This window comes from Polymorphospora sp. NPDC051019 (assembly GCF_040683055.1).
Lineage (GTDB): Bacteria > Actinomycetota > Actinomycetes > Mycobacteriales > Micromonosporaceae > Polymorphospora > Polymorphospora lycopeni.
The window spans coordinates 284,498-327,546 of sequence record NZ_JBFBCH010000007.1; the positions used below are offsets into that span (position 1 = coordinate 284,498).

Sequence of the window (43,049 nt, forward strand, 5' to 3'; positions counted from 1 at the left end):
GGCGTCAGTAGACCCGCGACCCGATGAAGTCGTCGTGGCCGTAGCCCACCGGGTTGGCGAACGAGCGCGACTCGAACGACCACTGCTGCCGGGCGTTGCCGCCGCAGTTGGCCAGCCGCAGCCGGGGCGAACCGATGATCGGGTTGTCGAAGGCGAGGCACAGGTTGCCGGCGCCGGCCGGCTTGATCTGGTTGCCGGCGAAGACGAACTTCTGGTTGGCGCCGCCGTGGCAGTCGTGGATGTTGACCGCCTGGCCGGCCGCCAGCGTGCCGCCGGAGACGTCGAGGCACCGGTCGTGCGACAGCTCCGAGTGCAGTGAACGGTTGGTCGGGTCGTACCAGAAGCCCTGGTTCCGGCCACCGTGGCAGGTGTACGGCTGCTGCGGGGTGCCGTTGCGTGAGTCGTACCCCTTGCCGTCGAGGCAGTTGCCGGTGCCGGCGTTGCGGAGCTGCTTGAACTCGAACAGGCCCGGGTAGAGGACGCCGCTCCCGGTGCTGGCCGGGTCGACGCAGGTCGCCCGCTCCTGTCCGGAGTCGTAGAACGCCGTCATGCATTCGGCGAACATGCCGTGGCCACGGTAGTTGGGGTGGAACGACTGCCGGGCGGCGTTCTCGTCCCAGATCCCGACCTCGATGAAGAGCCCGCGCACCGACGTGTTGTCGGTGCACACCTCGTGGCCGTGGAAGAGCCGGCTGGCGTCGAGGTAGCGGGTGCCGGTGTTGGTCGCCGCCCGGCGCAGCGCCGCCTCGAACAGGGGTACGGCCTTGTTGCGGGCGAACGCGGTGTCGGACAGGTAGAACAGGCAGCCGCCCGAGTACCAGCCGGGGAAGTTCGGATTGTCCTCGACGTCCGGGCTGACCGGACCCGGGTACGACTGCAGCACCAGCTCGTAGTCGGTGCGCAGGTAGCCGGCCTTCGTCATGGTGTCGCGGATGCTGTTCAGCGCCTCCTCGACGGCCGCGCGGCTGCCGTCGGTGCGGATGGTCCACTGGTCGGTGTAGTCGGGGAAGCAGTTGCCGAGGAAGAAGACCCGGCTGATCGCGCAGTCGGTGGCGACCGGTCCGAACTGGATGGTGCCCTCGCCGTTGGCGCCGGCGACGACCCAGATCAGCTTGATCCGGGTGTTCCGGGCCTTGATCGCGAGATTGTCGCCCTGGTTGAGTTCGTTCCACTGGGTCGGACCGCCGGCGATCAGGTTCCACGGCGTGGCGCCGGAGCAGGCGACGTTGAACTGCACGTCGGAGGCGATGCCGGTCCGGAACACGGCCTGGTCGAAGCTGCGGTCGCACCAGTTGCCGGCCTGATGGGTGCCGGGGACGTAGTTGCCGACGCCCTCACCGGAGATCTCGCTGTCGCCCATCGTGATGAGGGCGGTCTTACGCTGCTCGAACGGGCGGATGGCCGGGCTGCCGTAGAGTTCGGTCGCCTCGGCGGCGCGGATCGCTTCCAGGTTGGCGGGCAGCGGCTGGACGACGGGACGGTCGGCGGCGCCGGCCGGAGTGGCCACGCCGGCGAGCAGGGGAAGGACGAGTCCCGCGACGAGGGTCGCGGCGGTGAGGCTGCGCCGCCGGGACGTTCGCGCGGTGCGTCCTCCCGGCGTACGGATGCCGGGCATCGACGCACTCCTTTCACTCTGATCGTCAGGGATCGATCGAGTCTTCAGAACGTAGCGTGGTTGGCGGGCAGATGTGAATAGATTTCGCTAAATATGTTTCTGGTTGATTTCCAGGTCGCCGCCCCGGCCCCTGCCATGCGCACCTTGCCTTGACACCGGCGAGAACGTTTAGCGTGGCGATGACGGGCCGGGCGAGGAGGTCGACGATGCGGATCGGCGAACTGGCGGGACGCGCCGGCACGAGCACCCGCACCCTGCGGTACTACGAGGAGCACGGGCTGCTGCGGGCCCGACGCTCCGCCAACGGCTACCGGGACTACGACCAGTCGGAGCTACGGGTCGTACACGAGATCCGGGCCCTGCTCGCCGTGGGCTTCGACCTCGACGACATCCGCCCCTTCGTCGCCTGCCTGCGTGCCGGGAACAGCTCCGGTGACGTCTGCCCCGACTCGGTGGCCGTGCTCCGGCGCAAGATCGCCGAGGTCGATGCGTACGTCGACCGGCTGAGCGCGGTACGCCGGCAGCTGCACACGCAACTCACCCGCGCCATCGCCAACCGGGAGGAAACATGCTGCACGACACCGAAGCCCGTGCGCTGACCGTCATCACCGACGACACCTTCGCAAGCACCGTGCTGGCCAGCGACCGGCCGGTGGTGGTCGACTTCTGGGCGCGGTGGTGCCCGCCCTGCAAGGCGATCTCGCAGAGCCTGGTCGAGCTGGCCGCCGAATTCGGCGACCGGATGACCGTGGCCACGCTCGACATCGACGAGAACCCGGCCACCGCACGGGCCTACGGCGTCATGTCGCTGCCGACGCTGCTGGTGTTTCGCGACGGCGACGTCGTCGGATCGGTCGTCGGATCCCGGCCGAAGGCCCATCTGCGCTCGGCGCTCGGCAAACATGCCGAGCCGGTGACCGGCTGACCGTCCCGACCCGGCGGGCGCTCACGTCGGCGGGACGGCGTAGCCGACGTAGCCGCGGAACTCCAGCCGCCAGCCGTCCGGGACCAGGTCGGTGCACACCTTCCGGTCGCCGGTGCAGACGATCGCGTCGACACCCGCCGGGTCGGCCGCCGGACGCCGCGGCAGCACCGACTGGAGCGCGACGATCTCGCGGTCCGGCCGGCCGTACGGCGCACCGTCACGCAGCAGCAGCCACCAGGGGTACTCCCAGTTGTCGTTCTGCTGCACCAGCCCGACCCGGCGGGCACCCGCCTCGTCGACCTGCCGGGCCGCCCACCGGAACTCCTCGGCCCACTGCGGCCGGCGGATGAACCGGGTGTCCCAGTCACTGGTGGTCAGCAGCGAGCCGGCGCCGACCAGCCGGCGCGGGAAGCCGTACGAGATCGCGAGCACCCCGGCCAGCGCCGATCCGGCGAGCACGACGACGGCCAGCCCGGCCGCCACGGACCGCCGCCCGGCTGCCGCGCGGGGCCGGTCCGCGTCGGCGGCCCCGTCCCCGATCGTGGCCCGGCGGCGGAAGAGCGCGTCGAGCCACAGCGCCGCCAGCGGGGCGGCCAGGATCAGCGCGAACAGGATCAGCCGGTTGCCCCACGGCTGCCACTTGATGGTGGAGACGTGCAGCAGCACCGCCACCCCCACCGCGGCGGCGTACGCCCGCACCGCCCCGGCGCGCGCCGGGGCGATCCGCCCGGGGCGCAGCAGCGCCAGCGTGCCGCCGATCAGGCAGAGCGTTCCGGCCAGCGGGAACGCGACCCGGTCCTCGTCGGGATACCAGGACCGGACCGGGAACGTCGTCGTACCGAAGGTGATCGCGCGGTCCTGCGGGTCGACGCCGACCAGCCGGGCCACCCCCTCGATCGCGGCCGCCGACACGTCGCGCAGCGGCGCGATCGGGGTGTCCAGCGCGGTGTGGGCGATCCGCAGGCCGTTGACCAGGATGGACTGCGGGCCGTGGCGTTGCATCGGGATCGACTCGCGCAGCCGGGGCGGCCCGAGCGGGTGGTCGAAGTCGGCGGTCATCCGGATGAGGAACGGCCCGGCCAGCGTGGCGGCCACCATCAGGATGGCGACCGACGCGCCGGCCGTACGCAGGGTGCCCCGCCGCCACCCGCCGCCAGCCGGCCCGGCGGCGACCGCCGAGCCGGTCGCCGTCACCCGCAACTGGGCGACCCCCCACAGCGCCAGCATCGGTGCGGCACCGAGCAGCCCGCTGGTCTTGGTGATCGCGATCAACCCGGTCGCCGCGCCGAGCGCCAGCACCTCGCCCGCGGTCGCCCGGCGGCGCAGCCCGTCGAGTGCCAGCGTGGCCACGCACACCGTCCACGCCGCCACGACCAGGTCGGTCTGGGTGCTGGTGGCCTGGAGCGTCACCATCGGGGTCGTACCGACCAGGAACGCGGCGAGAAGCTGCGCCCGCCGGCCGCCGCCGAACTGGGCGACGATCCGGGCCACCAGCAGCAGGCAGCCGACCCCGGCGGCCCACTGCACCAGGTTGTAGAGCGCATCGCCGCCGGTCAGCAGCCGCAGGTGCAGCAACAGGTATTCGGCACCCGGCGGAATCGTGACCTGCCGGTGGATCGCGGTCGGCCAGGGCGTCAGGTCGGCCTGCGCCACCCACCGCTCGATCTTCGGCAGGTGGTAGGTCTGCGAGTCGAAGTTGTTGGGCTCGGCCAGCAGCGCCACGACCAGCTCGGCGACGACCAGCAGCCCGATCCCGCCGGCCAGCAGCAGCTCGCCGCGGCTGGCCGTGCGCCGGAACTCGCGCAGCCGGCCGACGGCGGAGGCCCACGGGCGGTGGTCCGCGCCGCGGCGGCGGCGCAGCCCGGCCAGCGTGCCGGCACCGGCCAGGAACAGCAGCCAGGCCAGCGCCACGGCCGGGGCGGTCAACGCCCCGAGCGCGCCGAGCCCTTCGACCACCAGTACGGCGTACGCCCCGACGGCGAGCGCGGCGCGCACCACCGCCAGCCGCAGCGGCGCGGTGCTGCCGGCCGGCGGCCGGGTGGCATGGACGAGTACGCCGAACGCCACGAGCGGAGCCACGAGAACGGGTGACCACGCAGCCGACATGGCGGGAAGTAAACACCACCATGCTGGGTGCCGATCCACGACCGGGGCCGGTGGTGGCGCCACTCCAGGCTAGGCTAAGGCCGACCAGTCGTCCGTAAGGTGGAGTTCCAGTGAAACTCTCGATCCTCATGCCGGTCTACAACGAGGAGGACCGCGTTGCGGACGCCCTCAAGCAGGCTCTCGCGGTCGACTACCCGTGCGAGATCGAGCTGGTCGTTGTCGATGACGGCAGCCGCGACGGGACGTCCGAGATCCTCGGCCGCGCCGACGACGCCCGGGTCCGGGTGATCACCCACCAGCGCAACGCCGGCAAGGGCGCGGCGATCCGGACGGCGGTCGACAACGCCGAGGGTGAATACATGGTCATCCTCGACGCCGATCTCGAATACGACCCGCAGGACATTCCGAAACTGCTCGACCCGGTGCTCGACGGTCGCGCCACGGTCGTCTACGGGAATCGGACCTTCGGCAGCCACAGCGCCTACAGCTTCTGGTACGTGATGGGCAACAAGGCCGTGACGACCGCCGCGAACGTCATGTTCAACTCCTACATCGGCGACCTGGAGACGTGCTTCAAGCTGCTGCCCGTCGCCCTCTACCGGTCGCTCGACGTGCGCTCCAAGGGCTTCGGCATGGAGGCGGAGGTGACGGGCAAGCTGCTGCGCCGCCGCATCCGCCCCTACGAGGTGCCGATCAGCTACCGGGCCCGGGGCCGTGAGGAAGGCAAGAAGATCACCTGGAAGGACGGCGTCGAGGCGCTGTGGATCCTGGGCCGGGAACGCGCCCGCCGCCAGGTCAAGCCAGGAAAGCGTTGATCGAACGCCGCAGCCCGGCGGCGTCCAGCCCGTGCCACCGGTCGTGGTCGGCCGGGGTGCCGTAGCGCCGCAGGTCACTGCCGCCGACACCGAGCGCGAGCAGCCGGTGCGGCAGGTCGGACAGTCCCCGGGCCACCACCGCGCTCGACGTCCCGGCCAGATACGGCTCCACCAGGATCACGTCGCGGCCGGCGAGCGTCCGTAGCCCGGCCACGTCGAACGGGCGCGGGGTGTGCGTGTACGCCACCGTCACGTCCAGCCCCTCCGTCGCCGCCAGCAGCGGATCGAGGGTCGGGCCGACTGCCACCGCCAGCGGCGCCCGGGCGCCGGCCCGGCGGACCACCCGCAGCCGTCCGCTGCCGGGCAGTGCGGTCGTGTTCGACGCGGTGCTGAGGCGGACGTACACCGGCTCGTCGTGGTCGGCCGCCGCCCGCAGCAGCGCCGGCACCTCGTCGCGGTGCCCGGGTACCTGCACCGTCCAGCCGGTCAGCGTGTCGAAGAGCCGTACGTCACCGGGGGACATGTGGGTCCGGCCCATCTCCGCGCCGTCGTACGAGGCGCCGACGCTGACCAGGACCGCTCCGACCCCCTGGTGGTCCAGGTCGAGCTTGATCTGCTCGTACGCGCGGTCGACCACGAACGTCGCGTACGAGTGCACGATCGGCCGCAGTCCGGTCAGGGCCAGCCCGCCGGCGACGCCGATCATCAACTGCTCGCGGATGCCGACGTTGAGCACCCGGTCGGGGTGCCGGCGTGCCGCCGGTTCCAGTGCGACGGCCGAGATGTCGGCGAGCACCACCGCCGTACGCGGATTCTCGGCCAGCAGGGTCGTCGTGGTCTCGATGAAGGTGTCCCGCATGAGGTTTCTCCGTCTCGGATCGGTCAGTGCTTCGGGGCGACGACGGCGACCACGACGTGCGGACGCCCGGGCCGGTGTGCGGTGAGCGCGGCGGCGAGGGCGTCGTGGTCGCGGCCGTCGACCGTCGCCGCGGTCCAGCCGTTGACGGTGAACCGGGTGTCGATGCCGCCCGGCCAGCCGTGGGTGGCAGAGCGGTTGTCGACGACGACGGCGGTCACCGTGTCGATTCCGGTGGCGCCCGCGTACGCGATCGCCTCGTGGTTGGCGCCCTCGTCGAGTTCGGCGTCGCCGAGCAGGACGTACACCCGGGGGTCGGTCAGACCCTGGGCGCGCAGGCCGAGCGCGGTGCCGACGCCCAGCCCCAGGCCGTGCCCCAGCGAGCCGGAGCCGATCTCGACGCCGGGGACCAGCAGCCGGTCCGGGTGGTAGCCGAGCGGACTGTCCGGCCCGCCGAGGTCGTCGAGCCATTCGGGCGGGATGAACCCCTTGGCGGCCAGTACGGCGTAGTAGGCGGCCGGACCGTGCCCCTTCGACAGCAGGAACCGGTCCCGGTCCGGGGCGTCCACGGTGTCCGGGGTCACCCGCAGGATCCGGTCGTAGAGGACCCACAGCACGTCGAGGGTCGAGTGGGCGCTCGGGGCGTGCTTCTCGTCGCCGGTCACCCGGCGCAGCAGCCCGCCGAGCACGGACGCATCGGCGGTCGTTGTCGTGACTGTCATGCCGGTAGCCTGCAAGTTGAAGTGGACTTCAACTCAAGGGCGAGGCGATGCAGGAGACACTCACCATCGGTGATCTGTCCGCGCGGTCCGGGGTGGCCGCGTCCGCACTGCGCTACTACGAGCGGCTCGGCCTGATCCGCGCCGGACGCACCGGCGGCAACCAGCGCCGCTACGAACGGGCCGAACTGCGCCGGGTCGCGTTCATCCGGATCGCCCAGCAGGTCGGTGTCCCACTGTCGGACATCCGGGCCGCCCTCGACTCGCTGCCGGACGCCCGTACGCCGACCGCCACCGACTGGGCCCGGCTGTCGGCGGGCTGGCGGGCCAAGCTCGACGAGCGGATCGACCTGCTCACCCGGCTACGCGACGACCTGAGCGGCTGCATCGGCTGCGGCTGCCTGTCCCTGCAACGCTGCGCCCTCTACAACCCCGACGACACCCTGGCCGCCGAGGGACCGGGCCCCCGGCTGATGCAGCCCGGCCGCCCGGCTCCGGCACAACCGCCCGTACGGCTCCGCCGCCGCGGCTGAGCGCCGACGGTTCTCGCCGGTCCGGCGGCGCCCTCAGCCGAGGGTGAGCAGGACCTTGCCCAGGTGGTCGCTGCCCTCCACGATCCGGTGGGCGCGGGCCGCGTCCGGCATCGGCACCCGCTGGTCGATCACCGGCCGGATCGCACCCGACTCGACCAGCGGCCACACCTGCTCACGTACGCCCCGGACGATCTCGGCCTTCTCGTCGTCGGGCCGCGACCGCAGCGCGGTCGCGAAGACCGAGCCACGCTTGGCGAGCAGGGCACCCAGATCCAGTTCGGCCTTCCGCCCACCCTGCATCCCGATCACGACCAGCCGCCCGCCGGTGGACAGCGCCCGGACGTTCCGGTCCAGGTAGGCGGCGCCGATGATGTCGAGGATCACGTCGGCGCCGCCGGCGACCCGGCGTACCTCCTCGACGAAGTCGGTGCTCGTGTAGTCGATCGTGTGCGCCGCGCCCAGCTCCCGCAGCGCGGCATGCTTGGCCGGCCGGGCCGTCGTGACGACCGTCGCACCCAGCGCGGCACCCAACTGGATCGCGAACGTGCCGATCCCACTGCCGCCGCCGTGCACCAGCAGCGCCTCGCCCCGGCTCAGCCCGGCCAGCCGTACGACGTTGGACCAGACCGTGCACGCGACCTCCGGCAGCGCCGCCGCCTCCTCGACGGACAGCCCGCGCGGGACCGGCAGCGTGTGTGCCCGGGGCACGGCCACCTTCTCCGCGTAGCCGCCGCCGGCCAGCAGCGCGCAGACCTGCTCGCCGGTGCCTGCGACGACCCCGGAACACTCCAGACCCGGGTACGGCGGGGCACCCTTCGGCGGCGGGTAGTGGCCCTGCCGTTGCAGCAGGTCGGCCCGGTTGACCGCAGCGGCCACCGTCTCGACGAGCACGTCGCCGGGGCCGGGCGTCGGATCGGGGACCTCGGTCCAGGCCAGCACGTCGGGGCCGCCGGGCTCGGTGATCGTGATCGCGTGCACGTCCCAGTCATACCGCAGATCCGCCGTCCCCGCGTGTCGACCGGTTCCCCAGCGTGGCTTGGGCGCGGCGGGTCCGGCCGGCCCCGGTCAGTCCGGTACGGCCGCCTCGGACCAGGCCCGGGCCAGGATCTCGTCGACGGTCTGCTCCGGCGTTTGCGCCGACGTGTCCAGCCACAGCCCGATCCGGGGTGTCTCGGCCCGCAACCCGGCGTCGAGGTCGGCGGGCGTCCAGTCGCCGTACCCGGCCTTGGGCCGCCCGGCCTCGCGGGCGGTGACCGCCGCGGCCGACGGCGCGAGCACCACGACCAGCAGCGGCCGGCTCCGGATCCGGGCCACCATCGCCGGCAGCTCGGCCCCGAGTACGACATCCTGCGCGACGACGCTGAACCCGGCGTCGAAGTAGCCGTCGGTGACGTCCGCGGTCAGCGTGTGCCGCAGCCGGAGCTGCCGCCGCGCCTCCTCTTCGGTGTCCGGCGTCATGTCGGCGCGCCCGTTGACCACCATCCGGCGGAACACGTCACCCCGCACGTGTACGGAGCGGGGCAGGCGTTCGGCGAGGGCCTGCGCGACCGTCGACTTGCCGGCGGCCATGATGCCGGTGAGCAGCACGACCGCCTGCGGTCGCTCGACGCTGGTGGGCACCCGCGTCCTCCTTCCGGGTGGGGCGTGCATGACCGTGGCACACTAGGCACGACTCCGGGTCGGCGCAAGCAGGGCCGGGTCAAGGAGGGTTCGCCTAGAGGCCGATGGCGCTGGTCTTGAAAACCGGTAAGGGAGCAATCTCTTCGTGGGTTCGAATCCCACACCCTCCGCTCTCGCGACAGCAAGACGTCCCCTGAGCAGCACGAACGCTTCACCCGCCGGCTGGGCAGGGTTCGGCAAGGGGCGATCTTGGCGCAACGGCACTTGCTTACGTTCGGTGATCGGCGTCGTCACGACGGTGCCGATCATCTGAGCTAGCAAGGAGCGTCTGATGCGGGTAACTCCCGTCCCCCGAAGACTGGCAGCGGCGGCGGCCGCGGCGGCCGTGACCCTGACCGGCCTGATCGCCCTCGCCCCCACCGCGAACGCGGCCGTGGACGCGCCCGGTCTCGAACTGCTCACCAGCGACATCGACCCGGCGCAGCCGCGCGCCGATGTGCTCCGGGTGGCCGTCGTCAGCGACTTCGGCGCCTGCGGGTACGGAATCCCGGCCAAGTGCGCGGACCAGAACGCCGTCGCCGACATGATCCACTCGTGGTACCCGGACTTCATCCTCACCGGCGGCGACAACAATCAGCAGCAGGCCACCGAGGAGCAGGTCCGCCTCTCGGCCGAGCCCTACATGGCCGACATCGAGGCGGGAAAGTTCTTCCCGATCTTCGGCAACCATGACTTCGGCAACACGTGTGACGCCGTCGGCGCGCAGTACTCGATGCAGTACTTCAAGGTGCCGCTGTCCTACCGGGCCGTCCTCGGCAACGGTCTGCTGGAGTGGGTGAACCCCAACGGCGCCTGCCAGACCTCCAACGGCACCAGGATGCCGGCGATCTACGACGACTACCTCGCCACCGTCCAGAACTCGCAGGCGTCCTGGTTGCTCACCGGCGTCCACCAGCCGCCCTACTCCTCGGGCGTCTCCGGCAACAACATCAACCGCCGCTGGGCGATCCAGCCCCAGGTCGACCTGTTGATCTCGGGCCACGACCACCACACCGAGCACATCATCACCCCGGACGGCGACAACCTCGTCCTCACCGGCAACGGCGGCGACGGCACCACGCGGCTCTTCACCCCGACCACCGGCAGCCAGTGGCGTGACAACAAGCACCTCGGTGCGATGCGCCTCACCATCACCCCCGAGACCCTCCGGGCAGAGTTCGTCGCCCTCGGCGGCGAGACCCTGTACGAGTTCACCCTCGGCCACGACGCCGACGGCGACACGATCGTCCTCGACCAGTCCGAGGTGGACCCCGGCGGCGGCACCGACCCCAACCCCGCGGTTCCCGCGAAGCGCGAGGTCTCCTTCGACGTCGCCGCCGGCACGACCGACGGCCTGACCGCGGTCCAGTACCCGGACGGCCCATGGGCGCAGGCCGAGGTGGACGGACGCCGGGCGATCCAGCTGCAGACCAACCCGATGGGCGGCGCCAACCAGCTCTACCTGCAGGTCGACGACGCCGCGATGTCCGGCGGCCCGTTCGACATGGCGGCGGAGGTGACCTACCGCAGCCCGGTCGCCGGGTCCTTCAACCTGCAGTACGAGAACGCCGCGATCGGTGAGGCGTACTCGCCCGCCACCCCGGTGACGATCGCGGGCGGCCAAGCCGGCACGTGGCAGACCGCCACCATCCCGCTGCCCGCCGCCGCGTTCAACAACCGGCAGAACGGCAGCTCCGACCTGCGTCTCACCGCCCCGGCGAACCTGCCGCTGGCGATCTCGGCGATCACGATCCGCAGCACCGCGCCCGCCGGCGTGACCGCGCGGATGGTGGCGGGTCAGGAGCCGGACGGGCTCGCTCCCGTCGAATACTCGAGCGGGCCGTTCACGTGGGGCGAGGCCGGCGGCCGTCAGGTGCTGCAGACCCAGGCGAACCCCGAGTCGACCACCTCCGGCAACCTCTACATGGCGGTCGACGACCGCTACCTGTCCGGCGGCCCGCAGCACGCCTGGCTGGTGCTGAACTACCTGCCGCAAATGGCCGGCCGGTTCCAGGTCCAGTACGAGAACGGGGCCGTCGGCACCACCTACTACAACGCCACCGCCGTCGAGGTGACCGCCGACCAGGTGGGCACCTGGCAGACCGCGACCGTCGACCTCCCGGACGCCGCGTTCAACAACCGGCAGAACGGTGGCGCCGACTTCCGCCTGCGCCTGCCGCAGAACTACCCGATGGCGATCGCCGAGATGCGCCTGACCACGATCGACCCGGCGAACACGCCCGAGCCGCCGACGGAGGAGGAGCCGCCGACCATCCCCGGCAGCGTCCTCAACCCGGTGTCCTGGAGCCCGGAGCGGGCGGGCGGCCTCGACCCGATCGCCTACGAGTCCGGTCCGTTCACTCTCGAGTCCGACGACACGGGCAGCTACCTGCAGGTCCAGCGCAACACGATCAACTCGGGCAACAACCTCTACCTGACCGCGGACGACGCCACGCTCTACGGCGGGCCGCACGAGGTCTGGTTCACCATCGAGTACCGCTCGCCGGTCGAGGGCAGGTTCGAGCTGCAATACGAGGACGCCGTGACCGGCGCCGCGTACCTGTCGACCGACCCCGTCACCGTCACCGCCGGAGACGTCGGTGTCTGGAAGTCGGCCACGTGGCACCTGCCGGCCGCCCAGTTCCAGAACCGGCAGAACGGTGGCGCGGACATGCGGCTGCGGGGCGCGGACAACCTGCCCCTGCAGATCCGGTCGATGCACATCAGCCCCACCGACCCGGCGACAAATCCGCCGCAGCCGACCGGGTCGATGACCATCCGTGACACCTCCGTGACGGCGCGCGTCCCGGCCAAGGGCAACGCCGTCGCCCAGGTGGTGCTCACCCTCCAGTGCAGCACCGACAAGCCGTGGTGCCGCGAGCGTGTCACGGTCACCTACGAGGGCGAGACCATCGACACCAAGCAGGTCACGATCGAGGCGGACGCCTCGCGCCAGCTGACGCTCAATTTCCGGGGTGCGGCCCGGGAGGCCCTGCGTGCCGGCATCGACATCACGCTGGACGTCCAGATCGGCGACGCCACCAGCCGCGTGACTGTCACCCCGTCGGCCGGATAGGCAGGCACTGAGCCACGTGCGGCCCTCTCCGCTCGCGGAGAGGGCCACAGGTCGTCCTCGATCTACGAACATGGCAAGTTGTACGGTGCCCGCCTTCGAAAGGATCTTTGCCGCGCAGGTCTGTTGCGGAGTCTGCGTAGGGTGTCGCTATGACGGATGTCGCTGCCGATCCGGAACTCACTGCTAGTGATCTTCGAAGGATGATCGAGACGGCACGTTGGCATATTCTTCGCTACGACGCACTCAGGGCATCGATTGCCAATCGAGCCTCACTGCTGATAAGTGGCAACGCGCTTCTTATTGGTGGCGTCGCCATCCTCTTCCCCAATACGGTGGGGCAGGATGTCGCGGGCGGACGGCTGACCTTGGTTGTCCTTGCCGTAGGGGCGTTCTGGGTATTGGGCTGCTCGGTCTTCTCGGTGATCTATGCGACCAAGGCACTTCTGGCAGGGAAGAGTTGGCGGGAACTGTACGGGCAGGAGCCACCCGTTAGCCTGTTTTACCAGCATTCGGACACGGTGCGCGTTGCTCCCGACTTCGCCAGCTTCGACACTGCGTTCGTGGAACAGACGCTGGGACGGGAGCGCGAGTCGGCAACCGTGAATCTATGGGTGGTGCTTCAGGCCCACAACTATCGGTATCAGTTCCTGCGTCGTGCGACCCGCCGGCTGCAACTCGGCCTGGTGGTCTTTGCCGGGTCGGTCGTTGTCGCTGTTGCTCTGTCGCTGATCAAGCTCTGGAGTTGACCCGGTCGGTACGGACAGTATCCGTGCCGAGCGCCTACCAGGGCGCGAACAGCCGCCGTACGACGGCGTTGCCGAGGAGCCCGACGGCGCAGGTGACGACGATTCCGAGGGCAAGTCCGGCGGTCACGTCGTGGGCGTAGTGCACGCCGGCGCCGACCCGGGACAGCGCGATGAGGGCCGCGACGGGTGCCACGACGTACCAGCTTCGGCGGGCGACGAGGACGCAGGCGGTGGCCAGGGCCGCCGCGATGGTCGAGTGGTTGCTGGGCCAGGACCAGTCGCTCGGGGCCGGGCAGGCGAGGACCGTTGCCAGGTCGAGTGTGCGGCAGGGGCGTTCCTCGCGGACGATCAGCTTGACGAGTTCGCTGGTCAGATAGGCGCTGATCGTGCCGGCGCCGAGGCAGACGAGCATGACGAACGAGTCCCGTCCCCGTCGCCACGCGACGATCGACACGAGTCCGGTGATCGCGACGAGGACGAGAAGCCCTTGGTTGGCAGTCAGGTCGATCGCGTCGCGTACCGCCTCTGGCGGGTTTCGTTCGAGTCCCGCGACGGTCCGGTAGAGCCGGTCGCGGGCGGCGTACGTGACGATGCTCAAGACGACGAGCAGGCCGGTGACCAGGGCAAGAACAGGCAGAGTTCGGCGTGGTGGGTTCATGTGCCTCGACGCTAGGAGCGCCGCGGGCGCCGTACTTCTGACTCGATTCCGGGGTCGAGTACGACCCTGGTCGTAGAACGGCCGGTGGTGATCACATCCCTGGTCCGATCCCCCGGGCGCCACCTACGGGCGATGATGGGGCTGATGGTCTCCTGGTTCCGCGCGTTCGCGCCTGCTGGTCGGAGGCGCCCGCCGGGCGGCGGTCGCCGGGATCGTGACGCCCTGCTCGCCGTCGCCTTCGGGGCGCTGCTGGTGCTGCCGCCGGTTTCCGGACTGTTCGTGATTCCGCTGGCCGTCGTCGCCGCGCTCTGTGGCTGGTCGTCACGGCGTGTCCGGTTTGGAGGGCTCGCGGTCCTGGCCGCTGTGGTCGCAGGTGCGGTCGCGCCGCTCGTCTCGGCGGTGTCGCTTCAGGACGTACTGGTCATGGCGGGCCTCGACGTGTGCTTCGGCGTACTGCCATGGCTGGTGGCGGTGGCCTGGCGGGCGCGTCGCGCGTCAACGGAGGCGGCGGCGGCCGCCGTGGAGCAGGGTGAGCGGGTACGACGCCACGAGGCGGAGGCCGCCCTCGCCCGTGAGCGGATGCTGCTCGCCGAGGAGTTGCACGACGATCTCGGGCACGCGCTCAGCCTGGTGGCGCTGAACCTGGGCCGGTTGGAGTTGGAGCCGGGCATCGAGGAGTCGAGGCGGGACTCGATCGCGGCGTCGCGCCGGCAGGTGGCCGACGCGGTCGCCCGGCTCGGCGCGTCGGTCGAGGTGTTGCGCAGCGGCAGGTCACCGGCGCTGGCGTCCCGGCATCGGCACATCGACCTGGACGAACTAATGGCGGATGCCCGCGCCGCCGGTGCCGTGATCGAGGTGGCTGGCCAGCCGTCGCCGGCCCGGGTGGCCGGGTTCGGTGCGGCGACCGTGTTCCGTGTCATGCAGGAGGGCGTGACCAACGCCGTCAAGCACGCCCCCAGGAAGCCGGTGACGGTGCGTTTCGACGACGCGGGAGACCGGCTGCGCATCGTCGTCACCAACGAACTGCCGGCCGGGTACGGCCGCACCGGGGACGAGGTCGGCTACGGCCTGCTGGCGCTCGGCGAACGTGTCCGTCTCGCCGGGGGCACGGTCGAGACGACCGACAGCGACGTGTTCACACTGTCGGTGATGCTGCCAAGAGAGGGAACGGTGGCGGCCGACCGGCCGGCATCCGTCAGGCAGGCACCGAACGAGGTGAGGCGGGCGCGGCGGCGCAGTACCGCCCTGATCTGGGCGGCGGCGTTGGTTCCGGTCGTCGCCGTCGGCTGTATCGCGGTCGCGGTGCAGCTGTTGACCATGCAGCAGGCCCGCGAGGCAAAACTCGAACCGGCGGTGTTCGCCCGCATCGAACCCGGCGACGCCCGCGTCGAGGTCGAGCCGTTGCTGCCCGCCGGGGAACTCGACCGCGATGACGATCCGCCGGCCGGGGGCGACTGCTCCTACTACGCCGTCACCTCCAATCCGTTGGACGACGCGTCCGGTGACTACTACCGGATCTGCTTCGACGGTGGCGTGGTCGTGTCCGCAGATCTGCTCTCGGCTGGGCACGGATGAGCGGCGACGGCAAGCACGGTGACGACGCGGCACTGCGGGTGCTGATCGTCGACGACGAACAACTCATCCGGCTGGGCCTGGCGAGCGTCCTCGGGACGGACCCCGCGATCCGGGTGGTGGCGGAGTGTGCCAGCGGTGAGGAGGCCCTGGGCTTCATCCGCGGCCACCGGGTCGACGTGGTGCTGCTGGACATCCGTATGACCGGCATGGACGGCCTGCGCACGCTCGAGGGGTTGAGGCGTACGGGTGGTGGTCCGCGGGTGCTCATGGTCACCACCTTCGGCGAGGACGCGTACGTCGCGCGGGCGATCGCGCTCGGCGCGGACGGGTTCCTCCTGAAGTCCGGCGACCCCCGTGAGCTCATCCTCGCCGTGCACGCGGTCGCCGCCGGTGGTGCCTTCTTCTCACCGGCAATCTCCCGCAAGCTGCTCGGTTCCCGGGTCGTCACGCGCTTCATCGAGCAGGACGAGGCCGGCCGGCGGTTCGCCCGGCTCACGCCGCGCGAGCAGGAGGTGCTGCTCCTCATCGGCGAGGGGCTGTCGAACCCCGAGATCGCCGGCCGGTTGTTCCTGTCGGAGGGCACGGTAAAGGCGCACATCACCTCGATCCTGCGTACGACCGGTGCCCGGAACCGGGTCGAGGCCGCGCTGATCGCTGCGCACGCCCGTCCCGACCGCTGGTAGCGCTCTTGTTCGGCCGGTAGCGGCTCACGGGTAGGCGGTGGTCGGCGCGGATGGGTGTTCCTGGGGCGTGCCGGGGGCAAAGTCCGGGTGCCAGCCGAGTTCGACCGATTGGCGGCACCGGTCCGGTGTGTCGCCGCAACCGGTGAACAGGGCGGTGAGGATGGGTGCGCCGTGGTCGAGTGCCTGGCGCGGCAGGGGGCCGGTGGCCACGAGGGACACCAGTCCGTGGCCGATGACCCAGGTCTGGGTGGCCAGGGCGACGGCGTCGACGTCGGGGCGGAAGCGTCCGGTGTCCTTGGCCCGCTCGATGGCGCGTACCAGGGAGTGCAGCGATTCGTCCGCGGCGGCGGGGTCTTCCAGGGCGAAGCCGGCGTCGAACATCACCCGGTAGAGGTCGGGGTTGCTCAGGGCGTTGGACATGTACGCGGCACCCAGGGCGGCGAGGTCTCGAACGGGATCCGGGGTCAGGGGGACGGTCGCGAGTCTGGCGGCCAACCGGGTGAATCCCTCCTGCCGCACCGCCTGCCACAGGCCGTCCATGCCGCCGAAGTACGTGTATACGGCCATCGTCGACACGCCGGTGCCCGCGACGATCGAGCGCAGGGTGACCGGCTCCCGGGCGCGCAGCATCTGTGCGGCCCGCTCGATCAGCAGGGTGCGGACCGCGGGGTCTTTTGTTCGGACCATGGCGCCACATTACATAGCGATGCTATGTTTAGCCAACGGACCACTGGATGCAGGGGAGTGACTCATGGCCGTGGAACTGGTGAACCCGGACGGGCTGCCGAAGCCCGAGATGTACCGGCAGATGTCGATCGCCACCGGTTCGAGGCTGGTGTTCCTGGCGGGGCAGGTCGCCCGCGACGCCGAGGGGAACCCGGTCGGCGCGGGCGACCTGGCCGCCCAGGTCGAGCAGGCGTACGTCAACATCGGCACGGCGCTCGCCGGGATCGGTGGCTCGTTCGACGACGTGGCGAAGCTGACCGTCTACGTCGTCGACTGGTCCCCCGACAAGCTGCCGTTGCTCGGTGAGGGGGTGGCCCGGGCGGCCGCGCGACTGGGGGTCGACCCGGTCAAGCCGATCACCCTGCTCGGTGTCGCCGCCCTGGGCGAGCCCGATCTGCTGGTCGAGGTGGAGGCCACCGCCGTCGTCGACTGACTCCGCCGGCGACGCGGTTGGTGGCCTGGCCTCCTATCCGTTCACAGCCGGACCCAGTCGGTGCGTACGCCGGTCCCGGGTGCGGCCGGGTCCGCCGGCTCGACGACGAACCGGGTCGGGCCGGGCGGCAGGTCGCGTACGGTGAACCGGCCCATCTCGTCGGCCGTCACCTCGACGCTCACGCCGGGCTGCTCGACGCGGAGCCGGGCCGCCTGCGGCGGCACCAGCTGGCCGAGGATGCGCAGCCGTCCGGCGGCCTCGCCGACCTCGACGTCGATCGAGCACGACCCGGCCTCGTAGCTGAGCAGCCGGGCGGGTTCGCCCCGGACGTCGGCGGTGGCCAGCGAGCTGTCGGCGGTGAGCGCGGCGAGTTCGAGGTCGAGGGTCCGCCAGTCGTAGCTGTTGCGGGCCGCCTCGATGGCGCGGGCCGGTACGGGGTCGACCCGCCACAGCATGTCGCGCAGTTCGGCGAGCAGGGCGGTGTCGTCCGGGTGTTCGGCGGGGTTCATCCGTCCACCCCCGACTGCGCGAGGTGGCCGCGCAGGGTGGTCAGGCAGCGGGCCCGGGTCGGGCCGAGGCTGCCGACCGGTACGTCGAGCGCGGCCGCCACCTTCGTGTAGCTGCCCGCCGGGTCGATGACGAGCAGCCGGAGCAGGGTCTGGCAGCGGGCGGAGAGCCGGCGGAACGCGGTCCACAGTTCGCGGTTGCGTTCGTCGACGAGGATGTCGTGCCAGGGCGGCGGCTGCTCGTCGTCGGCCACCTCGGGGGCGTCGGCGTCCGGCAGCGCGCCGGTGCGGCGCTGGCGGAGCAGGTTCAGCGCTTCGCGGCGGGTGGTGGTGACCAGCCACGAGCTGAGTGCGGCCGGGTTGCGCAGATCGTCGAGGTGTTCGACGGCGCGTAGCCAGGTGACCTGGCTGACGTCGGCGGCGTCGGCGTCGTTGAGCCGGAAGGCCCGCGCGGTCGCCCAGACCAGGCCGGCGTAGCGGTCCACAAGGGAGTTCCACGCGTCGCGGTCGCCGGCGGCCGCCGCCGCGACGAGGGTGTTCGGGTCGGCGTCCATCGCTTCGAAGCTTATCCGGGCGGTGGCGGCGGCCGCCCGGCCACGGTGCCGGCCGGGGCGGGGGTCGACGGAGATGCTCATGGCAGTCCGATGTAGCCGTCGAAGGTGCTGCCGGCGGTGGCGACGACCTCTTTGAGCGCCGCCACGGGCGACCGGCCGGCGGCGACGTGACCGGCGATCTCGGCGACCACCCGTGGGGTGGCGAACGACGTACCGCTCCACTCCGCCCAGCCGGACGGGAAGAACTCGTCGTGGTTGATGAACGTGCTGTGGATGTCCTGGCCGTGGGCGGCCAGCGTCACCCAGGGGCCCGCGTTGCTCCAGTCGCAGATCGCGGCACCGTCGTGGGCGGCGACGGCGACGATCCGGTCGCTCCACGGGTGTCCGGCGCCGGCGAACGCGGCCGGCCAGAACGGGCTGGTCCGGTTGCCGTTGTTGCCGGCGGCGGCGACCACCACCCGGTCCGGTACGGCGAGCACGTTCTCCAGCGCGACCCGCATCCCGACCGGCGGCAGGTCGTCTTCGGTGAAGCCGCCGAGGGAGAGGTTGACGATCTGCACCGTCGGGTCGAGCCGGCCGAGCGCCCGGACGAGCTGTTCCTCGGTGCAGACACCGAACGTGTCGAGCACCTTGAGCACGCTCAGTTCCACCTGGGGCGCGTGCCGGACGATGACGCCGGCGATGAAATTGGCGTGCCCGACGTCGCCGTCGAGCAGGCCGTCGTTGTCGACGTCGGTCTCGGTCTCCACGTCGACGCCACCGGGCCGGTAGTAGCCGGCCGGCAGCTTGCTGTCGACCCACACCCCGGTGTCCACGATGGCCACCGAGACCAGGTTCTCGTCGTGTGGGCGGCCGGCCAGTTCGGCGGCACCGGCCGGGACCGGCGGCCCGCACGGCCCGCCGTGGTTGAACGGGGTGCCGAGGAAGACGTGGTTGGGGCAGAGCACCGCGGCGCCCCGGGGCGCGCCGCCGCGTACGGTCCGGACGGTGTCGGGCACGTCGAGGCCGGTGGCGAAGTAGCGGCGCAGCCCGGGTACGACCTCCTCGTCGCCGAGTGCGTTCACCTCCCGGCGGTGGCCGGTCAGGTAACGCTCCACGTGCCGCCGGTCCTCCTCGACCACGAGCAGTTCGTCGGCGACGTACCAGACCGGGTGGTCCGGACGGGTGGCGGTGGACCGCAGTCTGGGCAGGCTCCGCAGCCGGCGCTGCCGGCGGTGGTGGTAGCCGGCGAGCCGGTCGTCGGACGGTGACATGGCGCCTCCCGGTTCGTCTTGCGTGGACGTTGTCTGACCTCATAGAGCAGACGGCGGTACCGGGGCCGCCGATACGTCCGGTACCCGACAGCCGGGCGGCGTGCCAGGATCGTCCGGTGACCGCCATCGAGGGGGCGTTGGGGGACGGGCCGGCCCAGCGGGCGTTGCGGCTGGTGACCGCTGATCCGCGGCAGGCGGGCAGGTTGGCGGTGGAGGCCCGCCGCGAGGCGCGCCGGGCCGGGGACCGGGACGCCGAGTCGACGGCCGAGCGGGCGCTCGGGCTGGCGGCCCGGGAGCTGAACGATTCCGGTACGGCGCTGCGGCACCTGCGGCGGGCGGCCCGGGTGGCGCGGGCGGCCGGGCTGGCGCAGCGGACGGCCGAGGCGCGGATGAGCCTGGCGCTGGTCCTGGCCGAGGTGGGGCGGCCCGGCCAGGCGTTGCGTGAGCTCGACGAGGCGGCACCGGCGCTGGACGGCCTGCCCGCCGCCCGGCTGGGCATGCAGCGGGCGTTGACGCTGGACCGGCTGAGCCGGTTCGCCGAGGCGATGGACGGCTACACCGGTGCGATCGCGGCGTTCCGGCGGGCCGGGGACCAGCTCTGGCAGGCCCGGGCGCTGACCAACCGCGGCGTCCTGCACGCCTACCGGGGCAGCCTGCGGCAGGCCGAGGCCGACCTGTTCGCCGCCGAGCGCCTGTACGACGAACTCGGGCAGCACCTGGCGGTGGCGCAGGTGCGGCACAACCTCGGGTTCGTGGCCGCGCAGGCCGGTGACGTGCCGGGGGCGTTGCGGTGGTACGACGTCGCCGACGAGTACTTCGCCCGCAACGGCCGTCCCGCGATCGCCCTCATGGACCGTGGTGAGCTGCTGTTGCGGGCCCGGCTGCTGCCCGAGGCCCGGGATGTCGCGCAGGCGGCGCTGGAGGCGGCCCGGGCCGGCCGGACCCGGCTCTACGAGGCACAGGCGCGGCTGATGCTGGCCGAGGTCGCGATTGGTGGCGGTGACCGCCGGACGGCCCGCCGGCACGCGTCGGCCGCCTACCGGGCCTTCGTGCGCCAGGGCCGGCCGGCGTGGGCGGCGCTGGCCAGATATACGGCGCTGCGGGCGGCCGACGAGACGGCGCCGGCGCGGCGGCTGCGCCGGGCCCGGGAGGTGGCCGCCGAACTCGCCGCCGCCGGATGGCCGACGCCCGCGCTCGACGCCCGCCTCTACGCCGCCGGGCTGGCCGCCGGTCGGGCCGAGGGGGCCGAGGAGTTGCGGCTGGTGCTGGCGGCCGGCCGTAACGGGCCGGCGGAGCTGCGAGTACGCGCCTGGCACGCCGCCGCCCTGCTGCGCGACGCGGTCGGGGATGCCGCCGGTGCCCGCCGGGCGCTGCTGGCCGGGGCCCGGATTCTCGACACCTACCGGGCCGCGCTGGGCGCGACCGAGCTGCGTACGTTGGCCGCCAGTTATGCCACCGACCTTGCCGCGACGGGGTTGCGGTTGGCCCGGCAGACCGGGCGGGCCCGGTCGGTGCTGTGGTGGGCGGAGCGGTGGAAGGCGGCGGCGCTGCGGCTGCCGCCGGCCCGGCCGCCGCACGAGCCGGCGCTGGCCGCCGACCTCGCCGAGCTGCGTCGGGCGGTCGCCGAGGCGGACTCCGGGGTGCCGGCGGGGCGGGTCAACGCGCTGTGGCGGCAGCGGCGGGCGCTGGAGGAGCGGATCCGGCGGCGGAGCTGGCACGCCCGGGGCAGCGGTTCGGCCAGCCGGTCCCCCAACCTGCTCGCCCGCCTCGGTGGGGAGCTGGCCGACCGCACCCTGTTCGAGCTGATCGACATCGGTGGCGAGCTGCACGTGATCGTGGTGCACCGGGGCCGGTTCCGGAGCCGGCCGTTGGGGCGTACGGACCGGGTGGTCGCGGAGTTGGAGGCGTTGCGGTTCGCGCTGCGCCGGATCGTGCTGCGCCACGGCGGGCCGGCGTCGCGGTCCGCCGCCGTGCAGGGCGCCCGGCACGCCGCCGAGCAGCTCGACCGGGCGCTGTTCGCGCCGGTACGGGGCTGGCTCGGGGACGGCGAACTGGTGGTCGTACCGGTGGGGTTGCTGCACGCGACGCCGTGGGCGCTGCTGCCGACCTGCCGGGGGCGTGCGGTCAGCGTCGCGCCGTCGGCGACGGCGTGGCTGGACGCGACGGCGCGGGCGGCCGGGGCGCCGCCGGGCGGGCGGCCGCTGCTGGTGGCGGGGCCGGGGCTGACGCACGCCGACCGGGAGGTACGGCGGCTCGCGGACGCGCTCGCGCCGGCCGAGGTGTTCGTCGGGGCGGCGGCGGGCGCGGAACCGGTCCTGGCCGCGCTCGACGGCGCCCCGCTGGCGCATGTCGCGGCCCATGGCGGGTTCCGGTCGGACAACCCGATGTTCTCCTACCTGCGGCTCGCCGACGGGCCGATCACCGTCTACGACCTGGAGCAGGTGGCCCGCCCGCCGGCGGTCGTGGTGCTGTCGGCGTGCGAGTCCGGGCTGTCGACCGTGCATCCGGGCGACGAGCTGATGGGGCTGGCCGCGGCGTTGCTCGGGGTCGGGACCGCGACGGTGCTCGGCAGTGTGCTGCCGGCCCAGGACGAGGCCACCCTCGAACTGATGCTGGACCTGCACCGCCGGCTGGCCGGCGGGAGCGGTGCGGCGGCCGCGCTGGCCGCGGCACAGGCGGAGATGGACGGCACCCTCGACGAGCGGTCGGCGACCGCGGCGGCGTTCGTCTGCTTCGGCGCCGGCTGACCGGCACCGCCGCGCGGGCGGTTCGGTACGCGCGGCCGGCGCGCGATGGGGTATGAACCCATGAGCGCACACCAAACGGAAGGAAGCCTCATGAGTCTTGAGCGCCCGATCGCCCCGGATCCGTACGACCTGCTGCCACCCGTGCCGTCGTTCACGCTGACCAGCGAGGACGTGCGTGACGGCGAGCCGATGGACGTCGAGTTCGCGCACCTGAGCGTCGGCGGGGAGAACCTGTCGCCGCAGTTGGCGTGGTCGGACTTCCCGGCCGAGACCCGGGGGTTCGTGGTGACCTGCTTCGACCCGGACGCCCCGACCGGCAGTGGCTTCTGGCACTGGGTCCTGGTCAACGTGCCGGTCTCGGTCACCCAGTTGCCCCGGGGTGCCGGGAGCGAGGCGACGGCCGGCGGCGTGGCGGGCGGCGGCGCGTTCAGCGTCCGCACCGACTACGGCTCGCACGGGTACGGGGGTGCGGCGCCGCCGGCCGGTGACCGGCCGCACCGGTACGTCTTCGCGGTGCACGCGCTCGACGTCGACCGGCTCGACGTGTCGCCGGAGTCGACGCCGGCGGTCGTCGGCTTCAACCTGGCGTTCCACACGCTGGCGCGGGCGACGATCCGGCCGACGTTCGCGGTCAAGGAGTAGCGAGGCGCTGATCCGGCGCCGTGGCCGCCGTGCCACGGCGCCGGGACCGGCGCGTCGGTGTCGGATGTGCTGCCGGCGGGGCCGGTCCGGCGGCCGGTTACGGGACGCGGGCGACCGCGAAGACCGACTGCCCGAACGGCGGGCGCACCAGCGATTCGGCGGCCTTCGTCGTCGGCAGGACCAACGTGTCGTAGACCTTGACCATCGGGCCTTCCTTCGGCGTCAGCTTGAAGACGCTGGTCGCCATGTAGTAGCCGATGAGGCCGAGTGCGTTGGCGTAGTGGAGCTTCTCGACGGTGAGGCCGGCATCCTCCAGCGCGGCCCGCATCGTCTTCTTGGTGTAGCGGCGGACGTGCCCGGTGGCGATGTCGACCGGGCTCATGGCGAACGGGAAGGCCGGCACGATCAGGACGATCTTGCCGCCCGGCCGGACCAGGTCGCGCATGCTCTGCAGCGCCTCGACATGGTCCTCGATGTGCTCCAGCACGTTGTAGGAGACCGCGGCGCTGTAGTCGCCGTGCTCGGAGTGCGGCAGCAGCATCTGGCGGACCTCGACGTTCGGTACCGCGGACATGCGCTCCTTGAGCAGCACCAGACGGTCCGGGTCGGCTTCGGTGGCGGTGAAGCGGTCGAAGTGCTTGGCCCATTCCAGGGCGTAGTCGCCCAGCCCACTGCCGATTTCGATCGGGTTGTCACCGAGGTGGGGGATGGCGAGGTTGACAAACCAGCGCCGGTGGTTTACGGCGGTGGCGAGGCCTTCGAGGACCTCTGATTGGACTCGCTGATCCCCCGTAATTTGTGTCATGCGTAGATTCCTCACGCTCTGAACCTGATCTGCCCGGGACCGAAAGAGTGAACCATCTAGAGCGACCGTAAGGAAAGTCAGGGTCTGATGTAGGCAGAATGTTCGACTTGGGCCATGTTTGCCCATGCCAAAGGCTGATATATGGCCATCATACGGCCAGCTTTGGCCTACCTACGTCACTCTCGGGGACTACGTCCGTTACGGTCTGGTTACCACTTTTGCGCCTGCGGGAGCCGGGCAGCTCAGGGAGCAGGTTTCCGTCACGTTTCCGTGACATGTCGCCAGGGGAGATCATCACACCGGTTGCCCCTACGCAAGAGGCCGTTGGGCTGGAATCGGCGAGGGTCGCTGCGTGGTGTCCGCCGGTGGGCGATTTGGTGGCTATGCCGGTCGACATTGATCTGTGATCCGCATCACAATCTGGTCGATCTGGTCGCTGGGACCGGGGCGGCACGGAGCGAACCGACGCCCGGGTCAGGCTCGCTCCGACCGGATGCAGCAGCCCGCGCAGACCTTCGGCCGGGGCAACGTGAACGCCAGGCAGCAGGTGCGCCGCTGCACCGTGAGTTCGCCGTTCGGACCCGGCACCAGGTCGACCAGATCGCCCACGTCGAACGTCGCCAGCAGAGTACGGATCGTCTGCGCCGAGGAGCCCGGCAGCGCGTCGGCCGCCCGCAGCACCGCGTGCGCCACCCCGGAGGCCAGCGAGCCGAGCAGCGTACGGGTGCCGAGCCGGACCCGCTCGTGGATGGCGTCCAGCATCGGCGTGACGTGGTCGTCGACCAACGCGGTGCGCAGCGCGGCCAGCAGTTCGGCCTCGCCGTCGACCACCACGACCTCGGGCAGCCCGGCCACGGCCAGCGGGTCGCCGGGCAGCACCGCGATCGTCGTCGAGCGGCGCAGGCCGATGGTGACCAGCGGGCCGTCGTCGTCGACGCGTACCAGCACGTCGGACGGGTGCGGCAGCGGCACCCGGCGGGCCGACGCCCAGCCCAGGACCGCCGGCAGTGCGAGCCAGTAGACGTACGCCTTCCAGACGAGCGCGGTCGCGGCGTGCGAGGAGCCGTCCCAGCGCCGCCGGGCCGAGTCGAGCAGATGCGGCAGCTGGCTGCCGTCGACCAGTTCGGTCGCCGGCAGCCAGCCGCGCTCGTCGTCGACGAGCAGGCCGGGCGCGAGGCCGGGCAGGTCGTCGGTGCCGAACGTCGCCCGCAGCGTCGCCGTCACCGGGCCGAGCGGTCCGGGAGCGGTGCGGAGGTCGACGGTGGCGGTCACGCTGGGTCGCCGGTTCCGGGGTGGGCGAGGTTCCACGCGGCGGGTGTGACCAGGGCCGGCCCCTGTCCCACGGTCTTGCCTGTCACCTTGAGAATCCCCCTGCCACCTGCGCGGACGGCTCACGATAGCGCGATAAGGCTAGCCTAACCAGACCGGGGCGTGTTGACGCCACAATCGCCACTCTCGGTATCCGGCGTTTCGCGGCTCGTCGCCATGTGGGTGGGGGTACCCGGACCGGCCGTCGATCAATCTGGCCGTACGGTCATCGGCGCATGTCGCCTTTGTCAATAGTTATGTCGGTAACAAGGCACTGATGCCCGGCTGGGCGAGTCAGAACGGAGACTTGAAGGTCCCGGCCCATAGGACGTGCGATGACCATCTCGCCCATCGAACGGGCTGCCGACACCTTCGCCGCCGAGCTCAGCCGGTGGCGTGTCGACCGGGGCATGACCAAGAAGCAGCTCGCCGCCCGGATGGGCTTCGACCCCTCCTACGTCAGCCACGTCGAGGGCCGCCGACACCGGCCCACCGAAGACTTCGCCCGCCGGGCCGAGGCCGTACTCGGCGCCGGCGGCGCGATCTGGCGCTGCTTCCAGCAGTACGACGAACTCCGCCACGCCCGGGCCCCCGGCTCGGCACACCGCGACCCGCCCGTACCCGAGCAGTGGCTGCCGCCCGGCACCGGCCTCATCGTCGAACAGGAGGTCGCCACGCTGTCCTACCGGGACGGCGCCTATCGCTGCGTGATCCGCCGGGCGCTCTACAACGCCGGCACCGAACCGGTCACCCGCTACCTCATCCGGGTCGCCGTCGACCGCTACCCGCACGACCCCGAGCTGTCCAACCGCTACCACCGCGACCGGCCGCTGACCTTCGACGAACTCGACCTGCGGGCCTACTGCGGCGACCCGCCCACCCGCGAGCCGATGCACTGGCGCAAGAAGCACGACCGGGACGCCTTCAAAGAGGTGTGGCTGCTCTTCGAGAACGCCGAAGGGCGCTTCCCGCTCTACCCGGGCGAACGCGTCGCCATCGAATACGGCTACACCGTCGGGCAGGAGAAGTGGGGGCAGTGGTTCCAGCGCGCCGTACGCGTGCCGACCCGCAAGCTGACCGTCCGCCTCGACTTCCCCGAGCGGCTCGACCCGCACGTGTGGGGGGTCGAGACCTCGCTGTCGGCGGAGGAGGCGCCACTGCGTACGCCCCTTCAGCGGCGGGTCGAGGACGGCCGCACCCACGTCGACTGGACGACCGAGGAGCCGCTGCTCAACGCCCGCTACCGGCTGGAGTGGCGGTTCCGCGCCCAGGCGGCGGCCGACCCCGCCGCGGCCGATCCCGCCCCCGGCTCCACCGCGCCCGACCCGGCCGAACCCGCCACCGACGGGCCGGCCGCCGCGCCGGCGACCGTCGGGGCCGCGGCGGCGGACGGGGCGGTGCCGGCGGCCGAGACGCCGGGCGCCGTGCCGGCCCGGGCCAGCGACCGCATGCGGGCGGCCGGCATCGTCCAGCGCGACGCCGAACTGCTCCGCCACGCCGCCGAACCGTTCGACCTGCCCACCGACGCCGCCACCGCCGACGATGTCGTCACCCGGCTCCGCGAGGCCCTCGCCCGCGTCGACCAACTCCACCTCTTCAGCAAGGGGGTCGGTCTCGCCGCCCCGCAGATCGGCCAGCCCCGGTCCGCCGCGATCGTCCGCCCGCCCGACGGGGCCGAGCCGGTCGTGCTGCTCAACCCGCGCGTCGTCGACGCCTCCGCCGAAACCGACGAGCAGTACGAGGGCTGCCTGTCGTTCTTCGACGTACGCGGCCTGGTGACCCGGCCGCTGCGCATCGACGTCGAACACGCCCGGGCCGACGGCAGCCGGATCATCACCTCGTTCGAGCAGGGCATGGCCCGCCTGGTCGCGCACGAGATCGACCACCTCGAGGGCCGGCTCTACGACGACCGGATGGCCGCCGACGTGCCGCTCGTCCCGGTCGAGGAATACCGCGAGACCGGCCGCCCCTGGCACTACTGAGGCGGGCTCAGCCGTCGCTGAAGCTGTCGTACCTGATCCGGATCGACGGCACCTGCAACTCGGCGAGCGTACGCAGCGTCGCCCGGACCATCGGCGCCGAACCCGAGACGAAGAAGTCGTGCTCGGCCCACGGCCCGTAGCGCGCCACCACGTCGGAGATGTTGCCCTGCTCGCCGGTGAAGCCCTCGTCGTCGCTGCACGCCGGCACCACCGACAGCCACGGGTAACGGGCCGCCAACTGGTTCAGCTCGGCCAGGTCGTAGAGGCCGTCGCGGTCGCGGGCACCGAAGAACACGTGCACCCAGCGGGTGCGGTTGTAGCGGGTCAGCTCCTGCACCAGGGCCTTGATCGGGGCCAGCCCGGTGCCGCCCGCGACGCAGACGATGTCGCGGGTGGACGACGCGTCCAGCGTCATCGACCCCATCGGCGCCGCCACCCGCAGCAGCTCCCCCGGCCGTACCTTGCGGACCAGCGCACTGGACACCCAGCCGGCACCGACCGCCTGCACGTGGAACTCCAGCGTGTTGTCGGCGTCCGGCGCGTTCGCGATCGAGTACGTCCGCCACAGCCGGGGCCGGTGCCGCGGCGTCTCGACGCTGACGTACTGGCCGGCCCGGTACGACAGCGGATACTGCAACGGCCGGCAGGTCAGTACGGCGACGTCCGGCCCCCGGCGCTCGTGGGTCAGCACCTCCGCGTCCCAGTACGGCGGATTGGTGTCGGTCGCCGCGCCGGCCATCATCCGGGCCGAGATCACCTGATAGGCGTCCCGCCACGCCTGGTCGTACTCGATCGCCCACCGCTCACCTGCGAACGTCCGCAGCGCCTCGAACAGCGCCGACCCGACGACCTCGTAGTGTTCGGGTTTCACGTGGAACTTCCGGTGGTCGCGCCCGAGCGCGTGCAGGTATTCGTCGGAGCGGTCCGGGTCGTCGACCAACTGCATCGAGGTGACGAGCGCGCCGAGCAGGCGGGCCCGCTGCACGTCCATCGTCACCGGAAAGAGGTTCCGCAGTTCCGGGTTGGACAGGAACATCCGGGCGTAGAAGTATCCGGCGACCTTGTCCTGCTGCTCCTCGACGAGCGTCCAGCTCTCCTTGAGCAGTCGCGAGAGATTACCCATTGACGCCCTCTTCAGTGACGGCGGCGGCGGGTGCCGCGCACCTGGGGGACTAGGTTGCGTTCCGTGGGTGGGTGGTCGTTCGTTGTAGCTCGTGACTCCAGATTGGGCACAGAACGTGAGGAGTTATCGCACAGACTGTGCGATGTGAGGCCGTCATGCCTATGGTCGGCGGCGGAATGGACCAAAACGAGGGACCGCCGACCCGTTTTCCAGGGTCGTCCGGCACAGTGATCGGGTGAGCGTGGATCTCGTCAAGCCGCCGCTGTCGAGGCGGACGATCAGCACCGAGGTGCTGCTCGTCCTCGGCCTCTCCCTCGGCCAGTCCGCCATCTACGCCATGGTGAGCCTGACCGCCCGGCTCACCGCCGACCGGCCGCTGTCGCAGCAGACCGCCACCCTCAACGCGTCACAGTCGGCCCGGCCGTGGCTCGACCTGACGTACCAACTGCTCGGCATCCTCTTCTCGCTCGTACCGGTGCTGCTCGCCGTACACCTGCTCAACCGGGACCGCGACGACCCGCGCCGACTGCTCGGCCTGGACGCCCGCTCACCCTGGGCCGACCTGGGCTGGGGCGCGGCGCTCGCCGCCGCGATCGGCCTGCCCGGCATCGGGCTCTTCTTCGTCGCGGCCCAGCTCGGCGTCAACGCCAGCCTGGTCCCGGCCGCCCTGCCCGACCTGTGGTGGGCGGTGCCGGTGCTGATCCTCGCCTCGTTCGAGAACTCGATCCTCGAAGAGGTCATCGTCGTCGGTTACCTGATCACCCGGCTACGCGACCTTGGCTGGCGGATCGAGCTGATCGTCCTCACCAGCGCGGTGCTGCGCGGCACCTACCACCTCTACCAGGGCTTCGGCGCCTTCGTCGGCAACGTGGTGATGGGGATCGTGTTCGCGCTGTTCTTCCTGCGTACCAAGCGGGTGATGCCGCTGATCGTCGCGCACGCGGTGCTGGACATATTCGCGTTCGTCGGATACGCCCTACTACCCCGCGAGTGGTTCGACTGGCTCTGACGGCCCCGCGCGGCCCGCGCCGGCGCCGGACGCGGTCCGGTCCAGGCGGTGTCAGAGGTCAGGCGGCGCCGACCCGATAGCGGGCGACCGCGCGGGCCGCCAGCCGCTGCGCCGCCGCCGAGTCACCCGCCGTCGCCGCCAGCAGCGCCGCACCCGGCAGCAGCCGCGCCGCCAGCCGCAACGCCAGCCAGCCGCCGGCCTGCGCCACCAACGGCGTCGCCAACCGCCACGCCGCCTCCGCCGCCCGCCGCGCCGGCACCCGCCCGTCCGGCCGGGCACCGAGCGCCGCGTCCAGCGCCGCCCGCGCGAACGTCTCGTCCGGATGCACCTGCGTCAGCACCAGCAACTCGACCGCCCGGTCCGGATGCGCCGGATCATGCCCGTACGCGGCGGCGAGGTGCAGCACCAGGTCCGTCTGCGTCCAGGCGACCGCCGCCAGCTCCGCCAGCGGCGCGAGCAGCCCGGCGGCCGCCGACACCGCCCCGCCCGCCCCGGCCAGCCGGACGAACCGCCGGGTCGCCAGCCGGGCCAGCCCGTCCGGCGTCGCGGTCGGATACTCCGCCCGCAGCCGCTCCGCCCACGCGGCCGCCGCCGGCCCTTGCCGCCGTACGGCGGCAAGGGCCAACAACTCCGGTGCGAACCCCGGGTGGTCGACCAACCGGCTGGTCGCCGGTCCCGCTCCCTCCCCGGTACGGCGCACCGTCGCCTCCGGTGCCCGGCCGGTCATCTCCACCGGGGCGGGGTCGCCGGCCCGGTCCGTGATCCGGGGGTCGGTGACCTCTGTGGAGGCTGCCGGTTCCGGGCTGACGTGCTGCCCGGTGGGCTGCTGCTCGACGGGCTCCCGGGGGGCCGGCTGCTGCCGGTCGGTGGGCTGGTCGGCGTCAGCCGGTGCCGCCTTGCGGCGGGGGGTCTTCGCGGGCGTCGCCTTCTCCGTGGCGGCCGCCTTCTTCGCAGCCGTTGTCTTCTTCGCGGCCGTCTTCTTCGCCGGGCTCGCCTTCTTCGCGGCGGCCGTGGTCGCCGTCTTCGCCGGGGTGCGCCTCGCCGCTGTCTTGCGGGCGGGCCGCTTCGCGGCGTCGGTGCCGGCACCGTCACCGGCGCCCTCGTTGGATGCCGGCGTCCGGGCGGCCGGCACGTCCGGCGAGCCGGCCCCGTCGCCGGTGTCCCTGCTGTCGTCGGCCCGGGCATCGGCCCGCCGGCCGCTCGTGGTCCCGGCGGCCGGCGGCTGGAAGAGGACGGCCGGCGCTGCCGCCTTCGCTCTCCGCGCCCGCGGCGCCGGCGCGGCAGCCGTCCCGGTCGGTTCGGCCGGCGTGAACGCGGCCTTCGGAGTGCGCTTGCGTGGCTTGCGGTCGGCCGGCTCGGCAGGCGGCTGTTCCATGACCAGGAAGCCTATCCGGGCTGGCCGGCGTACACCTCTTGAAAGCGTCCGGGCCGGCGACGCGTCACCGCCGCCGGCCCGGACACCGTCACCGTCAGTTGATCGGCACGACCAGGTCGAGGGTCCGACCCTGCGCCGGCACCGCGACCGTCCGCGCGCTCGCGAAGTCGGTGCCGTTGTCGTACCAGAATTCGACCTCTTGGTCGTCGACGTAGGCAAGCGCCCAGACCTTGACGAGTTCGGGTGCGAGCACCCGCATCTCGTAGGTGTCGCCGTTCTCCCACTTGATCCCGATGATGTCCTGCGTCAGTGCGCTGTGTGCCATCAGGTAGGCGTCGGGCACCGGTTGCCCGGCCCGGTCCCGGATGGAACCGGTGATGACGGTGCCGGTCTTCAACCTGATGTCGTAGGTGGCAGTCGCACCCGAGGTCACCTGGATCTTCTTGGCGACCATCCGGTTCGCGGTGCCCCCGGACCACTGCCGGGCATGCTGGTGGTCCATGAAGAACAACGGCCAGGCGTACGGGCCGAGGCCGCTGACCGTGTAACGCCCGTTCTGGTCCGTACGCGGGTAGTTGCCGCCGAGCCCGGGGTGGATGCTCGTTAGCGCCACGCCGACATCCGCGAGCGGTGTGTTGTCCGCACCGCGGACGACGCCCGTGATGGCGCCGGCCGGATCGAGCAGCACCGCCGGCGCGGCCGTCGTCGCGCCCGCCGTGACGGTGATCCGCTTCGCGCTGCTCGCGGCACCCGTGCCACCGTTCGCGCCGAGCCACTGCGCACCGAGGCCGGTCGATTCCCGGGGGCGTACGAAAATGTGGTAGTCGCCCGGCTCCAGCGGCCTGATGTCGATCTGTCCAGCGCCGTCGCTGCAGTGGGGCTCGCCGTCGGGAAGCCGGGCGGTTCCGGCCGCCACGGTGGCGACGCAGACGCCGGCGACCGGTGCCCCGGTGGCGCGGTTGCTCACCATGGCCGTGAGCGCACCGCCGAGCGTGACCGGCACGGCCACGTCGGTGGTCGCGTTGGCCGTGACGGTCGCCTGCGCCTTGCCGTCCAGGTACAGCGAGGAGGGGGCCGGATTGATCGACACGATGTAGCGACCGATAGCGATGCCGTCGAACAGGATCTCCGAGCTGGTGGTGCACTCGTAGCCGTACGACGGCCCCTCGAGGTGGGCGCAGAACGCCGTCAGCGGGGCACCGGTGCCGGAGTCGGTCGCCGTGACCCGCAGCTCCCCACCGTCGATGAGGGTGTCGTCGACGGTGGCGGTGGCGTTCGCCTGGACCACGATCGTCGCCGCGTCCTCTGAGTTGCCGACCCCGTACGCGTACTGGCGGCGGCCGGTCGTCGGGTCGACGAAGGACACCTTGTAGTCGCCGACGATCAGGTCGTCGAACCGGTACGCGCCCGTCTCGTCCGTCATCGTGTAGGCGCTGTCGCCGTAGGTGGGGTAGGCGATGACTTCGGCGTGTCCGATTCCGGCGCCGGTCTTGTCGACGAACCGGCCGGCGATCGCCCCGGTGGCGAGCAGCGTCTCGTTCACGGTCGTCTGGGTGCCCACCGTGACGCTGAAGGTGTCGGCGTAATCCTCGGCGGGTTGGCCGTGCCCCCACTGGATCGCTCCGCTGGGAAGCTGGAACTGGATCTTGTAGTTCCCGGGGAAGAGGCGCGGGATGTGGTAATCGCCGTTGTCGTCGGTCCACCCGCTCGGGCCGCTGCCAGTCGTGGTCGACCGCGTTCTGACGGGGACGTTCGCCGCAGGCTGTCCGCCGGCGTCGATCACCCGGCCGGCGATCGATCCGGTCGGGGCGACCGTGTCGTCGGCGACCACCGTGCCGCCGGGCTCGACCGTGAAGACCTGGGCGTCGTGCTGGTGCTCCTGCTGCGGGATCCACTGGGTGAAGCCGGAGCCGAGATAGAGCTCCACCTGGTACGTCCCGGGCAAGAGCGAGATCGAGTAGCGGCCGTCGAGGCCGGTGTTGGCGCCCAAGGAACCGTCCGACCCCTGGGCGCTGACCCAGACGCCGGCGAGCGGCGCCCCAGTCTCGTCGGTCAGCCGTCCGGTGATTGTGCCGGGAGCCAGGAGCGAGTCGTTCACGACGGTTGTCGTGCCGGCTGTCACGGTGATCTCGGCGGCGGTGTCGAACGACCGTTGCTGGTAGGCCCACTGCACCTGGTTGACCAGGTTGGTGAAGCTGATCTTGTAGACGTTGGGTCGTACCAGGGGAAACGTGAAGTGGCCTTGGCCGTTCACGCCGACCTCGGCGACGTGGTGGTGGTTGGTGGTCAGCAGCGTGACGCGCACCCCGGTGGCCGGGGTGCCGGTGCTGGTCGTCAGGGTGCCGGTGATCGAGCCGAAGGTGGGATTGGCGGTGGCGGGCGACGCGAGCGCGACCGTGGCTGTCAGAGCCACGATGCTCGCGATGGCCACCGAGCGGAGCAGTTTTCTGTACACGGCCATCCTCGAGGGGAAGGAAGGTCCGGGGACGTGGCCCGGCAACATAGTGTGACGGTCTGGTCCCCGTGTGCCATGATCGGCTCGCGCAGGATAGTTGATCCACTTCGTACGGTGGGGGCCATTTATCGGTGGTCATCGGTTAACACTTGGAACTCTGCCGGGCCGGCGGCCGCCGGCCCGGCAGATCCGTGAGCGTCAGTTCACCGGGTTGACGATGTCCAGCGTCCGGGTGCCGGTGCCGGAGACCAGCACCGTTCGGGCGGCCGCGAAGGAGCCGTCGTTGTCGTACCAGACGGTGTCGTGCCCGTATCCGTTGTGGACCTCGCTCTTGATCCTGATGAGCTGCGGACCGACGACCAGCATCCGGTAGCCGCTGTCACCGCCGCCCCGGCCGACCTCCTCGCCGGTGACCGCGTTGTAGGCGTAGACACTCGCGCCCGGACGCGGTTGGCCGGCCTGGCCGCGGACCACCCCGGTGACCACCGTGCCGACCCGCAGGTGCACGTCGTACGTGGCGGTCGCCCCGGCCGTCACCCGGGTCTTCTGGGCCAGCAGGCGGTTGCCGGTGCCACCCGACCACTGCCGGGCGTGGTCCGGCACGTCGAAGACCAGCGGCCACCGGTACGGTCCCAGCCAGTCGATCGTGTACCGACCCTGCCCGTCCACGGCGGTGCCCACGACCCCGTCGCCGGAGTGATCGTGTGGGTAGAGCGCGACCACCCCGCTGGTGATCAGGCCGCCGCCGGAAGCGCTGCGGACCACACCGGTGATCGTGCCGGCCGGGTCGAGCGCCGGGGCGACGGTCGCCGTCGCGCCGCCGGTGACGGTGATCCGGCGGGCGGTGACCGCGTCGCCGGTGCCGCCGGAGGTGCCGACCCACTGCGCGCCGAGGCCGCTGCCGTCCGGCGCCTTGACGAAGACGTTGTAGTCACCCGGCGCCAGCCGCGGGGCGGAGACCGTGCCGGTCGAGTCGGTGCAGTGTTGGCCGTCGGGGCGGAGCACGCCGGTGCCGGCCTTCGCCACCGTGATGCAGGCGTCCGCGAGCGGGGTGCCGGTCGCGGCGTCGGTGACCGCGGCGGTGATCGTGCCGCCGCGTACGAAGACGATCTCCAGCTGCCGGTCTCCCCGGACCGTACCGTCACCTGCACCGACTGGGGCAGGTAGTCGCCGGCCGTCTCCGCACTGCCGCTGTACGTGCCCGGCGCCAGATCAGTGAACGACAGACCGCCGTTGTCGGTGCACAGGTTCCGGCTGCCGGCACCCTCGAGATACAGGCAGTAGTCGGAAACCGGGAGGCCGGTCACCGAGTCGCGGCTGGTGACCACCAACCCGCCGGCGGGTAGCAGCTGGTCGTCGACGACGGTGGTGCCGCCGTCGGTGACCGGGGAACGGTCGGCGTCCTGCGGGCCGGTACGGCCGGTCGCGTACTGCCGCCACGTCCGGTTCTGGTCGCTGAACGCCACCCGGTAGTCGTCGCCGGTCGCCAGGTCGTCGACCCGGTACGCCCCGGTCGAGTCGGTGGTCGCCCAACTCGTCGAACCGGCGCCGCTCACCTCGACGCTGACATCCGGCAGCGGGCTGCCGGAGCGATCGAGGAACCGGCCCGCGATCGAGCCGGTGGGCAGCAGCACGTCGTCGACGACCGTGTCCTGGTCGGCGACCACGGTGAAGGTGTCTGCCGCGTCGAGGGTCCGCTTCTGGTGGGCGAACTGCCGGAAACCACCCATAAGCTGGAACTCGATCTTGTAGTCGCCGGGGAAGAGCGCCGGGATCCGGTAGTTGCCGTTCTGGTCGGTGTCCCCGTAGCCGAAGTCGGCGCCCGGGGCGATCGCGGTCACCGACGCGTACGCCACCGGTGCGCCGTTCGACCCGGTCAGCCGCCCGAGGATCGAGCCGGTCGGCCGCAGCACCTCGTCGACGACGAGGGCCTCACCGGGATCCAGGACGATCGCGTCGGCAGCCTGGAAGCTGGACTTCTGGTGGGCCCACTACCGAAGGTTGTCCTGGGTGCGGAACTCGATCTTGTAGCTGCCGGCCGGGACACCGGAGAAGACGTAACGGCCGCTCCGGTTGATCGAGGCGTGGTCGACGTAGTCCTGGTCCACGGTCCAGAGCGTCGCCGACCCGTGCGGGCTGGGTGCCCCGCCGCTGGTGGTCAGGATGCCGCTGATCGAGCCAGTAGTGGGGTTGGCCACGGCGGGAGAGGCGATCGCGGTCGCGGCGGCCAGCGCCGCGACGACCATCACGGTTGTTCGGACAGATGAGAATCTGCGCACGTACGTCCCTTGGGGGTGAGGGGACCCGGGGCGCCATGGTGGCGGTATGTGTCGGTTTGGTGCCCCAGGGTGCCATGATCGGCGCGCGCAGGATAGTCGCTTTGCCCCGTCCGGTGGGCGCACTGTATTCTCGGTCGGCGGTGGTCTACGGGCCACCTGGGAGACTTCGCCTAGTCTGGTCTATGGCGCCGCACTGCTAATGCGGTTGGGGTCTTAAAGCCCCTCCCGGGTTCGAATCCCGGAGTCTCCGCGCTCGGACCGGTGTGTAGACTGGCCCAGGCACCAGCGCCCGTAGCTCAATGGATAGAGCATCTGACTACGGATCAGAAGGTTAGGGGTTCGAGTCCCTTCGGGCGCACAAGATCGAAAGGCGTCTGACCTGTGGAAACACGGGTTGGGCGCCTTCGGCTTTTCATCTCCTGTGGACGATGGGTGTCATGCGGGTGCCACTCGGGTGTCGCTACTCTCTGTGTTGGCTGTGTGGTTCGGTTCTTGGTGACCTACGGCTTTTCGCGTTTCTTGGGTGTCGAGGTGTCTGTTGCTGGTCGGCGTTTGGGTCGGTTGTCTCGGGCCTGTTTGCGGATTTTGGCGCGGGTGCGGTGTGCGGCGGTGAGGACCAGGTGGGCTGTGGCGTCGGCGCTGCGTCGTTGTGTCAGTGGTAGGACGCTGGTGTAGGTGTCGGCGGTGACCACGATGCTGGAGTGCCCGAGTAGCTCCTGGAGGGTTTTGAGGTCGGCTCCGGCTTCGTGGGCGAGGGACGCGGCGCCGTGTCGTAGGTCGTGGAGTCGGACCGGTGGCAGGTCGGTGCGGGTGACGAGTAGTCGGAAGCGGCCGCTGGCGTAGCCGGGGTGGATGGGGCTGCCGTCCTTGCGGACGAACACGTATCCCGAGTCGATCCATGTCCTGCCGGCTGCCAGGCGCCGGGTCCGCTGGTCGCGTTGGCGGCGGCGGTGGTCGCGCAGCACCTGGATGGTGTGCCGGTCGAGGGCGACCGGCCTGCGGCCGGCGGGGGTCTTGGGGTCGCCTTCGACGACCTGGTAGCCGGCGGTGGTGCGGTTGCGTTCGACGTAGAGCACGCCGTGGTCGAGGTCGATCTCGGTCCACCGTAGCCCGCACCCCTCGCCGCGGCGCAGGCCGCGTAGGGCGGTGAGCCACCAGAACGCGAACAGCGGGTCGTCGCGGACGGTGTCGAGGAAGGCGCCGAGTTGCTCGGCGGTCCATACCGCCACGGGCGGATGGGTGCCGGTCTGCTGCCAGGCGTGGACGCGGTCGGGGGTCCAGACCTGTGCGTGGGGTGTGCGGTAGCCGGCGACCGCGATGTGCCGGGCGGGGTTGAGCTCGATCAGCTGGAGTTTGACGGCGAGGTTGAGCGCGGCGCGCAGCGTGGTGCGCAGGTGCCGCATCGCCGAGGGTGACTGGGGCAGGCCCTTGGCGTTGGTGGTGGCCGCGATCTGGTCGAAGGCGCCGCGCAGCAGCCTGGCGTCGAGGTCGGCCAGGCGGTAACGGCCGAGGTGGGGGATCAGGACACGCTCGACGTCGCGGGTGTAGTGCAGCCTTGTCGTCGCCCTGATCCCGGTGTGCTGGTCGAGCCAGTGACGCAGCCACCGCTCGACGGTCCAGCCGCTGGCGGTGCGCTGGGCATCGGTCGAGGCGAGCCACTCGTCGCGCGCCCGTCGGGCGGCGGCCTGGGATGGGTAGCCGCCCCGGCGGACGCGTTCGGAGCGGCCGAGCATGTTGGTGGCGGAGCAGTGGAAGTACCAGCTGCCGTGCCGCGGTTCCGGCAGCCGCGGGCAGGTCTTCTCCAGCCGTCTTCCGCTGGTGTCCCGGCATCCGCACCGCTTGAAGATCACACCCCGATTCGCCATGACGCCTTCCCTTCCGACTTGCTGGAATGTTCCTCCTGAGCGTTGGTGTCCGCGGAGTTGATTGCCAGTCACCCGACTGAGCGAGGCGAACCGTCACGGCCATCGCGGCAGCGTGCGGGCCCGGCGGGCCGAGGTACGGGACTGGCGGACTTCTGGTCTGAAGTTCTACACGCCGTAGCTGCTGTAGAACTCGACAACGATCCTCCGCGTGACGCTGAGTCATGTCCGTTATGCGCTCGGTGTAAGTCGGGCGGCCGTTCTGAGGGCTGGAAGGCCGATAGCGGCGGAAGCCTCCCCTTACATCGTGATTCGTGACGGCAGTTTCGATCGATCTTCGTCGTAGATCTTGACACTGCCGATGGCGCTCCCCGAATATTCCCTCGCTTCGATCAGCCAACCAGCGGGGGAACGTGGTGACTGCAAGCCAGCCGGGGATCAGTGCGCCCCAAATGCGTCACTCTTCGTCATCGACACGTGGCGTAGCGGTGATAGGGCGTCGTTCGCGCCCGATCCCACGAACTGCGGTGGCGGCCGGGATGGCGGTTGCCATGGTGCTGCTCCCGGCCGGCCTCGGGGTTGGTCCGATCGATCGCGGCGAGGCCGCCGTCGTACCACCCACGTGTGCCACGGAGGCGCCGTCGGAGCGTGAAGCGGTGGAGATGGCGATCGCCTGTGACACGCCCGTTGCCGTGACATCCAGCATGACGGAGCTGGAGCAGAAGGTAGCGCAGCCGTCGGGTGGGATGGTGTACGAGGCCGCGATCGAGCCGCAGCGGGTCCGCCGGGCCGACGGGTCCTGGGACGGCATCGACCTGTCCCTGCAGCAGGGGACCGACGGCCGGTGGCGCCCGGTGGCCGCGGTAGCCGACGTGGCGTTCTCCGGCGGTGGCACCTCGCCGTTCATCTCGCTCGCCCGCGACGGGCACACCATGTCCCTGTCCTGGCCCACCGCGCTCCCGACGCCGACGGTTTCCGGGGACACGGTCACGTACCCGTCGGTGTTGCCGGACGTGGACCTTGTCGGGCGGGCGACCAGGACCGGCTTCACCCATGTGCTGGTGGTCAAGACGGCGACGGCGGCCGCGAACCCGGCCGTCCGTCAGTTGCGGTACAGCCTCGGCGGCAGCGTGGACGTGGCCACCGACCGGAACGGCGGATTGCGGGCTACCGCCGACGATGTCTTGATCGCCTCCGCTGCTCGTGCGTTGATGTGGGACTCCTCCACCGCCATCGGCGGTGAGCATCGCTCGTCGGAGCAGGACGAAGGGGGCCCGGCCGGCTCGTCGGCGGCCGGGCCGGGCGACGCGGCGGCCGTCGCGCCGGTCGCTGTCTCCCTCGACAGCGGGGATCTCGTGCTGACGCCGGACACCAGCCTGCTCGGAGCGGATGCGGCCTACCCGGTCTACGTTGACCCAGCCTGGGAGGTCGAACAGTCGAAGTGGGCGTGGGCCAGCGACCCGAAGGGGAACAACGACAACTCATCGGCCCGCGTCGGTCGTAGCCCCTTCGACGGCCGGCTCTACCGCTCTTACTTCGACTTCAAGCTGAGTGGGATCGCTGGCGCGCAGGTTCTTGGCGCCTACGTGCAGACCAACCTCGACCATTCGTACGCGTGCACGCCGACCCCGGTCAGCCTGTGGCATACCGCGGGCTTCACGTCGCCGCGTACGAACTGGGCGCCGAAGATGAACAAGTACCTGGGCAGCAAGAACGGCAACGCCGCCGAGGGAAACGGTTGTAATCCACAGCCGGACATGACCCTCAACTTCATGGACCCCAGGGTCACGGCGCTGATCAGCTCCCACGCGTCGAGCCGGGCGGCCCAGGTGTCGGTGGGGCTGTGTGCGTGTGACGAAAACGGTACCAACGAGGGTGTGCAAGGCCGGTGGAAGAGGTTCATAGCGGGCGACACCAAGCTCCTCGTCGACTACAACTGGAGGCCGGACACGCCGCACGGCCTCCAGACGGCGGGTATGGCCTGTGGCAGCGGCCCGCTGTCGATCGGGACGATGACACCCTCGCTGTCCGCGGTCTTCCCCGACCGGAACACCACCCAGTCGTTGACCGCTGCATTCGAATGGCTGGAGGTTCCCAGCGGCGGCGCCTACAACGACTCCACGCCCCGCAAGCCGGCACCGCCGTCGGTCTCGGTCGTGGCGAACGGTCGGGCGCACAGTGCGGCACTGTCCGGTGTGCAGGCCAACAAACGGTACGCCTGGCGGGCCCGGGGCACCGACCCCGCACCGTACAACGCGACTAGTAGCTGGTCGCCCTGGTGCGAGTTCATGATCGACACGACGGCGCCGGTGCCACCGACGATTTCGGTCGTGTCGTCGCCGGGCGGCCCGGGCGAGGCGGGAACGTTCACGCTGTCGACGCCGGAGTCGGATGTCGTGTCGTTCCGCTACGGCTGGACGGACCTCGCCGCGATGTCGGTGACCGCGACCGGGACGTCGACGAAGTCGGCCACCGTCATCGTCGTCCCGCCGCACTACGGCCTGAACACTCTCTATGCCTATGCGATCGACGCGACCGCCAACAAGGGCAATCACGAGACGTACGAGTTCATCGTGAACCGGCCTTCCCCAGCGGTGGCCGAATGGGGCCTGGAGACCGGCCGCGGGACCGAGGAAACAGCGGCACTCGCTGACCGGCAACCGATCCGGGCTGGCAATACGCCGCTGACGGCCACCGATCTGACCTGGTTCAATGACGCGCGGCTGATGGCTGGCAGGTCGTCGAGTTTCAACGGGTTCACGACGCTGGCGACGGCGTCCGGCAGCGCACTGGACACGTCGAAGTCGTTCTCCGTTGCGGCGTGGTTGCGGGTCAACGACCTGGACTGCTCAACCAACCGGACGGCGGTGTCGGCGGACGGCGTGCACGTGAGCGCGTTCTTCCTTGGTTTCGAGTGCGGGCAGGGCAAGTGGTGGTTCCGGGTGGCTGACCGGGACGCCTCGGATGCCGGCCTCGTGGAGGTGCGGGCGCCGGTCGCTGCGGTCCCGGACCACTGGAACCACGTGGCGGCCTCGTACGACGCGGTCGAGCGTCGGCTGAAGCTGTACATCGATGGTGTTCTCGTTGACGAGCACAGCCCGTCGGCTTCCTGGCTCGCTTCTCGTGGTGCGGGCTGGGACGCGGGGCAGATCGTTGTGGGCCGGGGCCGCTGGTCCGGCAACAACGCCGCATTCTTCGCGGGGCAGATCGCCGGGGTGCAGTTGTTCGACCGGGTTCTGGTCGACCAGGACTTCACCGGCCAGCTCGCCACCGATCCGGGATCCGGCGGGTTTGACGAGCCGGGCATCGTCGCGCCCGTGCATGTCGGATGGTGGGACTTCGAGGAGGCACTGTCCTGCTACGACCCGCTCATCGTCGAATGCGACGTGCCTGACGGCACCGGCTGGGGCCGCCGGCTGGCATTCAGCAAGGGCGCCCAGGCCAACCTGGGGCACCGAGGCACGGGGATGCTCCTGGATTCGTCCCATTGGATCGAGGATGAGGCCGATCCGAACTACGGCATCGCGACCGAGGAGTTCGGGCGGTCGCAACGCAACGCCGCCAACACCGGCCAGCCGCCGGTGTGGGAGGACCGGCCGGTGCTGCGTACCGACGGATCCTTCACCGTGTCGGCCTGGGTGCGCCTGAACGACACCGCCACCGCGCAGACCGTCATCGCCCAGGACTCCACTCCCGGTTCGTACAGCGGTTTCACGCTCGGCTTCCGGCCGGACTCGGGCGGGCAGTGGGTGTTCTCGATCAGGCGTAACAAGAACGACGACACCCGGAACTCGGTCGCGGTCGCCGCGGCGGTCGATCCGACCGACTGGCACCACCTGGTCGCGGTCTACGACCGTTCGGAGAAGCAGGTGCGGTTGTACGTCGATGGGGTGTTGCTGGACGAGGCGCCGATGCACGCCCAGTTCTCGCCCTGGCACGCCGCGGGCCCGATGCTGGTCGGTCGCGGCTCGTCCCCGACCGGTCCCGTCGACTGGCTCGGCGGCGCGGTGGATGACATCTACATCTACCAGGGTGCGATGACGCAAGGCGGCGTCGCCAGCCTCAACGAACAGCAGCTCCAGTGACTCGTCGGATCGCCGGCCGCCGCCGGCACGTGGACTTCGTTGCGCACCCTCGACACCCGGAGGACGTTGTGAAGGTCGGTCACGGTCTCGATCGCAGCGTTGGGCGATCCCCGGCGCGTAGGAAATTCGTGCGCCGCACACGGTGGGGTCTCTCGGCAGCTTTGGCGGCGACGATGGTCACCTCCTTGCTGACCGCCTCACCGGCCCAGGCGTACGCGCCGAAGCCGGCTCCCGCTCCGCTGGTCGGTCAGTCCGAGCCGCTGGACGACCACGGTTACGAGGTCAGCGGGAAGGCGTACACCCAGAACCTGCCGGAGCCGGTCGAACGTCCCGAGCCGGTCTGGCCGAGCGGATCGGCGACCGCCGAGCTGACCAGCGCCGAACGGGCGCGGGTCACCGGCAAGCCGGCGGCGGTGCAGGTCGGGTCGCTGCCGGTATGGGTGGACCAGGCGGCACCGGACCGGCCGGCGCCGGCGCGGGTGTCGGTCGACGTCCTCGACCGGAAGGCGACACCGGAGGCCTGGCAAGCTGCCGTCCTGCTGCGTGTCTCGGCCACCGACGACGCGAGTGCCAGAGCGGCGGCCGACGAGGCGCCGCTGAAGGTCTCGGTGGACTACTCCAAGTTCAGGTACGCCTACGGTGGTGACTGGGCGGCGCGGCTGCGGCTGTGGCAGGTGCCGTCCTGCGCCCTGGAAGACCCAGCGCCGGCCGGCTGCCAGGTTGTGCCGCTGCGGTCGGTCAACGACACCGCCCTGAGCATGGTTTCGGCCCAGGTCGACGTCCCCCCGGCGGCACGATCGGCCGCCGGCTCCGCTATGACCATCGCTTTGATGGCGGGGCCCACCGGCTCCGGCGGGGATTTCGCGGCCAGCCCGTTGCAGGCGTCGTCGTCGTGGTCGGCCGGCGGGTCGACCGGCGACTTCTCCTGGACGTACCCGATGCGGCTGCCGCCCGGGATCGCCGGCCCCACCCCGGGGCTGGGCCTGTCGTACTCCTCGTCGAGCGTCGACGGCCGGTCCGAGGCCACGAACAACCAGCCGTCGTGGATCGGTGAGGGCTTCGAGTACACGCCCGGGTTCATCGAGCGCCGCTACGTGCCCTGTTCGGAGGACATGGGTGGCTCGGCGAACAACACGGTCAAGACCGGTGACCTGTGCTGGCGCTCGGACAACGCCACGATGAGCCTCAACGGGCGCAGCACCGAGCTCATCTTCGAGGCAGGGAAGGGCTGGCACAGCCGTACCGAGGACGGGTCGCGGATCGAGAAGCTGACCGGCGCGCCGAACAACGACAACGACGGTGAGCACTGGAAGGTGACCGACGCCGACGGAGTGCAGTACTTCTTCGGTCTCAACCGTCCGGCCGGGCACACCAGCGACACGAACAGCACCTGGCGGACCCGGGTCTACGGCAACCACACCGGTGAACCGTGCCGGCAGTCGACGTTCGCGGCGTCGCACTGCATGCAGGCGTGGCGGTGGAACCTCGACTACGTCATCGACCCGCACGGCAACACCAACTCGTACTGGTACGACAAGGAACTGAACAAGTACGCCGCGAACCTCACCAGCTCCGACACCGTCTCCTACGACCGCGGCGGTGTGCTGCGCCGGATCGAATACGGCACCTGGGACCGTGGCGCCGGTGACCGCTCGACGACCCCGATCGCCCAGGTCCTGTTCGAACCGGACGACCGCTGCCTGTCCAACTGCGGCACCCACGACGCGACCCGGTGGCCGGACGTGCCCTGGGACCAGGAGTGTGCCCAGTCCGCGACCTCCTGTGGCACCAACTACTCGCCGACGTTCTGGAGCACCAAGCGCCTGGCGAAGGTGACCACCAGGGTCTGGAACACCTCGGTCACCCCCGCGGACTGGCAGGACGTCGACTCGTGGACGTTGACGCACTCGTTCCCGTCCCCGGGTGACGGCACCAACGC

34 protein-coding genes, 3 tRNA genes and 1 pseudogene are annotated in these 43,049 nt (G+C 71.2%); 18 read left to right on the plus strand and 20 right to left on the minus strand.

Features of this window, described 5'->3' with window-relative positions:
- Window positions 1-4 precede the first annotated feature (4 nt).
- A complete protein-coding gene (locus AB0M79_RS16125) occupies window positions 5-1,615 on the minus strand; it encodes a ricin-type beta-trefoil lectin domain protein (protein WP_364213481.1) in 1,611 nt (536 codons plus the stop codon).
- A 206-nt stretch (window positions 1,616-1,821) separates the two neighbouring features.
- On the opposite strand from AB0M79_RS16125, the gene AB0M79_RS16130 reads away from it, so the two are divergent.
- Both AB0M79_RS16130 and trxA read left to right on the plus strand, forming a co-directional pair.
- On the plus strand, window positions 1,822-2,214 hold the full coding sequence (locus AB0M79_RS16130; protein WP_364213484.1) for a MerR family transcriptional regulator: 393 nt from the start codon (window positions 1,822-1,824) through the stop codon (window positions 2,212-2,214).
- Window positions 2,184-2,540, plus strand: coding sequence for a thioredoxin (trxA, locus tag AB0M79_RS16135; RefSeq protein WP_364213487.1), 357 nt, complete (start codon window positions 2,184-2,186; stop codon window positions 2,538-2,540). The genes AB0M79_RS16130 and trxA overlap by 31 nt, the downstream gene beginning before the upstream one ends.
- A gap of 21 nt (window positions 2,541-2,561) precedes the next feature.
- On the opposite strand, the gene AB0M79_RS16140 is transcribed toward trxA, so the two are convergent.
- Window positions 2,562-4,646 (minus strand): hypothetical protein, encoded by a 2,085-nt coding sequence (locus tag AB0M79_RS16140; protein WP_364213490.1) that lies wholly within the window; start codon window positions 4,644-4,646, stop codon window positions 2,562-2,564.
- Between the two features lie 110 nt (window positions 4,647-4,756).
- On the opposite strand from AB0M79_RS16140, the gene AB0M79_RS16145 reads away from it, so the two are divergent.
- Entirely contained in the window at window positions 4,757-5,461 is a 705-nt protein-coding gene (locus AB0M79_RS16145; RefSeq protein WP_357534962.1) for a glycosyltransferase family 2 protein, read from the plus strand.
- Here AB0M79_RS16145 and AB0M79_RS16150 read toward each other — a convergent pair.
- Together AB0M79_RS16150 and AB0M79_RS16155 are read right to left on the minus strand one after the other, a co-directional pair.
- Window positions 5,442-6,320 carry a transketolase gene (locus tag AB0M79_RS16150; RefSeq protein ID WP_364213493.1) on the minus strand — a complete coding sequence of 293 codons (879 nt, stop codon included), beginning with the start codon at window positions 6,318-6,320 and terminating at the stop codon, window positions 5,442-5,444. The genes AB0M79_RS16145 and AB0M79_RS16150 overlap by 20 nt on opposite strands.
- A gap of 23 nt (window positions 6,321-6,343) precedes the next feature.
- On the minus strand, window positions 6,344-7,039 hold the full coding sequence (locus AB0M79_RS16155; RefSeq protein ID WP_364213496.1) for a transketolase: 696 nt from the start codon (window positions 7,037-7,039) through the stop codon (window positions 6,344-6,346).
- Between the two features lie 47 nt (window positions 7,040-7,086).
- On the opposite strand from AB0M79_RS16155, the gene soxR reads away from it, so the two are divergent.
- A complete protein-coding gene (soxR, locus tag AB0M79_RS16160) occupies window positions 7,087-7,569 on the plus strand; it encodes a redox-sensitive transcriptional activator SoxR (RefSeq protein WP_364213499.1) in 483 nt (160 codons plus the stop codon).
- A gap of 33 nt (window positions 7,570-7,602) precedes the next feature.
- Here the strand turns inward: soxR and AB0M79_RS16165 are convergent, their stop codons facing one another.
- Both AB0M79_RS16165 and AB0M79_RS16170 read right to left on the minus strand, forming a co-directional pair.
- Window positions 7,603-8,547 (minus strand): NAD(P)H-quinone oxidoreductase, encoded by a 945-nt coding sequence (locus tag AB0M79_RS16165; RefSeq protein ID WP_364213502.1) that lies wholly within the window; start codon window positions 8,545-8,547, stop codon window positions 7,603-7,605.
- Between the two features lie 87 nt (window positions 8,548-8,634).
- Window positions 8,635-9,189 carry an AAA family ATPase gene (locus tag AB0M79_RS16170; protein ID WP_364213505.1) on the minus strand — a complete coding sequence of 185 codons (555 nt, stop codon included), beginning with the start codon at window positions 9,187-9,189 and terminating at the stop codon, window positions 8,635-8,637.
- 83 nt (window positions 9,190-9,272) lie between these two features.
- On the opposite strand from AB0M79_RS16170, the gene AB0M79_RS16175 reads away from it, so the two are divergent.
- The 3 genes from AB0M79_RS16175 to AB0M79_RS16185 all read left to right on the plus strand — a co-directional run bounded on the left by AB0M79_RS16175 (window position 9,273) and on the right by AB0M79_RS16185 (window position 13,050).
- A tRNA-Ser gene (locus AB0M79_RS16175) sits at window positions 9,273-9,359 on the plus strand.
- A gap of 161 nt (window positions 9,360-9,520) precedes the next feature.
- Window positions 9,521-12,304, plus strand: coding sequence for a metallophosphoesterase (locus tag AB0M79_RS16180; RefSeq protein ID WP_364213508.1), 2,784 nt, complete (start codon window positions 9,521-9,523; stop codon window positions 12,302-12,304).
- A gap of 149 nt (window positions 12,305-12,453) precedes the next feature.
- On the plus strand, window positions 12,454-13,050 hold the full coding sequence (locus AB0M79_RS16185) for a hypothetical protein (RefSeq protein ID WP_364213510.1): 597 nt from the start codon (window positions 12,454-12,456) through the stop codon (window positions 13,048-13,050).
- Window positions 13,051-13,084: 34 nt separating this feature from the next.
- Here AB0M79_RS16185 and AB0M79_RS16190 read toward each other — a convergent pair whose 3' ends face one another.
- The gene (locus AB0M79_RS16190) at window positions 13,085-13,708 is read right to left on the minus strand and encodes a phosphatase PAP2 family protein (RefSeq protein ID WP_357514074.1); all 624 of its coding nucleotides are present in this window, start codon (window positions 13,706-13,708) and stop codon (window positions 13,085-13,087) included.
- Window positions 13,709-13,852: 144 nt separating this feature from the next.
- Here AB0M79_RS16190 and AB0M79_RS16195 point away from each other — a divergent pair, with 144 nt between their 5' ends.
- Both AB0M79_RS16195 and AB0M79_RS16200 read left to right on the plus strand, forming a co-directional pair.
- A complete protein-coding gene (locus tag AB0M79_RS16195; RefSeq protein WP_364213513.1) occupies window positions 13,853-15,283 on the plus strand; it encodes a histidine kinase in 1,431 nt (476 codons plus the stop codon).
- Window positions 15,280-15,966: a response regulator transcription factor gene (locus AB0M79_RS16200; protein WP_364213516.1), complete on the plus strand. Its 687-nt coding sequence runs from the start codon at window positions 15,280-15,282 to the stop codon at window positions 15,964-15,966. Before AB0M79_RS16195 ends, AB0M79_RS16200 begins: the two co-directional genes overlap by 4 nt.
- A 24-nt stretch (window positions 15,967-15,990) precedes the next feature.
- Here the strand turns inward: AB0M79_RS16200 and AB0M79_RS16205 are convergent, their stop codons facing one another.
- Entirely contained in the window at window positions 15,991-16,653 is a 663-nt protein-coding gene (locus AB0M79_RS16205; protein WP_364213519.1) for a TetR/AcrR family transcriptional regulator, read from the minus strand.
- Between the two features lie 64 nt (window positions 16,654-16,717).
- Between AB0M79_RS16205 and AB0M79_RS16210 the strand changes: the two genes are divergently transcribed.
- Window positions 16,718-17,125, plus strand: coding sequence for a RidA family protein (locus tag AB0M79_RS16210; protein ID WP_364213522.1), 408 nt, complete (start codon window positions 16,718-16,720; stop codon window positions 17,123-17,125).
- Window positions 17,126-17,166: 41 nt separating this feature from the next.
- On the opposite strand, the gene AB0M79_RS16215 is transcribed toward AB0M79_RS16210, so the two are convergent.
- The 3 genes from AB0M79_RS16215 to AB0M79_RS16225 form a co-directional block, all read right to left on the minus strand.
- Window positions 17,167-17,634 carry a hypothetical protein gene (locus tag AB0M79_RS16215; protein WP_364213525.1) on the minus strand — a complete coding sequence of 156 codons (468 nt, stop codon included), beginning with the start codon at window positions 17,632-17,634 and terminating at the stop codon, window positions 17,167-17,169.
- On the minus strand, window positions 17,631-18,185 hold the full coding sequence (locus tag AB0M79_RS16220) for a sigma-70 family RNA polymerase sigma factor (protein ID WP_357535245.1): 555 nt from the start codon (window positions 18,183-18,185) through the stop codon (window positions 17,631-17,633). Before AB0M79_RS16220 ends, AB0M79_RS16215 begins: the two co-directional genes overlap by 4 nt.
- A gap of 77 nt (window positions 18,186-18,262) precedes the next feature.
- A complete protein-coding gene (locus tag AB0M79_RS16225) occupies window positions 18,263-19,438 on the minus strand; it encodes a S8/S53 family peptidase (RefSeq protein ID WP_364213528.1) in 1,176 nt (391 codons plus the stop codon).
- A gap of 125 nt (window positions 19,439-19,563) precedes the next feature.
- On the opposite strand from AB0M79_RS16225, the gene AB0M79_RS16230 reads away from it, so the two are divergent.
- Complete coding sequence (locus tag AB0M79_RS16230) at window positions 19,564-22,185, plus strand: CHAT domain-containing protein (RefSeq protein ID WP_364213625.1); 2,622 nt, start codon at window positions 19,564-19,566, stop codon at window positions 22,183-22,185.
- A gap of 90 nt (window positions 22,186-22,275) precedes the next feature.
- Window positions 22,276-22,827: a YbhB/YbcL family Raf kinase inhibitor-like protein gene (locus tag AB0M79_RS16235; protein ID WP_364213531.1), complete on the plus strand. Its 552-nt coding sequence runs from the start codon at window positions 22,276-22,278 to the stop codon at window positions 22,825-22,827.
- 97 nt (window positions 22,828-22,924) lie between these two features.
- Here AB0M79_RS16235 and AB0M79_RS16240 read toward each other — a convergent pair whose 3' ends face one another.
- Together AB0M79_RS16240 and AB0M79_RS16245 are read right to left on the minus strand one after the other, a co-directional pair.
- Window positions 22,925-23,632 carry a class I SAM-dependent methyltransferase gene (locus AB0M79_RS16240; RefSeq protein ID WP_357534936.1) on the minus strand — a complete coding sequence of 236 codons (708 nt, stop codon included), beginning with the start codon at window positions 23,630-23,632 and terminating at the stop codon, window positions 22,925-22,927.
- 474 nt (window positions 23,633-24,106) lie between these two features.
- A complete protein-coding gene (locus AB0M79_RS16245) occupies window positions 24,107-24,904 on the minus strand; it encodes a ferric iron reductase (RefSeq protein ID WP_364213535.1) in 798 nt (265 codons plus the stop codon).
- 371 nt (window positions 24,905-25,275) lie between these two features.
- Here AB0M79_RS16245 and AB0M79_RS16250 point away from each other — a divergent pair, with 371 nt between their 5' ends.
- Complete coding sequence (locus tag AB0M79_RS16250; protein ID WP_364213538.1) at window positions 25,276-26,922, plus strand: peptide deformylase; 1,647 nt, start codon at window positions 25,276-25,278, stop codon at window positions 26,920-26,922.
- A 7-nt stretch (window positions 26,923-26,929) separates the two neighbouring features.
- On the opposite strand, the gene AB0M79_RS16255 is transcribed toward AB0M79_RS16250, so the two are convergent.
- Window positions 26,930-28,045 (minus strand): globin domain-containing protein, encoded by a 1,116-nt coding sequence (locus AB0M79_RS16255; protein WP_364213541.1) that lies wholly within the window; start codon window positions 28,043-28,045, stop codon window positions 26,930-26,932.
- A 235-nt stretch (window positions 28,046-28,280) separates the two neighbouring features.
- On the opposite strand from AB0M79_RS16255, the gene AB0M79_RS16260 reads away from it, so the two are divergent.
- The gene (locus tag AB0M79_RS16260; RefSeq protein WP_357534929.1) at window positions 28,281-29,054 is read left to right on the plus strand and encodes a CPBP family intramembrane glutamic endopeptidase; all 774 of its coding nucleotides are present in this window, start codon (window positions 28,281-28,283) and stop codon (window positions 29,052-29,054) included.
- Window positions 29,055-29,112: 58 nt separating this feature from the next.
- Here the strand turns inward: AB0M79_RS16260 and AB0M79_RS16265 are convergent, their stop codons facing one another.
- From AB0M79_RS16265 to AB0M79_RS16285, 5 genes are all read right to left on the minus strand, one after another.
- Complete coding sequence (locus AB0M79_RS16265; RefSeq protein ID WP_364213544.1) at window positions 29,113-30,429, minus strand: hypothetical protein; 1,317 nt, start codon at window positions 30,427-30,429, stop codon at window positions 29,113-29,115.
- A gap of 94 nt (window positions 30,430-30,523) precedes the next feature.
- A complete protein-coding gene (locus tag AB0M79_RS16270) occupies window positions 30,524-32,884 on the minus strand; it encodes a carboxypeptidase-like regulatory domain-containing protein (RefSeq protein ID WP_364213547.1) in 2,361 nt (786 codons plus the stop codon).
- Between the two features lie 198 nt (window positions 32,885-33,082).
- On the minus strand, window positions 33,083-33,649 hold the full coding sequence (locus AB0M79_RS16275; protein ID WP_364213550.1) for a hypothetical protein: 567 nt from the start codon (window positions 33,647-33,649) through the stop codon (window positions 33,083-33,085).
- Window positions 33,619-34,797, minus strand: a complete 1,179-nt coding sequence (locus tag AB0M79_RS16280; RefSeq protein ID WP_364213553.1) for a carboxypeptidase regulatory-like domain-containing protein — start codon at window positions 34,795-34,797, stop codon at window positions 33,619-33,621. The genes AB0M79_RS16275 and AB0M79_RS16280 overlap by 31 nt, the downstream gene beginning before the upstream one ends.
- A gap of 78 nt (window positions 34,798-34,875) precedes the next feature.
- Window positions 34,876-35,133 (minus strand): carboxypeptidase-like regulatory domain-containing protein, encoded by a 258-nt coding sequence (locus AB0M79_RS16285; RefSeq protein WP_364213556.1) that lies wholly within the window; start codon window positions 35,131-35,133, stop codon window positions 34,876-34,878.
- A 189-nt stretch (window positions 35,134-35,322) separates the two neighbouring features.
- Between AB0M79_RS16285 and AB0M79_RS16290 the strand changes: the two genes are divergently transcribed.
- Window positions 35,323-35,413 (plus strand) — tRNA-Ser (locus tag AB0M79_RS16290).
- Window positions 35,414-35,448: 35 nt separating this feature from the next.
- Window positions 35,449-35,521, plus strand: a tRNA-Arg gene (locus AB0M79_RS16295).
- Between the two features lie 142 nt (window positions 35,522-35,663).
- Here the strand turns inward: AB0M79_RS16295 and AB0M79_RS16300 are convergent.
- Entirely contained in the window at window positions 35,664-37,028 is a 1,365-nt protein-coding gene (locus AB0M79_RS16300; protein ID WP_364213559.1) for a site-specific integrase, read from the minus strand.
- Window positions 37,029-38,026: 998 nt separating this feature from the next.
- Here AB0M79_RS16300 and AB0M79_RS16305 point away from each other — a divergent pair.
- Both AB0M79_RS16305 and AB0M79_RS16310 read left to right on the plus strand, forming a co-directional pair.
- Window positions 38,027-41,110, plus strand: a complete 3,084-nt coding sequence (locus AB0M79_RS16305) for a LamG domain-containing protein (RefSeq protein ID WP_364213562.1) — start codon at window positions 38,027-38,029, stop codon at window positions 41,108-41,110.
- A 173-nt stretch (window positions 41,111-41,283) separates the two neighbouring features.
- A pseudogene (locus AB0M79_RS16310) lies at window positions 41,284-43,049 on the plus strand (hypothetical protein); the annotation flags it as partial.

Coding starts and splice junctions, on each gene's coding strand:
- AB0M79_RS16125 (WP_364213481.1), bottom strand. CDS start 1,615: ATGCCCGGCATCCGTACGCCGGGAGGACGCACCGCGCGAACGTCCCGG.
- AB0M79_RS16130 (WP_364213484.1), top strand. CDS start 1,822: ATGCGGATCGGCGAACTGGCGGGACGCGCCGGCACGAGCACCCGCACC.
- trxA (WP_364213487.1), top strand. CDS start 2,184: ATGCTGCACGACACCGAAGCCCGTGCGCTGACCGTCATCACCGACGAC.
- AB0M79_RS16140 (WP_364213490.1), bottom strand. CDS start 4,646: ATGTCGGCTGCGTGGTCACCCGTTCTCGTGGCTCCGCTCGTGGCGTTC.
- AB0M79_RS16150 (WP_364213493.1), bottom strand. CDS start 6,320: ATGCGGGACACCTTCATCGAGACCACGACGACCCTGCTGGCCGAGAAT.
- AB0M79_RS16155 (WP_364213496.1), bottom strand. CDS start 7,039: ATGACAGTCACGACAACGACCGCCGATGCGTCCGTGCTCGGCGGGCTG.
- soxR (WP_364213499.1), top strand. CDS start 7,087: ATGCAGGAGACACTCACCATCGGTGATCTGTCCGCGCGGTCCGGGGTG.
- AB0M79_RS16180 (WP_364213508.1), top strand. CDS start 9,521: ATGCGGGTAACTCCCGTCCCCCGAAGACTGGCAGCGGCGGCGGCCGCG.
- AB0M79_RS16185 (WP_364213510.1), top strand. CDS start 12,454: ATGACGGATGTCGCTGCCGATCCGGAACTCACTGCTAGTGATCTTCGA.
- AB0M79_RS16190 (WP_357514074.1), bottom strand. CDS start 13,708: ATGAACCCACCACGCCGAACTCTGCCTGTTCTTGCCCTGGTCACCGGC.
- AB0M79_RS16195 (WP_364213513.1), top strand. CDS start 13,853: ATGGTCTCCTGGTTCCGCGCGTTCGCGCCTGCTGGTCGGAGGCGCCCG.
- AB0M79_RS16200 (WP_364213516.1), top strand. CDS start 15,280: ATGAGCGGCGACGGCAAGCACGGTGACGACGCGGCACTGCGGGTGCTG.
- AB0M79_RS16205 (WP_364213519.1), bottom strand. CDS start 16,653: ATGGTCCGAACAAAAGACCCCGCGGTCCGCACCCTGCTGATCGAGCGG.
- AB0M79_RS16210 (WP_364213522.1), top strand. CDS start 16,718: ATGGCCGTGGAACTGGTGAACCCGGACGGGCTGCCGAAGCCCGAGATG.
- AB0M79_RS16215 (WP_364213525.1), bottom strand. CDS start 17,634: ATGAACCCCGCCGAACACCCGGACGACACCGCCCTGCTCGCCGAACTG.
- AB0M79_RS16220 (WP_357535245.1), bottom strand. CDS start 18,185: ATGGACGCCGACCCGAACACCCTCGTCGCGGCGGCGGCCGCCGGCGAC.
- AB0M79_RS16225 (WP_364213528.1), bottom strand. CDS start 19,438: ATGTCACCGTCCGACGACCGGCTCGCCGGCTACCACCACCGCCGGCAG.
- AB0M79_RS16235 (WP_364213531.1), top strand. CDS start 22,276: ATGAGTCTTGAGCGCCCGATCGCCCCGGATCCGTACGACCTGCTGCCA.
- AB0M79_RS16240 (WP_357534936.1), bottom strand. CDS start 23,632: ATGACACAAATTACGGGGGATCAGCGAGTCCAATCAGAGGTCCTCGAA.
- AB0M79_RS16250 (WP_364213538.1), top strand. CDS start 25,276: ATGACCATCTCGCCCATCGAACGGGCTGCCGACACCTTCGCCGCCGAG.
- AB0M79_RS16255 (WP_364213541.1), bottom strand. CDS start 28,045: ATGGGTAATCTCTCGCGACTGCTCAAGGAGAGCTGGACGCTCGTCGAG.
- AB0M79_RS16265 (WP_364213544.1), bottom strand. CDS start 30,429: ATGGAACAGCCGCCTGCCGAGCCGGCCGACCGCAAGCCACGCAAGCGC.
- AB0M79_RS16300 (WP_364213559.1), bottom strand. CDS start 37,028: ATGGCGAATCGGGGTGTGATCTTCAAGCGGTGCGGATGCCGGGACACC.